Origin of the sequence: Xanthomonas cannabis, assembly GCF_040616535.1 — a bacterium.
Classification (GTDB): Bacteria; Pseudomonadota; Gammaproteobacteria; order Xanthomonadales; family Xanthomonadaceae; genus Xanthomonas; species Xanthomonas cannabis.
The window spans coordinates 4426660-4484330 of record NZ_CP136580.1; the positions used below are offsets into that span (position 1 = coordinate 4426660).

Annotated in this window: 42 protein-coding genes, 2 other RNA genes and 1 pseudogene (2 of these 45 only partly in view); 19 read left to right on the forward strand and 26 right to left on the reverse strand. The window is 66.5% G+C overall.

What is annotated here, in order from left to right:
* Positions 1–563, forward strand: partial view of a TolB-like protein gene (locus tag RZV17_RS18820; protein WP_355605658.1) — the 3' portion only. 319 nt of this gene lie to the left of the window's left edge; only the last 563 of its 882 coding nucleotides appear in the window; its start codon lies off the left edge, out of view; it ends in the stop codon at positions 561–563.
* 231 nt (positions 564–794) lie between these two features.
* Here the strand turns inward: RZV17_RS18820 and RZV17_RS18825 are convergent, their stop codons facing one another.
* The 3 genes from RZV17_RS18825 to RZV17_RS18835 all read right to left on the reverse strand — a co-directional run bounded on the left by RZV17_RS18825 (position 795) and on the right by RZV17_RS18835 (position 5331).
* Entirely contained in the window at positions 795–3326 is a 2532-nt protein-coding gene (locus RZV17_RS18825) for a sulfite reductase flavoprotein subunit alpha (RefSeq protein WP_355605661.1), read from the reverse strand.
* 677 nt (positions 3327–4003) lie between these two features.
* Positions 4004–4999, reverse strand: coding sequence for a porphobilinogen synthase (gene hemB / locus RZV17_RS18830; protein ID WP_166778441.1), 996 nt, complete (start codon positions 4997–4999; stop codon positions 4004–4006).
* An 89-nt stretch (positions 5000–5088) separates the two neighbouring features.
* Positions 5089–5331 (reverse strand): hypothetical protein, encoded by a 243-nt coding sequence (locus RZV17_RS18835; protein ID WP_179456633.1) that lies wholly within the window; start codon positions 5329–5331, stop codon positions 5089–5091.
* Positions 5332–5581: 250 nt separating this feature from the next.
* Here RZV17_RS18835 and RZV17_RS18840 point away from each other — a divergent pair, with 250 nt between their 5' ends.
* The gene (locus tag RZV17_RS18840; protein WP_166750739.1) at positions 5582–6037 is read left to right on the forward strand and encodes a hypothetical protein; all 456 of its coding nucleotides are present in this window, start codon (positions 5582–5584) and stop codon (positions 6035–6037) included.
* A 100-nt stretch (positions 6038–6137) separates the two neighbouring features.
* Here RZV17_RS18840 and RZV17_RS18845 read toward each other — a convergent pair whose 3' ends face one another.
* The gene (locus tag RZV17_RS18845; RefSeq protein WP_355605666.1) at positions 6138–7928 is read right to left on the reverse strand and encodes a DUF885 domain-containing protein; all 1791 of its coding nucleotides are present in this window, start codon (positions 7926–7928) and stop codon (positions 6138–6140) included.
* 244 nt (positions 7929–8172) lie between these two features.
* On the opposite strand from RZV17_RS18845, the gene RZV17_RS18850 reads away from it, so the two are divergent.
* Positions 8173–8248: non-coding RNA, sX9 sRNA (locus RZV17_RS18850), on the forward strand.
* Between the two features lie 4 nt (positions 8249–8252).
* Here RZV17_RS18850 and RZV17_RS18855 read toward each other — a convergent pair.
* From RZV17_RS18855 to RZV17_RS18865, 3 genes are all read right to left on the reverse strand, one after another.
* Positions 8253–10442, reverse strand: coding sequence for a S9 family peptidase (locus RZV17_RS18855; RefSeq protein ID WP_355605669.1), 2190 nt, complete (start codon positions 10440–10442; stop codon positions 8253–8255).
* An 18-nt stretch (positions 10443–10460) separates the two neighbouring features.
* A non-coding RNA gene (locus RZV17_RS18860) (sX9 sRNA) lies at positions 10461–10533 on the reverse strand.
* 655 nt (positions 10534–11188) lie between these two features.
* The gene (locus tag RZV17_RS18865; protein ID WP_123137643.1) at positions 11189–11878 is read right to left on the reverse strand and encodes a glutathione binding-like protein; all 690 of its coding nucleotides are present in this window, start codon (positions 11876–11878) and stop codon (positions 11189–11191) included.
* A 453-nt stretch (positions 11879–12331) separates the two neighbouring features.
* On the opposite strand from RZV17_RS18865, the gene RZV17_RS18870 reads away from it, so the two are divergent.
* From RZV17_RS18870 to RZV17_RS18890, 5 genes are all read left to right on the forward strand, one after another.
* Positions 12332–15346, forward strand: a complete 3015-nt coding sequence (locus RZV17_RS18870) for a TonB-dependent receptor (protein ID WP_047692944.1) — start codon at positions 12332–12334, stop codon at positions 15344–15346.
* Between the two features lie 155 nt (positions 15347–15501).
* On the forward strand, positions 15502–16203 hold the full coding sequence (locus RZV17_RS18875) for a SapC family protein (protein ID WP_039406367.1): 702 nt from the start codon (positions 15502–15504) through the stop codon (positions 16201–16203).
* Complete coding sequence (locus RZV17_RS18880; RefSeq protein ID WP_184375641.1) at positions 16193–17206, forward strand: cupin-like domain-containing protein; 1014 nt, start codon at positions 16193–16195, stop codon at positions 17204–17206. Before RZV17_RS18875 ends, RZV17_RS18880 begins: the two co-directional genes overlap by 11 nt.
* A gap of 10 nt (positions 17207–17216) precedes the next feature.
* Complete coding sequence (locus RZV17_RS18885; RefSeq protein WP_355605675.1) at positions 17217–18785, forward strand: tryptophan halogenase family protein; 1569 nt, start codon at positions 17217–17219, stop codon at positions 18783–18785.
* Positions 18786–18924: 139 nt separating this feature from the next.
* Positions 18925–19941, forward strand: a complete 1017-nt coding sequence (locus RZV17_RS18890; protein WP_104581233.1) for an energy transducer TonB — start codon at positions 18925–18927, stop codon at positions 19939–19941.
* A gap of 214 nt (positions 19942–20155) precedes the next feature.
* On the opposite strand, the gene RZV17_RS18895 is transcribed toward RZV17_RS18890, so the two are convergent.
* From RZV17_RS18895 to RZV17_RS18915, 5 genes are read right to left on the reverse strand one after another with little or no spacing between them, the layout of a single operon-like run.
* Positions 20156–21349 carry an ABC transporter permease gene (locus RZV17_RS18895; protein WP_355605679.1) on the reverse strand — a complete coding sequence of 398 codons (1194 nt, stop codon included), beginning with the start codon at positions 21347–21349 and terminating at the stop codon, positions 20156–20158.
* On the reverse strand, positions 21346–22092 hold the full coding sequence (locus RZV17_RS18900) for an ATP-binding cassette domain-containing protein (protein ID WP_355605682.1): 747 nt from the start codon (positions 22090–22092) through the stop codon (positions 21346–21348). The genes RZV17_RS18895 and RZV17_RS18900 overlap by 4 nt, the downstream gene beginning before the upstream one ends.
* A gap of 31 nt (positions 22093–22123) precedes the next feature.
* Entirely contained in the window at positions 22124–23707 is a 1584-nt protein-coding gene (locus tag RZV17_RS18905; protein ID WP_355605685.1) for an alpha/beta hydrolase, read from the reverse strand.
* 60 nt (positions 23708–23767) lie between these two features.
* Positions 23768–23968 carry a helix-turn-helix transcriptional regulator gene (locus tag RZV17_RS18910; RefSeq protein WP_039406380.1) on the reverse strand — a complete coding sequence of 67 codons (201 nt, stop codon included), beginning with the start codon at positions 23966–23968 and terminating at the stop codon, positions 23768–23770.
* Positions 23965–24552 (reverse strand): hypothetical protein, encoded by a 588-nt coding sequence (locus RZV17_RS18915; RefSeq protein ID WP_179456512.1) that lies wholly within the window; start codon positions 24550–24552, stop codon positions 23965–23967. Before RZV17_RS18915 ends, RZV17_RS18910 begins: the two co-directional genes overlap by 4 nt.
* 321 nt (positions 24553–24873) lie before the next feature.
* Here RZV17_RS18915 and RZV17_RS18920 point away from each other — a divergent pair, with 321 nt between their 5' ends.
* A complete protein-coding gene (locus RZV17_RS18920) occupies positions 24874–26430 on the forward strand; it encodes a beta-xylosidase (protein WP_355605689.1) in 1557 nt (518 codons plus the stop codon).
* Positions 26431–26569: 139 nt separating this feature from the next.
* Here the strand turns inward: RZV17_RS18920 and RZV17_RS18925 are convergent, their stop codons facing one another.
* Positions 26570–26842: a metal/formaldehyde-sensitive transcriptional repressor gene (locus RZV17_RS18925; RefSeq protein WP_166752577.1), complete on the reverse strand. Its 273-nt coding sequence runs from the start codon at positions 26840–26842 to the stop codon at positions 26570–26572.
* 64 nt (positions 26843–26906) lie between these two features.
* On the opposite strand from RZV17_RS18925, the gene dmeF reads away from it, so the two are divergent.
* Complete coding sequence (gene dmeF, locus RZV17_RS18930) at positions 26907–27887, forward strand: CDF family Co(II)/Ni(II) efflux transporter DmeF (protein WP_355605694.1); 981 nt, start codon at positions 26907–26909, stop codon at positions 27885–27887.
* An 86-nt stretch (positions 27888–27973) separates the two neighbouring features.
* Here the strand turns inward: dmeF and RZV17_RS18935 are convergent, their stop codons facing one another.
* Positions 27974–28801, reverse strand: a complete 828-nt coding sequence (locus RZV17_RS18935; protein ID WP_355605697.1) for a ferredoxin--NADP reductase — start codon at positions 28799–28801, stop codon at positions 27974–27976.
* Between the two features lie 36 nt (positions 28802–28837).
* On the opposite strand from RZV17_RS18935, the gene RZV17_RS18940 reads away from it, so the two are divergent.
* The 5 genes and pseudogenes from RZV17_RS18940 (at position 28838) to RZV17_RS18960 (ending at position 32825) form a co-directional block, all read left to right on the forward strand.
* Positions 28838–29833, forward strand: coding sequence for an ABC transporter ATP-binding protein (locus tag RZV17_RS18940; protein ID WP_039406390.1), 996 nt, complete (start codon positions 28838–28840; stop codon positions 29831–29833).
* Positions 29830–30642, forward strand: coding sequence for an ABC transporter permease (locus RZV17_RS18945; RefSeq protein WP_029221828.1), 813 nt, complete (start codon positions 29830–29832; stop codon positions 30640–30642). The genes RZV17_RS18940 and RZV17_RS18945 overlap by 4 nt, the downstream gene beginning before the upstream one ends.
* Positions 30642–31586 (forward strand): 2-dehydropantoate 2-reductase, encoded by a 945-nt coding sequence (gene panE, locus RZV17_RS18950; RefSeq protein WP_355605701.1) that lies wholly within the window; start codon positions 30642–30644, stop codon positions 31584–31586. Before RZV17_RS18945 ends, panE begins: the two co-directional genes overlap by 1 nt.
* Positions 31587–31896: 310 nt before the next feature.
* Positions 31897–31992, forward strand: a pseudogene (locus tag RZV17_RS18955) (oxidoreductase); the annotation flags it as partial.
* A gap of 317 nt (positions 31993–32309) precedes the next feature.
* Positions 32310–32825: a hypothetical protein gene (locus tag RZV17_RS18960; RefSeq protein WP_047697941.1), complete on the forward strand. Its 516-nt coding sequence runs from the start codon at positions 32310–32312 to the stop codon at positions 32823–32825.
* A gap of 148 nt (positions 32826–32973) precedes the next feature.
* Here RZV17_RS18960 and RZV17_RS18965 read toward each other — a convergent pair whose 3' ends face one another.
* The 7 genes from RZV17_RS18965 to RZV17_RS18995 all read right to left on the reverse strand — a co-directional run bounded on the left by RZV17_RS18965 (position 32974) and on the right by RZV17_RS18995 (position 43567).
* On the reverse strand, positions 32974–33381 hold the full coding sequence (locus RZV17_RS18965) for an acyl-CoA thioesterase (protein ID WP_039406396.1): 408 nt from the start codon (positions 33379–33381) through the stop codon (positions 32974–32976).
* Between the two features lie 419 nt (positions 33382–33800).
* Entirely contained in the window at positions 33801–34127 is a 327-nt protein-coding gene (locus RZV17_RS18970) for a thioredoxin family protein (RefSeq protein ID WP_039406398.1), read from the reverse strand.
* Positions 34099–34581 carry a flavodoxin gene (locus RZV17_RS18975; protein WP_184441369.1) on the reverse strand — a complete coding sequence of 161 codons (483 nt, stop codon included), beginning with the start codon at positions 34579–34581 and terminating at the stop codon, positions 34099–34101. The genes RZV17_RS18970 and RZV17_RS18975 overlap by 29 nt, the downstream gene beginning before the upstream one ends.
* Before the next feature lie 169 nt (positions 34582–34750).
* A complete protein-coding gene (locus RZV17_RS18980) occupies positions 34751–35794 on the reverse strand; it encodes a ribonucleotide-diphosphate reductase subunit beta (protein ID WP_024712257.1) in 1044 nt (347 codons plus the stop codon).
* 192 nt (positions 35795–35986) lie between these two features.
* Positions 35987–38485 carry a ribonucleoside-diphosphate reductase subunit alpha gene (locus tag RZV17_RS18985; RefSeq protein ID WP_355605705.1) on the reverse strand — a complete coding sequence of 833 codons (2499 nt, stop codon included), beginning with the start codon at positions 38483–38485 and terminating at the stop codon, positions 35987–35989.
* A gap of 1223 nt (positions 38486–39708) precedes the next feature.
* The gene (locus tag RZV17_RS18990; RefSeq protein WP_039415496.1) at positions 39709–40752 is read right to left on the reverse strand and encodes a DUF475 domain-containing protein; all 1044 of its coding nucleotides are present in this window, start codon (positions 40750–40752) and stop codon (positions 39709–39711) included.
* Positions 40753–40858: 106 nt separating this feature from the next.
* Entirely contained in the window at positions 40859–43567 is a 2709-nt protein-coding gene (locus RZV17_RS18995; protein ID WP_355505952.1) for a bifunctional acetate--CoA ligase family protein/GNAT family N-acetyltransferase, read from the reverse strand.
* A gap of 203 nt (positions 43568–43770) precedes the next feature.
* On the opposite strand from RZV17_RS18995, the gene RZV17_RS19000 reads away from it, so the two are divergent.
* The 3 genes from RZV17_RS19000 to RZV17_RS19010 all read left to right on the forward strand — a co-directional run bounded on the left by RZV17_RS19000 (position 43771) and on the right by RZV17_RS19010 (position 48093).
* Positions 43771–44556: a DUF4198 domain-containing protein gene (locus RZV17_RS19000; RefSeq protein ID WP_355605708.1), complete on the forward strand. Its 786-nt coding sequence runs from the start codon at positions 43771–43773 to the stop codon at positions 44554–44556.
* Between the two features lie 155 nt (positions 44557–44711).
* Entirely contained in the window at positions 44712–45599 is an 888-nt protein-coding gene (locus RZV17_RS19005; protein WP_355605710.1) for an EF-hand domain-containing protein, read from the forward strand.
* A gap of 154 nt (positions 45600–45753) precedes the next feature.
* Positions 45754–48093 carry a TonB-dependent hemoglobin/transferrin/lactoferrin family receptor gene (locus tag RZV17_RS19010; RefSeq protein WP_355605713.1) on the forward strand — a complete coding sequence of 780 codons (2340 nt, stop codon included), beginning with the start codon at positions 45754–45756 and terminating at the stop codon, positions 48091–48093.
* A gap of 246 nt (positions 48094–48339) precedes the next feature.
* Here the strand turns inward: RZV17_RS19010 and mgtE are convergent, their stop codons facing one another.
* Positions 48340–49707 carry a magnesium transporter gene (gene mgtE / locus RZV17_RS19015; RefSeq protein WP_355605716.1) on the reverse strand — a complete coding sequence of 456 codons (1368 nt, stop codon included), beginning with the start codon at positions 49705–49707 and terminating at the stop codon, positions 48340–48342.
* Positions 49708–50319: 612 nt separating this feature from the next.
* Here mgtE and RZV17_RS19020 point away from each other — a divergent pair.
* The gene (locus RZV17_RS19020) at positions 50320–52134 is read left to right on the forward strand and encodes a monovalent cation:proton antiporter-2 (CPA2) family protein (protein WP_123137640.1); all 1815 of its coding nucleotides are present in this window, start codon (positions 50320–50322) and stop codon (positions 52132–52134) included.
* Between the two features lie 343 nt (positions 52135–52477).
* On the opposite strand, the gene zwf is transcribed toward RZV17_RS19020, so the two are convergent.
* The 4 genes from zwf to RZV17_RS19040 all read right to left on the reverse strand — a co-directional run.
* Positions 52478–54319 (reverse strand): glucose-6-phosphate dehydrogenase, encoded by a 1842-nt coding sequence (zwf, locus tag RZV17_RS19025; protein WP_355605720.1) that lies wholly within the window; start codon positions 54317–54319, stop codon positions 52478–52480.
* Positions 54316–56115 carry a glycoside hydrolase family 15 protein gene (locus RZV17_RS19030; protein WP_355605723.1) on the reverse strand — a complete coding sequence of 600 codons (1800 nt, stop codon included), beginning with the start codon at positions 56113–56115 and terminating at the stop codon, positions 54316–54318. The genes zwf and RZV17_RS19030 overlap by 4 nt, the downstream gene beginning before the upstream one ends.
* Positions 56116–56178: 63 nt before the next feature.
* Positions 56179–56508, reverse strand: coding sequence for a low molecular weight protein tyrosine phosphatase family protein (locus RZV17_RS19035; RefSeq protein WP_081422688.1), 330 nt, complete (start codon positions 56506–56508; stop codon positions 56179–56181).
* Positions 56509–56534: 26 nt separating this feature from the next.
* A protein-coding gene (locus RZV17_RS19040; RefSeq protein WP_355605726.1) for an ankyrin repeat domain-containing protein crosses the window boundary here: on the reverse strand, positions 56535–57671 show its 3' end. The gene runs 2184 nt beyond the window's last position; only the last 1137 of its 3321 coding nucleotides appear in the window; the start codon falls outside the window, past its right edge; it ends in the stop codon at positions 56535–56537.

The window sequence follows — 57671 nt, forward strand, 5'->3', positions numbered from 1 at the left end:
CGGCGCGGCCTGGCGGCGCCGGTGGCAGCGATCTGTACCGGGTGCCGGTGGATGCGCAAGGCAAGCTCGGTGCGGTGCAATCGCTGGGTGCCGCGATCAACAGCCGCGGCGACGAGCATGCGCCCAGCCTGTCGCTGGATGGCACGCGCCTGCTGTTTGCCAGCGATGGCCACGGCGGCGCCGGTGGCCTGGATGTATTCGTGGCGCGCTGGGATGGGCACGCATTCTCCGCACCGGCACCGCTGGGCGACATCAGTACGCCGGCCGACGAGCTGGATGCGGCCTGGCTCGGCGACGGGCGTGGGCTGGTGTGGACGCGCGGGAAGAGTGCAGGCCCCAGCCAGCTCCTGCTGGCTGTCTGCAAGGACGGGCACTACGCTCACGGTCAGCCAGTGCCGCTGTCGTTCAATGGCCCGCAGGAGCGCACCTTTGGTGCAGTGGTGGACGCCGCCAAACCGGGCGAACTCCTGGTCACCGGCAGTGCCCGCGCGCCACGCGCAGGGCAACTGGATCTGTACCGGATGAAGGCGCCGTCGGTGGACGGCGATACCAGCTGCCGCTGAGCGCGCGCCACGGTGGCGCGCGTGGAGGCTTCATCGCCGGATCAACGCACGATCTTGTGCCGGCGCCGCGCAGGGTGGCTGAAACGTAGGACCACTCCCGGCGAGGCCGCATCATCGCGGCACACGATCTCGCACCGTCGTGCTGATCGCCGCATCGCACGATGCCGTGGCCCCATCCAGCCATCGTGCGCAGCGCGCTGCCTCACGCAGGCAGTCGGCAACCACCCTGGCTCAATACACATCGCGCCGGTAACGGCCGGCGGCGGTCAGTGATTCCACGCGTGCCTCGCCGAGGAGTTCGCGCAGCGTGGCGTCCACCGCACGCGCCATGCTGTCCAGGCTGCCGCAGACATGGATCACCGCACCGCGATCGATCCAGTGCCGTAGCGCCTCGCCGTTGTCGTGCAGCCGATGCTGCACATAGTGTTTTTGCGGCTGGTCGCGCGAGAACACCTGGTCCAGCTGCTGCAGATGCCCACTGGCCTGCCAGGCCTGCAGCTCATCGGCGAACAACTGGTCGTGCGCGGCCTGCCGCTCGCCGAACAACAGCCAGTGCCCATGCACGCCGGCCAGTTCGGCCTCGCGCAACAACGCGCGCAGCCCGGCGATGCCGGTGCCGTTGCCGATCAACACCATGGGTGCCGCCTCGACGCGATGGAAGCCCGGGTTGGTGCGCAGACGTGCACGCAGGGGCGTGCCGACGGGCGCGTGGCAGATCAGCCAGCCCGAGCCCAGGCCGGGGCTGCCGTCGCTGCGCGTGGTCAGCCGGACCACCGCGCTCGCCGCGCCATCGGCCGGCACGCTGGCCAGCGAATAGTCGCGGGTGGGCAAGCAGTCGCAGGCATCCAGCCAGGCCTGTGGATCCGGATGCTGCGCTGGCGGCGTGGCGGGCGCCTGCGGCAGCACACGCTCGGCGGCGGCCTGATGGAGCGGCAGCAACTGCGCATCGACATGCACCAGCGCCTCGGGCGGCAGGCGCCATGCGGCCAGGCAGGCCCGCACCTGAGAGTCGGCATGCGCGGGCTGCACTTCGAGAATGTCGCCGGCCTGCCAGTGCGCCTCGGGCGGTGGCTGCAGGTCGATGCGCCAGATCGGCGCGCCTTCGCTACCCGGATTGAGATGGGCGCGCGCCAGCAATGTCCAAGAACTCAGGCGTGGCCGCGCCAGGGTCGCGGCGGCCACCGGTGCGCCGGCAATCTGCTCCAGCTGCGCATGCCATTGCGCCAGCGCCTGCGGATCGGCGTTGTCCATTTCCACCGTTGCAAACAGCGCGCGGGCGCCCTGCGCGTCCAGCCACTGTTCGACACGCCGCGAGAACCCGCAAAACTGCGCGTACTGGCGGTCGCCCAGTGCCAGCACCGCATAGGCCAGCTGCGGCAAGGCGATCTGCTGGCGCAGCAGCTCACGCTCGACCACGCGTGCTGCATCCGGCGGCTCGCCATCGCCGAAGGTGCTGATCACCAGCAGGGCGTGCCGCGTGCCCTGCAGGTGCTGCGCATCCACCTGTGCCAGCGGGCGCACCTGCACGGGCAGGCCGGCGGCCTGCAGATGCCCGGCCGCCTGCCAGGCCAGCCGCTCGGCAAAGCCGCTCTGGCTGGCGAACGCAATCAACCATGGTTCGACCTGCGACGCCGGCGGGGCGCTTTGCAGCATCACCCGGGCGGCGCGCAACGCGCGCTTCTTGCCGCGCCGGTCCAGATACAGCATCCAGCCGCTGACGAAGAACACCGACATGCCCAGGCTGGCCAGCATCACCACGATGCGCCCCGGCAAGCCGAAGAAACTGCCCGAATGCAGCGCAAACATGCTGACCATCAACTGCTGCCCGCGCGGCCTTGCCGCGTAGTCCTGCCGGCGCAGCACGGCACCGCTGGCGGCATCGAGGTCCAGGGCGTTCAAGGCGCGGTCGTGATCCGCGTGATCGGGCAGAAACCGCACATTCAAGGCCTGCCCGGCACGCGCTGGAATACGCAGATCCAGCGCGGCGTGATGCGTTGCCGGGATGCCATCCAGGGTGCGTTGCACGCGCGCAAAATTCACCATTGCCGGACGCCGGTCGCGCCGGTCGTCGCGCGCCGCGGGCTCGCCACCGAGCACGGCCGCCATGCCGTCGCGGTACCAGGGATAGGACCAGGTCAGGCCGGTCAACGCGATGAGCAGATACACCAGCAGGCACCAGGTGCCGAACACCGCGTGCAGGCTCCACAGAAAACTGCGGCCCTGCCGGCGCCACTCCACCACCCACCAGGTGCGCAGGCTCCACCACCGGCGTGGCCAGCGCAGATAGAGCCCGGATGCGCAGAAAAACAGCAGGATCAGCGTGCAGGCGCCAGTCACTGCCTGGCCGCGTTTGCCCGCCGCCAGATGGCGGTGCAGATCCTCAAGGAAGGCAAACGTACTGCTCAGCCGCGGCGCCGCCACCCGCTCACCGGTATACGGGTCGAAATACACACGTGCACTGCCCTTGGCGGCGAGCCGCGCATTGGAGGGCCGCTCACCGGTGGGGTCGATCAGCATCCGGGTGACCGGCGGCGGCCCGGACGTGGTCGGTGCCAGATCCAGCCGCTGCAGCAGCACATCCACCGGCAACGCACGCTCGCCTGCCGCGTGCCGCTGGGCCAGCTGCACGAGGGGCGGATTGGCCAGCCGAACAAGTTCGTTCTCGAAGGACATCGAGGCGCCGGTCAGCCCCATCACCGACAGCACCAGACCGGCCGTGATGCCGAGCAACCAGTGCAGCTGGAACAGCAGCGTTTTGATCAAGACGGCAGAAGATCAGTGACGGCCCGGCATTGTAGATGAGAATGCGTCTCGCATGCGCCGCCGCATGGGTGACTCGGCGCCACGGCGGCGCATGTGGTCCAACCGTCATCAGCCGCACGTGGGACTGCTGGATGCTCTCGATCGACGACCGTGCAGCATGCGGCGTGCGACGCGGTGATCGATCGCATGTGGCCAAATCGGCAACACAGCGCGATCCGCATGGCGTTACCGGCGTGGCAGGAAGTGTCTGCACAGCGCCTGGAGCGATCTGGAACGGGTCGTGCTGCATCTGAACACGACGCACCGAATCGCCATGCTCCAGATGCAGTGATCGCAGTCATCGCAGTGACTTTCGTGGCACCTGGATGCTGTTTGAAACGGCATTGGTCACGCCGCAGTGCATCCCGGTGCGTGCGGGTTGGACACCGCAGGGAACCGACTCGGTCGCACCGCAAAACGTTCGGAACGTGCCGCTCATCGAACCATGATGTCGTTGCGGGTCGAGTGCACTCAACCCATCCGCGCGGCCGCTCGCCGCGGATGGGTGACTGGAACCGGCGCGCTTTAGCCTCTTCCTGCGCGGGGTTTACTCCCGCACTCGGCTCCACCCACGGCTCTGTCAGTCGCGCATTCAGCGCGTGCGGCTGCGTCGCCGTGGCGCAGCCGCGCCGTGCGGGTCAGCGTGCGTCTTCGCGCAACCAACGCGCCACTTGCGGGGCGAAGTAGGTCAGCACGCCATCGGCACCGGCGCGCTTGAAGGCCATCAGCGCTTCCAGCACGCACTTGCGCTCGTCCAGCCAGCCGTTGGCCGCCGCCGCCTTGAGCATGGCGTACTCGCCGCTGACCTGATACGCGAAGGTCGGCACGCGGAATTCGTCCTTCACCCGGCGCACCACATCCAGATACGGCATGCCCGGCTTGACCATCACCATGTCCGCGCCCTCTTCCAGATCCAGCGCGATCTCGCGCAGCGCTTCGTCGCCGTTGGCCGGGTCCATCTGGTAGGTGGTCTTGTCGGCCTTGCCCAGATTGCCGGCGCTGCCCACCGCATCGCGGAACGGGCCATAGAACGCCGAGGCGTACTTGGCCGAATACGCCATGATGCGCACGTTGAGATGCGCATCGGCATCCAGCGCACGGCGGATCGCACCGATGCGGCCGTCCATCATGTCCGAGGGCGAAATGATGTCCACACCGGCCTGCGCATGCGACAGCGATTGCCTGACCAGCGCCTCCACGGTGATCTCGTTGAGCACATAGCCTTTGTGATCGATGATGCCGTCCTGCCCGTGCGTGGTGTACGGGTCCAGCGCCACGTCGGTCATGACGCCCAGCTCGGGGAAGCGCGACTTGAGCGCACGTACCGCGCGCTGCGCCAGGCCGTCCGGGTTCCAGGCTTCGGCCGCGTCCAGGCTCTTGCCGGCCGGGTCGATCACCGGAAACAGATCGATCACCGGGATGCCCAGTTCCAGGGCGTTCTCTGCCTCGCGCAGCAACTCGTCCAGCGACAGCCGCTCCACGCCCGGCATCGAGGCGATCGGCGCGCGGCCCGGCAACTCATGCACGAACACCGGCCAGATCAGGTCATCGGTGGTCAGCGTGTTTTCGCGCATCAACCGACGCGAAAACGCATCGTGGCGCATGCGGCGGGGGCGATAGTGCGGATGGGCCATGACAAGGCTCCTGGAGACAGCCCACAAGTCTACGCCCGCCGCCTTGCCGCAGACGCGCTGCGACGCACTGTCGCAGCGCTGCAACGAGCTTAGATCACCCCGCCGCCCAGGCTCAGGCGGATCACCCCGACCACGATCACCAGGCCGTTGAGCAGCAGGCCGGTCTTGGCCCGCCCACGGTTGCCTGCCGAGGTGAACAACAGCGCGATCGCCGCGATGATGGCGCCGACCGCCGCGAACGGAATCAGGAACCAGTTGCCCCACCCCAGCAGCGGGATGAAGGCCAGCACCATCCACAGCAGCGCCACAATGCCCCAGAGCAGGCTGATCAGTCCCACGTGCCACCTCGTCCGTCGAAGAAAGGCGCAGCTTAACGGTGCGCCTGCCAAGACGCCGTGGGCGGGTGGTCACCCTGACCAATGGCGGCTTGGCGGCAGCCTCACATGGGCGTGGCTAGGGTGCGTCAAACTCCGGTGCACTTCGGAACCACTCGCACCACGGCCGCCCGCGCCGTGTTGTTAGCCACTCTTCAGTTCGGCCACCGGATCATCGCTGTCACTGTCGTCAACAGGGGGCTATTGCATGAACAAGCACATCGTCATTGGCGCCACGCTGGCCCTGCTGCTGGCCGGCTGCGCCAGCAGTTCCAAGGTGATGCTGGGCCAGGCCCGCGCGCCGATCGACCCCGCGCAGGTGCAGGTGTATTCCAACGCCCCGGTCGGCTCGGTGGAGATCGCCCAGCTCGAATCCACCAGCGCCGCTGGCTTCGGCACCCAGGGCCAGACCGATGCCGCCGTGGAACGCCTCAAGCGCGAAGCAGCCAAGCTCGGCGCCAACGGCGTGGTCATCGTCGGGGTGGGCTCGGAGCGCTCTGGCGGCGGCCTGTCGGTGGGCGGCGGCAGCTACGGCGGCCGCGTCGGTGGCGGGCTGGGTATCGGCATCCCGACCACCCAGAAGCGCGCGGCTGGCATGGCGATCTGGGTGCCTGCGGGGGCGCAGCAGCGCGCTGCGCCGGAGATGCCGCCTCCAACGCGCTGAGGCGGCCCGCGGAATTCGAGAGTGTTTAATGCAACGGGGCGCGATGGTTGGCTGATTCCAGCTCCATCGCGCCCCAGGTTTTTTTACACAGCCCTACTGCTTAGCGCTTGCGTTGCTGCGCGGGAATGAACTGTGTCTCTACCGCCTTGGCCAGTTGGTCGGGCGGCAACAAGCCCTGGTCGAGCAGGAAATTGTTGAAGGCCAGGCGGTCGAACTTCTTGCCCAGTGCCAGTTCGGTGCGCATGCGCAGTTCCAGGATGCGGGTGTAGCCGTAGAAGTAACTGCCGGCCTGGCCGGGCGCGCGGACGGTGTAGCGGTCCAGTTCCTGCCGGGTCATGGCCGGTGAGAGGCCGACGTCGTCTTCCAGCACCTGGCGCGCGCGTTCGCGGTCGATCAGGCCCAGGTTGAGCATCGGGTCGAGCATGGCGCGGGCGGCGCGCAGCAGGCGGAACTGCAGGGCGATCAGCTGACCATCGAGCGGTTCGTACGGCACCATTTCGGCTTCGGCATACAGCGCCCAGCCCTCGACGTTGACCGAGTTGAAGGCGAACAGGCTGCGCGCCAGCGAGATGCCACGTTCGACCATGGCGGTGAACTGCAGCTCGTGGCCGGGGCGGCCTTCATGCGCGCTGAGCGTCCAGGCCGCTGAGCCGAAGTTGAAGTCGTCGTACTGCTCCTTCTTGGCGCCATCGGCGGTCGGGTTGCCCAGCGGCAGCACGAACTGGCCCTGCTGGCCGGTGTTGCCGATCAACGGCGCCGGCAGGAAATGCGGGGCCGGTTGCGCGGCGCTTTCGGCGGCGCTACCCAGGCGCATCTGCATCGGGCGGTTGGGCACATCGACGATGCGCTGCTGGCGGATGATCGGGTCGATCTGGTCGATCACGCCGCGGTAGTGGGTTTCCAGCTGGTCGTCGGCGATCTTGTTGCCCTTGAGCGCACGGATCACCTGCACATAATCGCCGCCCTGCACGCCCTTGGCCTTGGCCACCAGCGGCGCCAGCTGGCGCATGGCCGAGCGGGTTTCCATGAATTCCAGCTGCGCGCGCTGGATCAACTGCTGCGGGGCGATGTCGATGCCGACCTGCTTGAGCTGGAAGGCGTACAGCGGCTCGGGCAGGCGGGTGTCCTTGCGCGCCTTGGGCAGCACCGTGCTGCGGGTCCAGGCGGCATAGTCCTTGAGCTGGGTGGACATGGCCTTGAGCGCCTCGTCGGCGCCGGCGATCTTGTACTTGACGAACAACTCGCCGATACCGGCGACGTAGGTGTCCACATTGGCCAGCGCCTGCTCCACTTCGCGCTGGGTGGGCTGCAGCAGTGCGGTGTTGCCCAGCTTTTCCTCGTAGCGCTGGCGCGCCAGCGTGGTGGTGGGCGTGCTGCCCGGCACCAGGCCGACATAACGCTTGAGGCGGTCGAGTGCCTTGGCGCGGCGTTCGGGCACGGTCTGATCGGACAGCAGGCCATTGAGGCCACTGAAGACCGCCTCAGGAGCGTCGCTCCAGGGCAACAGATACCGCTCGTTGAGCTCGCTGCCTTCGATGTTCTGCGCGGCCGCGCCGATCATGATCTGCAGGTCCTGGCGCACGTTGGCATCGCGCTCGGTGGCCAGCTTGGTCTGCAGCGTGGCGCGCGCCTTTTGCATCGCATCGCGATAGCGCGCAGCGTTGTCCGGGCCCAGGTCGACAACCTGATCGTCGTAGCCAGGCACGCCGAAGAAGCTGGCGTATTCGGGCTGGAACGGCGCCTGCGCGTTGAGCAGGATCTGCGCATAGCCGTTGCTGGTCTGGACCCAGGCCGGGCTCGCCGGCTGGGTCGGCGCTGCCTTGCTGGTCTGTGCCTGCAACGGCAACGAGGAACCGAGCGCCAGCGCGACGGCGAGAACGAGTGGCTTCATGAGGCGGATCCGCAAGTTAAGTAGCGCGACCCTACCCATCTGCAGCGACCGCGGCAATCTGCCTTTGGTCATGGCAGGCGGGGCACCGTAGCGATGCTGCGGATGGCAACACATCGATCGGGTCGCCTTGAGTGCTGCGGACGCCAGTGCTGATCGGCCCCGACGGCCATGCCTGCGCGTGGCATCCACCTGCACTCTGCCCTCCACGCGGCCCCGCCGTCCAGCGTTGGCGCGCGACGTCGGTGCGCAACACGCGGACGCTCCGGTTCCTGGACGCCGCACACGCCGAGCTGACAACCGCTCGCGACGTTTTGTGCGCCGCGCCTAGTCGTGCACCGGCATCAAACAGCGCTGCAAAAACGCTTCGGCGGTCTTGTAACGATGCAGTGCAGTGGCACCTGAAACACTGTGCTTCGCACCGGGATAGGTCATCAGCTCGAACGCAGTGCCGCGTTGCTGCAACTCGCTCATCAGCGCGGTGGAGTTGGTGAACAACACGTTGTCGTCGGCCATGCCGTGGATCAGCAGCAGCCTGGCGCGCAGGCCGTCCAGATGGGTGGCGATGCGTGCGTCGCGATATCCGTCGGCATTGCCGGCCGGCAGGTCCATGTAGCGCTCGGTGTAATGGGTGTCGTACAGGCCCCAGTCGGTGACCGGTGCGCCGGCCACGCCGCAGGCATAGGCGTCGCTGTGCTTGGCCAGCAGCATCAAGGTCATGTAGCCGCCGTTGGACCAGCCCTGCACGCCGATCCGCCTGGCATCCACCCAGGGCTGGCGCTTGAGCCAGGCCACGCCTTGCAGCTGGTCGTCCACCTCGACGGTGCCCTGCCTGCCGTACAGCGCGCCACCGAAGTCGCGCCCGCGCCGTGGGGTGCCGCGGTTATCCAGCGAAAACACCACGTAACCGCGCTGGGCCAGGTATTGATCGAACAAGGCATCGCCACGGCCGGGCCAGGCATCGAGCACGGTCTGCGCGGCCGGGCCGCCGTAGACATAGACGATGACCGGGTAGCGCTTGGCCGGATCGAAATGGTCTGGCTTGGTGAGGCGGTACTGCAAGGGCGTCTTGCCGTCGGCGGCAGTCAGCGTGCCGAACTCCACCGGGCGCTGCGCGTCGCGGTAGCGAGCATACGGATGCTGCGGATCGGCAAGATCATTGGTGAGCAAGGTGGCGATTTTTTCGCCATTGGCCCGGAACAGTTCGATCTGCGGCGGCGTGGTGGTGTTGGACCAGGTGTCGACATACACGCTGGCATTGCTGGCGAACGTGGCTATGTGCGTACCGTTGGTCCTGGAGCGCTTTTCGATCGCACCGCCGGCCAGGGGTACCGCGTAGATCTGGGTCTGGGTCGGCGACTCTTTGCTGGCGGAAAAGTACACCGTGCCGGCTTGTTCATCGACGGCGAGCAAGGCATCCACCACCCAGTCGCCGGAGGTCAGCGGCGTCAGCGTGCGGCCGTCTTCGGAGGCAAGGTAGAGGTGCTCGTACCCGCTGCGTTCGGAGTTCCAGAGAAAGCGACCGTCCTTGAGGAAACGCAGGTCGTTGGTCAGCGGGACCCAGGTGGGCGAGGTCTCGGTGATGAGCGTGCGCTGCGCGCCACTGGCCAGCGTGGTTTCGATCAGCTCGAGGGTTTTCTGGTCGCGCGACTGGCGCTGGAAGGTCAGCCGCTGCGCATCGCGCCAGTCCACCCGTGCCAGATAGATATCCGGATTCTTGCCCAGGTCGATCCAGCGTGGAGCCGCCTTGGCGCGCGGCGCGATCACGCCCAATTGCACCGCCACATTCGGCTGGCCGGCCTGCGGATAGCGTTGGCTGATCACTTCGGTGTGGTCGGCATATACCTCCGGGCGTTTTTGCACCGGCACCTGCGCTTCGTCGATACGCGCGAAGGCAATGGCCGAATCGTCCGGTGCCCACCAGTAGCCGGTGTGGCGATCCATTTCTTCGTCGGCGACGAATTCGGCCACGCCATTGCCGATGGTGTCGCTGCCGTCGTGGGTGAGCTGCAATGGCTTGCCGCTGGCCAGGTCGATCACCCACAGATTGCGCTCGCGCACGAAGCTGACGAAGCCGCCCTTGGGCGAGAGCTTGGCATCGGTGGCGAAACCTTCGCCATGGGTGAGCTTGCGCACCGCGGCCGCACCGGTCTTGCGCAGGTCATACAGATACAGCTCGCCGCCGAGCGGGAACAGCAACGCCTGCGCATCCGGGGCCCATTGGTAATCGACAATGCCGGTCAATGCGGCGATGCGTTGGCGCTCGCGCCGGGCCTTTTCGGCATCGCTCAAGGTCTCGGTGCCGGGCAGCACGACCTTGGAATCGACCATCAGGCGGGTCTGGCCGCTGGCGATGTCGTATTCCCACAGATCCAGCTGGTTGCGGTCACTGTCCTTGCCGCGCAGGAAGGTCACCCGCGAGCCATCGGGCGCCACCTTGGGCTTCATCAGCGTCAGGCCGGACAGCGGCAACGGGCCGGTGATGGCCTCCAGGGTGAGTTTTTCGGCGTGGGCCATGGGGATGGTGATAAGAGCGGCTAACAACACGTAACGGGCAGTCAACAGACGGGTGTGGACGGCGCGCAGGAACCGCAGTGTACGAGTCCATGCCGATTCCGAGCAGCGGCCGCGTTGGCCTGATGGCGGCACAGTCGGCATGAGGGCAAGGTCGGCGGATGGGGCGCGCATTGAAGATCCTGTCTGAAGACTGCGCACAGGATGCGGGTGCGTGCAGTGTTTGAGAAGTGTGGCGGTCGTGCGCGTCCGTGGCGATGGGTCTCTACGCGGGATGATCGGCGGTGTCGAGGCCGAGTCGCGAACAGGCCAGCGTATGTGCTTTCTGCTCGATGCCGAAGTGCGATGCGGGCGGGCTACCACGGACCTGACGCGGCGCGGGTGACCGGCGCCTGCGACTGTGATGCGGACCCGTACCCTCACCCCAACCCCTCTCCCGCGGGGAGAGGGGCTCTGGCTTGCTTCTCCCAGCGGGAGGGAGAGAGGCGCTGGCTCGCTTCTCCCAACGGGAGAAAAAGTGGCTTAGCTTCCTTCTCCCGCCGGGAGAAGGTGGCGCGTAGCGCCGGATGAGGGTCGGGCGCAGCTTGGCCTTGCGATTGGTACCGCTGCATAGCGCGGTGTCTGACCGCGCTACTGCGCGCGGCGCTCCACTCCAGGACATCCCCATGCAAGGCAACCTCTGCGGCGCTCAGCCGCAGCAGCACGGCGCCTCAGCACCATGCTTGCGCGCTCTGCCTCAGCCCTACGCCTCAGCGCTTACCGAACAAATGCTTGCGCTCTTCCTCGCTGAGCGGCTTGCCGGCGTTGGGGTTCACCTGCTCTTTCAGCGCATAGGCGCGCTGCGTAGCCGGGCGCGCGGCGATGGCGTCATGCCAGCGCTTCAGGTGGGGGAACGCGGCGTAGTCGGGGCGGATGTCCGCATAGACCTCCAGCCACGGGTAGCTGGCCATGTCGGCGATGCTGTAATCCTCGCCCGCCAGGAAGGCGTGCTCGGCCAGGCGCTTGTCCAGCACGCCGTGCAGGCGGCGCACCTCGGTGTTGTAGCGATCCACCGCGTAGGCAATCTTGTCCGGGGCATAGACGTTGAAGTGACCCATCTGGCCGGTCATCGGGCCCAACCCGCCCATCTGCCAGAACAGCCATTCCAGCGCGGCGATCCGCCCACGCGCATCGCGTGGCAGGAAGCGGCTGGTCTTTTCGGCCAGGTACAGCAGGATCGCGCCGGACTCGAACACGCTCTGCGGCGCGCCGCCATCGGCCGGTGCATGGTCGACGATGGCCGGCATCTTGTTGTTGGGCGAAATCTGCAGGAACGCCGCTTCGAACTGCTCGCCCTTGCCGATGTCCACCGGCTTGATGGTGTAGTCCAGCCCGGCTTCTTCCAGGAACAGGGTGACTTTGTGGCCGTTGGGGGTGGGCCAGTAATACAGATCGATCATGGGTGCTCCGGTAGATGAGGGGTGATGCGCGACGGGACGACGCCGAATTCCTCGGCGTGCACAGCCGCGTGTCCGAGGTCGGCAACCGCGTTGTAGCCAGGGCAGTTCACCGGTGCACGCGTGCCGCCCTGTCGGTCGCAATGAGACGCCTTCGGGACGGAACAAGCACATACGGAACAAGCGCATGAGAAGTGCACACATTGGCCGCCCCAAAATGACCGATCCCAAGCGCGGACCATGCCATCCACGCCGATGGTACGGCCCCCGCTGTTGGGCGCGCGTGCACCGTCAGTACCCGTGCTGGAACGATGTGTGACGCCATTGGCTTGCGGCCGATGCTGCAGTGCAAATTGACTTTGTTAAGCCTGCGCTAACAAATGCTCGATTGTTCGATCGACCTTTGCCTGTCCCGCTCGGGGCCGGCCTTATCTTTTGTTTGGGGAAGCAATCACCGTGAGAGAGACACGCACCCTGCCGCGCACGCGGCGCCTGACGTCTGCCCTGCTGTTCGCATTGTCGACGCCGCTGGCCGCGCAGACCGCGCCGGCGCCGCAATCGGCATCCACCGTCCCGGGCTCCAGTCAGGCCGATCCCGCCACCCTCGATACCGTCCAGGTCAGCGGTATCCGTGGCAGCCTCACCTCGTCGATGAACGTCAAACGCGATGCGCAAGGCATCGTCGACGGCATCGTGGCCGAGGATATCGGCAAGTTCCCCGACACCAATCTGGCCGAATCGTTGCAGCGCATCAGCGGTGTGTCGATCGACCGTTCGCTGGGCGAAGGCTCGCGCGTCACCGTGCGCGGCGTCGGCCCGGACTTCAACCTGGTGCTGTTGAACGGCCGGCAGATGCCGGGCGCCAGCATCGAGGAATCCAATGCCTCCAACTCGCGTGCGTTCGACTTCGCCAACCTGGCGTCCGAGTCGATCTCCGGCATCGAGGTGTTCAAGACCAGCCGTGCCAGCACGCCTACCGGCGGCATCGGCGCGACCATCAACATCAAGACGGCCCGCCCGCTGGACAACCCCGGCATGCATGCCAACGTGGGTCTGAAGGGCGTGCACGATGCGTCCAACGAGAACCTGCCCGGGCGTTTGCAAGGCGATTCGCTGACGCCGGAAATCTCCGGCATCTTCAGCAACACCTCGGCGGACGGGCGCTTCGGCGTATCGCTGAGCGGCAGCTACCAGGAACGCGACTTCGGCTACAGCCAGGTCGGTGTGCCCAACGGCTGGCGCTCGTTCCGTGGCGATTCCACCGCCTACGGCACCATTCCGCAGCCGGGCACGGCGGGCTCGGAAAACATCGTCAACCGTCCTGGCCCCAACGATATCTATTCGGTGCCGCAGAACCTCAACTACCGCGTGGTCGGGGTCGAACGCCAGCGCACCAACGGCCAGCTGGTGCTGCAGTACAAGCCGCTGGACAACATCACCACCACGCTGGATTACACCTACTCGGAAAACAAGATCCAGCAGCAGCGCAACGAGATGTCGGTGTGGTTCAACTACGGCCCGTCTGCCAGCGCCTGGACCAACGGCCCGGTGGCCGGCCCGATCACCTATTCGGAAATCGTCGACCCGGCCACCAGCGATCTGGCCACCGCCGGCTCCAAGGCGGCCACGCGTAACCAGAACAAGTCGCTGGGCTTCAACGTGGATTGGGCGGTGAACGATCAGTTCAAGCTCAACTTCGACATCCACCGCTCCACCGCCGAAGCCGGCGCGGACAGCCCGTACGGGTCGAGCAACTCGCTGGGCGTGTCCGGGTTCTACCGCGGCACCTCGGTGGTGGATTTCAGCAAGGATTTCCCGGTGTTGCAGCAGCAGCTGGGCTTCGGGCTGACCGGGCTGGACCCGTCGCGCACGCTGGTCACCGGCTCGGCGTTCCGCAACAGCTACATGAAGTCGGAGATCGACCAGGCGCAGGTCAACGGCGACTTCACCTTCGAAAACTATTCGCAGTTGAAGTTCGGCATTGGCAGCACCGAGGTCAAGAACCGTTCGGCATTTTCCAACGTGCAGCGCGACACCTGGGGCGGCAACGGCACCGCGGCCGATTATCCGGACGACCTGTGGATTCCCAGTTCGTTTGCGCAGTATTTCGATGCGATCGACGGCAGCGGCAATCCCGCGCAGTTCAACCAGTTGTTCCTGTTCGACTTCGAACGTGCCCGCCAGGCCGCCGCGCAGGCCGCCGGCGACGACGCGCTGTACCGCATCTCGCCGGTGTTCACCACCGACCGCCGCGTCACCGAAAAGTCCAAGAACGCCTACCTGCAGTGGAACAACAGCTGGGACGATCTGCGCGTGCCGATCAGCTTGGCCGCCGGCGTGCGTTACGAAGAAACCAAGGTGGACGCGCAGGCACTGGTGCCGGTGGCAGTGGGCATCGACTGGGTCGCCAACAATGAGTTGCCGATCCGCCTGGCCGACTCGGCGTTTTCCGGCGCCAGCGGCAAGTACGAATACTGGCTGCCCAGCCTGGACCTGAGCTTCAAGCTCACCGAGGATCTGGTGCTGCGCGGCAGCTATGGCGAAACCATCGGCCGTCCCGGCTGGGGCGACATCCAGGGCGGGCAGACGCTCAACCAGATCGCACGCCTGGAAGGCGGCACCGGCCAGGAAGGCAACCCCGGCCTGAAGCCGCTGCTCTCGCACAACATCGACCTGTCGCTGGAGTGGTATTACAGCGACGCCAGCTACGCCTCGGTGGGCTTCTTCCGCAAGAACATCGACAACTACATCGGTGTGACCACGCGTAACGACACCTCGCTGGGCCTGAACACCCCGGTGGGCGGTGCGTACTGGAACGAGGCGCTGGGCAATGGCTGCGCCTCGGCCGACCTGACCTGCATCCGCAACTACATCTTCCGCAACCGCGGCGGTGCGCCGGGTGTGGTGCGTGGCGCGGACGATGCCAACGGCAATGCCACCGGCGTGATCAGCGGGCAGCCGGGCGACCCGGTGGCCAACTTCGCCATCACCGCGCCGGCCAACCAGCGCTCGGCCTCGCTGGACGGCTGGGAATTCAACCTGCAGCACATGTTCGGCGCCAGCGGCTTTGGCGTGTCGGCCAACTACACCATGGTCGACTCCGGGCTGACCTACAACAACGCCGTGATCGGCGAGCAGTTCGCGCTGGAAGGGCTGAGCGATTCGGCCAACGTGGTCGGCTTCTACGACAAGGACAAGTGGCAGGTGCGTGCGGCCTACAACTGGCGCGACGAATTCCTGGCCGCGCGTTTCGACGGCAGCGGCCAGCCCAATCCGGTCTATACCGAAGCCTACGGCCAGCTGGACCTGAGCATCGGCTACCAGTGGAACGAGAACCTGTCGCTGAGCCTGGAGGCGATCAACCTCACCGACGAGGTGCAGCGTCAGCACGGCCGGCACCCGAACCAGATCGTGTATGCCACCCAGACCGGCCCGCGCTACATGCTGGGCCTGCGCTACAAGTTCTGGTGATCTAGGCAATGCACCGCACGTCCCGGCAGCCTGGCTGCCGGGACGTGGTTACGACCTTCCTGCGTGCTGACCGGAGCTGCATGCTCCGGCACTTGCCGTGCGAAGGGGATTGTCCAAGCATGGGCCACGCGCCCCCGCGTGATATAGCGACCCCCATGACCAATGCCGTGTTGTTGAACAATCTCGATCACCGCGATCTGCGCGTGATCACCGCCCGTGGCGCCGCCTATGGCGACGACGTGATGTCGGCGGCCACCTTCCCGCAGGAATTCCGCCAGCTGCAGGGCCAGTACCCGATCGTGTTCCATCGCAACGAGAACGGCCGTTTTCAACCGCTGGCGCTGCTGGGACTGCGGCTGGGCGAAAACCTGTTCCTGGACGGTGCGCGCTGGGACGCGCCATACATCCCGCTGGCGATCCAGCGGCAACCGTTCCTGATCGGCCAGCAGCCGGAGGGGCCGATGGTGCACGTGGACCTGGACAGCCCGCGCGTCAGCACCGATGAAGGCGAGCTGCTGTTTCGCGAACATGGCGGCACCACCGATTTTCTGTATCACATCAGCCAATTGCTGCGCACGCTGCACGATGGGCTGGCAGCCAGCGATGCGTTTGTCGAACGCTTGCTGGGTTACGAACTGCTGGAGCCGTTCGTGTTCGAAGCCACCCTGGACAACGGCCTGGAATGCCGACTGGCCGGCCTGCACACCGTGCATGAAGAGCGCCTGCGCACGCTCGGCAATACCGCCTTGCTGGACCTGCACCGCCACGGCGATCTGGAACCGTTGTACATGGCAGTGGCCTCGATTGCGCAGTTCCGTCACCTGCTCGAACGCCTCAACCGCCGCCATGCCGGCTGAGCCGCGCGCCATCGAAGAACGGCATGGCCTGGATCCGCAGCAGCTGGACCCGGCCCTGCTGCGCTCGACCACGCCGCTGGTGCTGCGCGGGCTGGTGCGCGATTGGCCGCTGGCACGCGCCGGCGCCAGCTCTGCACAGGCCGCCGCCGCCTACCTGCGTGGATTCGATCGCGGCGAGGCAGTGGTGGCGCAGGTCGGGCCGCCGGAGATCGGCGGGCGCTTCTTCTACAACGCGGACATGACCGGCTTCAATTTCCGCCCCGAGCGCGTGCCGCTGTGCGTGGTGCTGGACACCTTGCTGCGCGGCCTGCACGACGCACAGCCGCCGGCGATCTACGTCGGCTCCACCACCCTGGACACCTACCTGCCCGGCCTGCGCGCGGCCAATCCGATCGCGCTGCCGCAGGCCGAGCCGCTGGCCAGCATCTGGGTCGGCAACCGCACCCGTATCGCCGCCCACCAGGACCTGCCCGACAACCTGGCCTGCGTGGTGGCCGGGCGCCGCCGCTTCACGCTGTTTCCGCCGGACCAGCTGGCCAACCTGTATATCGGCCCGCTGGACCTGACCCCGGCCGGCCAGCCGGTCAGCCTGGTGGATATCGCCGCGCCCGACCTGCAGCGCTTTCCGCGCTATGCGCAGGCACTGCAGCACGCGTGCGTTGCCGAGCTGGAGCCGGGCGATGCGCTGTTCATTCCCAGCATGTGGTGGCATCACGTCCAGGCGCTGGAAGGCTTCAACGTGCTGGTCAATTTCTGGTGGCGGCAAAGCCCGGCCTACATGGACTCGCCGATGAACGCGCTGATGCTGTCGCTGCTCACCATCCGCGACCTGCCCGCCGAACAACGCGCCATCTGGCAGGACGTGTTTCGCCACTACGTGTTCGAACCCGATGAGCGCACCGCCGCGCACGTGCCGGACGTGGCGCGTGGCGTGCTGGCCCCGATGGACGACACCCGTGCGCGCAGCCTGCGCGCGCGCTTGCTGCAACGCTTGAACCGCTGAGGACTGACCCATGGCCCACACCACTTCCCCAGACGCGGCGCAGCGCCCGGTGCGTCGCGTCGTCATCGCCGGTGGCGGCACCGCCGGCTGGATGGCCGCCGCCGCGTTGTCCAAGCTGCTGGGCCGGCAGTTGCAGATCACCCTGGTGGAATCGGACGAGATCGGCACGGTAGGCGTGGGCGAGGCCACCATCCCCAGCCTGGTCACCTTCCACCGGCTGCTGGAGATCGACGAGGCCGCGTTCATGGCCGCCACCCAGGCCACCTTCAAGCTCGGCATCGCCTTCGAACATTGGCGCGACGTGGACAGGCACTATATCCACTCCTTCGGCCATACCGGCACCGATCACTGGAGCGCGGGCTTTCATCATTTCTGGTTGAAGGGCCGCCAGCGTGGCGTGGCGCGCGACTTCGGCGACTACTGCCTGGAATTGCGCGCCACCCAGGAAGGGCGGTTCGCGCATCTGCCCAACGGCGGCATGAACTACGCCTACCACCTGGATGCCGGTCTGTACGCGCGCTTCCTGCGTCGCTTCAGCGAAGGCTTCGGGGTGCAGCGCATCGAAGGACGCATCGGCCAGGTCGAGACCGACCCGCACAGCGGTTTCCTCACCGCGCTGACACTGGACAACGGCAGCCGCGTGGAAGGCGACCTGTTCATCGATTGCACCGGCTTTGCGGCATTGCTGATCGGCAAGACCCTGGGTGTGGACAGCGACGACTGGTCGCGCTGGTTGTTTGCCGACAGCGCGCTGGCCGTGCAGACCGAATCGGTGGGCCCGCCGGTGACCTATACGCGGGCGCGGGCCGACCAGGCCGGGTGGATGTGGCGCATTCCGCTGCAGCACCGGGTGGGCAACGGCATCGTGTATTCCAGCCGCTACACCGACCAGGACAGCGCCCGGGCCGTGCTGGAGCGCAACCTGCAGGGACGCGCGCTGACAGAGCCGCGCGCACTGCGCTTCACGCCCAACCAGCGCCAGCGCGTGTGGGAGAAGAACTGCGTGGCGCTGGGGCTGGCCAGCGGCTTCCTGGAGCCGATCGAGTCGACCAACATCCATCTGATCCAGCGCGGCATCGTCCGCTTGTTGCAGACCTTTCCGCAGGTCATCAACGCGGTGGACATCGCCGAATACAACCGCCAGGCCGCCGACGAAATTGCGCACATCCGCGATTTCGTGATCCTGCATTACCACGCCACCGAGCGCCGCGATACGCCGTTCTGGCGCGACTGCGCCGCGATGGACATCCCCGACTCGCTGCGTCACCGGGTGGAGCTGTTCCGCCAGAGCGGGCGCGTGTTCCACCAGGGCAACGAGTTGTTTGCAGAAAATTCCTGGGTGCAGGTGATGCTGGGCCAGGGCATCGTGCCGCAGCAGCATCACCCGGTAGCCGACCTGATGGGCGATGCGGAGCTGAGCCACTTTCTGGAGAGCATCCGCCAGCGCGTGGACGCCACCGTGGCCAGCCTGCCGCCGCATGCACAGTTCCTGCGTCACCACTGCCCGGCCGTCCCGCTGCCCGACCCTGCCGCATGCACACCGGCCGATGTAGCCGCCATGGCGGCCCCGGCGGGATGAATTTCGCCTCCTGGCGCTGCAACCCTTGGCTTCCAACGCCCCAGCAATGCTAGATTGCGGCACTGCCGTCCATTGCGGGAACAATGGCCGGCGCTCGCCGCAGCAACGTAATCTTTCGCACTCGGGGTAAGGGGGACGCATGTTGGATCTGACACAGGGCCGTATGGCACGCCGGATCGCGCCGGTCATTTTGCTGGTGGGCCTGGCCGCCTGCTCCAAGCAGGAAGACAAGGCCGCCACCACCGCGCCAGCCACCGGCGCCACGCCGGCCGCACCGGCTGCGGCAGCAACGCCGGCCACCGCGGTCTCGCCGCAGGTGCAGTCGATGGCCGCCGACCAGTTGCGCGCATCGGCCACCAAGGCGCTGCAGGACAACCGCATGTACGCGCCGGCCGGCGACAACGCGGTGGAGTACTACCTGGCCTTGCGCGAAAAGCAGCCGCAGGACGCCACCGTCAACAGCGCGCTGACCGACCTGCTGCCCTACACGCTGATCGCCGCCGAACAAGGCATCAGCCGCGAGGAATTCCCCGAGGCGCAGCGGCTGATCGCACTGATCGAAAAGGTCGACCCCAAGGCCCCGGCACTGCCGCGCCTGAAGAGCGGCCTGGACACGGCCATGAAGACCGCCGCCAACCGCTCCGAGCAGGATGCCGAGCAGGCCAAGAAGCTGGTCGAGGACAAGGCCAAGCAGGCCGCCGAGCAGAAGCGTCTGGCCGAACAGCAGACCCGCGAGGCCGCCGCTGCCCAGCAGATTGCCGCCCAGCAGGAAGCCGCCCGCCAGCAGACCGCCGACGCCGAGCGCCAGGCCGCTGCGCGCCGTCAGGCCGAGGCCCCGGCACCCGCACCGGCGGCGCCACGTCCGGCCCCGGCAGCCGCCGCGGCCGCCGCACCGGCCGCGCAGTCGCTGCGTCCGATCAGCACCCCGGCACCGCGCTACCCACCCGAGGCCCTGCGCGCCGGCACCTCCGGCGAAGTGCTGGTGGAGATCACCGTCGGCACCGACGGCTCGATCACCGCCTCGCGCGTGCTGCGTGCCAACCCGCCGCGCGTGTTCGACCGCGAAGCGCTCAATGCGGTCAAGCGCTGGCGGTTCGAGCCGGTGGCCGCACCGGTGACCACCCGCCGCACGCTGTCGTTCAACCCGGGCGGTTGATGGCCGGATCGGCGATGACATAGGAAACGCAAAAGCCTGCAGCGATGCGGGCTTTTGCGTTGTGGCGGTGATGCGTTGTGGAGGCTGGTGCGCCGACACGTTTAGATGGTTGTGCACCTAGGAGCAGCGGTGGTTGCAAGTGCTGCTGAACCTGCACGCGAGCCCGTACCCTCATCCGCCCTTCGGGCACCTTTTCCCGACGGGAGAAGGCACATCACCCAGAAATCGCCAACCGCTCCTGGTGATACCGGCGGACTGCTGCGTACCACAGCACTGCCGCCACCCCGAAACCGGCCAGCAGATACACCGCCCAGGTCTGCGCGTTGATGGTCTCGTGGCGGATCACCTTGAGCAGCATCTGGTTCTGCGCCAGAAACGGCACCGCAAACTGCCATAGCTGGGTCTTCAACGGATACGCCATCAACGCATAACCCGGCAGCATCGGCAGCAGCAATAGCCAGGTCATGTGGGCCTGCGCTTCCTTCATGCTCTTGGCGGCCGCCGCCAGATACGTCAGCAACGAGGTGCCCACAAACAACATCGGCACCAGGATGAAGAGCATCTGCAACATCGGCACGAAGCCCACGTTGAGCTGGCGTCCCAGATTGGACGAGGACAATTGCGCACTGAGCTTGAAGGCCAGCAAGGTGAGCAACAACGACACCATGCCGATCACGCAGGCCGCCGCGATCTTGCCGCTGACGATCGCGCTGCGTGGCGCGGGCGTGGCCAGCAACGGCTCAAGCGATTGGCGTTCGCGCTCGCCGGCCGTGGCATCCAGGATCAACGAGGCGCCGCCCAGAAACGAGGTGATCACCAGCAAGACCGGCAGCAGCATCGCCATGACCTGACCACGCTTGGCTTCGGCGGTCGCCAGGTCCTGTGCGGCCACTTCCAGCGGACGGCCCACCTGCGCATCGATACCGCGCGCCAGCAACCGCAGTGCACCCACCTGCTGGCTATAACCACTCAATGCCGCCTGCAGGCGCATGCTCGGCACGTCGGCTTCGCGGCGCGTGCTGTCCTTGATGACCTCCACCAACGCCGGACGGCCTTCGCGCCAGTTCTCGGCGTAGCTGTCGCTGATGCGCAGGGCGACGTCCACATCCTGGTTGCGGATGGCGGCAGTCAGGTCTGCAGGTGCATCCACCGCGTTGAGCCCCTGCGCGGCGAGAAACCGCACCAGGTTGGGGGCGTGTTCGCGACCGAGCGTGGGGATGTCCAGCGGCTTGTCGATCTGGGTGCGCACGCGGCTTTCGCTCAAGGCGCCCATGCCGAGAATCAGGATGGGATACAGCAGGGGCGAGAGCAGCAATGCCAGTGCCAGGGTGCGGCGGTCGCGCGAGATGTCGCGCAGTTCCTTGCGCAGCACCGTCCACAGCGTGGCCATCAGGGTGGTCTTGCTCATGCGTGCAGTCCTTCTTCCGAGCCGATCGCCTTGACGAAGGCATCTTCCAGGTTGCTTTCACCGGTGGCAGCGCGCAGTTCGTCGGCGCTGCCGCAGGCCACTACCGTGCCCTTGGCGATGATGACGATGCGATCGCACAGCGCCGCCACCTCCTGCATGATGTGGCTGGAGAAGATCACGCAGTGCCCTTCTGCACGCAGCTGCTGCAGGAAGCCGCGCATGGCGCGGGTGGTCATCACGTCCAGGCCGTTGGTGGGTTCGTCCAGGATCACGTTGCGCGGGTCGTGCACCAGCGCGCGTGCAATGGCGGTCTTGGTGCGTTGACCCTGACTGAAGCCTTCGGTCTGGCGGTCGAGAATGTCGTCCATGTCCAGCGCGGCGGACAACACCTGCGTACGCTGCGCGATCTGCGTGCGCGACAGGCCATGCAACTCGCCGAAATAGGCGATGTTTTCGCGGGCGCTCAGCCGTTTGTACACGCCACGCGCATCCGGCAGCACACCGAGCGCACGGCGCACCGCAACCGGGTCGTGCGCGGCGTCCACGCCATCGACGGTGACGCGGCCCTGGTCCGGCGACATCAGCGTGTAGAGCATGCGCAAGGTGGTGGTCTTGCCGGCACCGTTGGGCCCGAGCAGGCCGGTGATCTGCCCATCGGCGGCGCTGAAGCTGACCCCGTCCACCGCGCTCACCAGCCCGGTCTTGGTCTTGAAGGATTTATGCAGGTTCTCGACGACGATCATGCGTGCGCCTCCGTGGCGTGGTCGATGCGGCTCATGGTTCCCATCCGTTGAACGAGGTGAACGCAGGCACGGTGGTGAGGCTGGCCACGCAGGTGGTATCCAGCGCCTTGGCGTCGGTGGTCTGCAGGAACTGGCTCAGCACCTTGGGCATGCACCCCAACCGGAACACGCCATGCCCCTGCCCTGGCGCGATCACATGGCGGCCATTGGGCAGGCCTTGCAGCACGCGCTGGGCGTAGCGCGGCGGCGTGACCGGATCGAGCTCGCCGGACAGCAGCAGCACCGGCAGCGTCGATTCGAACGGCTTGAAGGCCCCGGCCGGCGCCGGCTTCGATGGCCACACCTTGCACGGCGCGAAGAACATCTCTGCCACGTCGTTACCCAGCAAGGTGGCGTCCTGGTCACGCGGCGCACGATAGCGGCCGGCATCTTCGCTGCACAACACCGACCATTGCATCGGGCGATTCATCTGGTCGGACATGTCCGACGCACTCATCTGCGCCAGCGCCATCAGCGAGGCGTAACGGCCTGCCGCCGCCTCGTCCAGCACCAACGGTAGCAACGAGGCGGTTTCCGGTGCGTACGAAAACCCGAACGCCAGCCCCACCACCGTATCGGCGGTCACCTGTTCGTGGCGTAGCGCGCCAGTGCGCGGGTCGCGATAGTCCACCGCCACCGGCGCCTGGCGCAGGCGCTCGACCACCTGCCGCAGCTGGGTGCGCGTGTCGACCGTAAAACGTTTCGCACAGGCCGGCGTGGAGGCGCATTGCCTGGCCTGCAGCGCAATCGCATCTTCGAAGGTGCGTGCAAACTCGCCGCCAATCACCAGATCGTTGGGCGCCACACCATCGAGCACCACGCTGCGGGTGTGCTGCGGGTAGCGCATCGCATACTGCTGCGCCACGCGCGTGCCATACGAACCCCCAACCAGGTTGAGCTGCTGCACGCCCAGGGCGGCGCGCACCGCATCCAGGTCGGCAACGGCCTCGGTGGTGGTGAAGTAGCGCGGATCGGCATCGTTGCGCAGGCCGGCCGCGCACTGCCGCGCGTAGTCGGTGAGCTGGGTCACGCTGGCTGCTGCACCGCCTGGCATCTCCAACGGCGTGCCGGCGGCCGTGCGACATTGCAGCGGGTGGGAGCCACCGGTACCGCGCTGGTCGACCAGAAAGAGGTCGCGCTGCTTGCGCACCTCACGCAGGCCCATGTCCACGATCGCCGCCACCTGCGTGGCCGACTGCCCGGGCCCGCCGGCAATGAAGAACACCGGGTCCGCCGCGCTGCCGGCGCCAGCATCGCTTTCCAGCCAGGCGATCTTCAAGGCGATGCTGCGCCCGCTCGGCGCGGCCGGATTTTCCGGCACGCGCAGGCTTGCGCACTGCGCTTCGATATTGCCGGCGGCGCTGCCGGAGCTCAGCGTGCACGGTGCGAACTGCAGGCTGCCATACCGATTGCCCGCCGCATTGCCTGTCTGCGTGCTTTCGGCGTGAGGCTGCGCGGTGCCCGGCGCCACTGCACCGGTCTTCCCGTCGGCAGGCGCGTGTGCGCGCTGACAGCCGCTCGCGAGCATCGCGATCAGCGCTGCCGCCACCACTGTGGATTGCTTGACCATACTCACCCTATCTCCTGGTAGTCCCTGTCCCCTGACGTTGCATGCGCTCATGCGTGACCGCAGCAACTACTGCCCGTCTTCGTAAAGAAAGACGTGCTCGATCGATTCCCCGAACAACCGTGCAATCCGAAACGCCAACGGCAGGCTGGGATCGTACTTGCCGGTTTCCAGCGCATTGATCGTTTGCCGCGACACGCCCAACCGCTCGCCCAGTTCCCCTTGTGACCAGCCATTGGCCTCGCGCAATTCGCGTACGCGGCTAATCATGCAAAACGACGCGCATGGATGCCCTTGGTGATGCCGTAGACCGCGCATAGCAGCGGGAACACCCATAGCATCGCCGCGCTCGCGGGCACGTCGATCAGCCGGGCGGCCTGCAAAAACCCGGCGGTCATGTACGCACCGCTGACCAGGCCGGCGGCAATGGCGATCGCTTCCAGCTCGATACGACGTTGCATCTCGTCCGAATCACGCACGTAACGCGCCACCGCGCGGATCACCAGCATGACCAGCACCGCCGGCAGCAAGGCGATCAGCACCCGCGCCCAGTCCGGATTCACCTGTGCAAGCAGATAGCGCCAGAACAGCATCACCACCACGTACAACGCCATCGGCACGCCGAATTCGCGACGATAGCGGCGCGCCAACACCGGGCGGGTGCTGTCGCGCATATCGCCGCGTGCCAGCCACAGCGGCAAGGACAGCAGGATGCACGATCCACCGATGCCGGCGCTGAGCCCGGCAAGGTAACTGCTCAACGGCAACACCTGCCACAGACCAAGCAGCCCGACGCCGAGCAGGGCCAGTCCCATGCAGAACACGAGCAGCGCAGTGCGTTTGCAACGTGTCATGCGCATGGCCTCTGCACCATCGTCGCCCGCCACGGCAGGCCATCGCACGCGCGCATGCCAGCAGCCGTCCGAGCCAGTGCCGGCAACGCGTGGTGTTGCAAACATTCCATGTGCGCGTGCCGCCGCTGCATCCGGTTCACCCTGTCAAGTACGCTTGACAGGCACGATGCGCCTGCCGGGTTCGCCTGTCAAGCACCCTTTACACCCTAAACCGGGCGCATCCGTCCCGCGGCCGCTGCTCACGGGAACGTGTGGCGCGCAACTGCAGTGCAACGCCCCACCTGCGTTAGGCTGCATGCCCAACCTTCAACGGAAGCGACGATGCGGTTACCTGTTTTGTTGGTGGCGATCCTGGGCTGCGTGGCGACCTCTGCACTGGCGCAGGGCAACGCGCCGCGCACGATCCAGCTGGACTTGGCCACGGCCGGCGCGCCGATGGATCGTTTCTATGACCTGTCGGTCGGCTCGGATTTCCCCGGCACCCTGATCCGCCCCGATACCCAGGCGCATCTGGTGCCCGCGGTGCAGGAGCTGGGGTTTCGCTACATCCGCTTCCACGATGTCTTCCACGATGCGCTCGGCACGGTGAAGGAGGTCGACGGCAAGCTCGTCTACGACTGGACCAAGCTGGACCAGCTCTACGACGCGCTGCTGGCCAAACGCATCCGCCCGTTCGTCGAACTGGGCTTCACCCCGAGCGCGATGAAGACCTCCGAGCAGACGTTGTTCTACTGGAAGGGCAATACCTCGCATCCGGACCCCGCCAAGTGGACGCAGTTGATCGATGCGTATGTGCGCCACATCCGTGCACGCTACGGTGCCGATGAAGTGCGCCAGTGGTACTTCGAGGTGTGGAACGAACCCAACCTCAAGGATTTCTGGGAAAACGCCGATCAGCAGGCCTATTTCGACCTGTATGCCAACACCGCGCGCACCATCAAGGCGATCGACCCGCAGCTGCGCGTCGGCGGCCCGTCCACCGCCGGTGCGGACTGGGTGCCGGAGCTGTTGGCCTTCGTGGCGAAAAACAAGCTGCCGATCGATTTCGTGACCACGCATACCTACGGCGTGGACGGCGGCTTTCTGGATGAAGACGGCAAGCAGGACGTCAAACTGTCTGCATCCCCGGACGCCATCGTTGGCGATGTGCGCCGCGTCCACGCACAGATCAAGGCATCGCCATATCCCGACTTGCCGCTGTATTTCACCGAGTGGAGCAGCAGCTACACGCCACGCGATTACGTGCACGACAGCTACATCAACGCGCCCTACATCCTGACCAAGCTCAAGCAGGTCAAGGGCCTGGTGCAGGGCATGAGCTACTGGACCTATACCGATCTGTTCGAAGAACCCGGCCCGCCGCCCACGCCGTTTCATGGTGGGTTTGGGCTGATGAATCGTGAAGGCATCCGCAAGCCGGCCTGGTTCGCTTACAAATACTTGAATGCGCTCAAGGGCCGCGAGATTCCGCTCGCCGATGCACATGCATTGGCCGCGGTGGACGGCAAGCGTCTCGCTGCGTTGGTGTGGGATTGGCAGCAGCCGGTGCAGGCGGTGAGCAATACGCCGTTTTATACCAAGCAGGTGCCAGCCACCGACAGCGCACCGCTGCGCCTGCGCGTGACGCATGTGCCTGCCGGCACGTACCAGCTGCAGGTGCGCAAGACCGGCTACCGGCGCAACGATCCGCTGTCGCTGTACATCGACATGGGCCTGCCCAAGGCGTTGAACGCCAAGCAGCTGACCCAGCTGCAGCAGGCCACGCGCGATGTGCCCGAACAGGACAAGCCCGTGCGCGTGGGGGCCGATGGCGTGCTGGACGTCAGCGTACCGATGCGCAGCAACGACATAGTGCTGGTGACGTTGGAACCGCGCTGAGCATCAGGCACAGCGGCGACCGGCAACCGCACGCAATGTGTCCACCGCAGCTGCGCGGTGATGCGTTGCGATTGGACATAGCGCCGCGGCCGACACGCCCGGCGCCACAGGGTCACTGCACCCTGACCACCTCAAACAATCACTTCAGATAGGTCTTGAGGATGGCTGCGACGTCGTCGACGGCCTGTTCGCGGTCGCCCGGTGCGTCCGGCGCAGCCACGTGATGCTTCAGGTGCTCACTGAGCAGCTCGACCATCAAGCCCTGCGCCGCGCCGCGGAACGCGGCCACCTGGGTCAGCAACGCGGTGCACTCCACGTCCTGCGCCAGGGCTTTTTCCAGCCCTTCCACCTGCCCGCGGATCCTGCGCACGCGCGCGAGCAGCTTGGATTTGTCGTGATTCAGATGTGCCACTGACTATACCCCATGGGGGTATCTGAGATACCCTGCGGGGGTATCGTAGCCAGAGCCACCGCCGATGTCGATCACGCACGCCGCGCCGCATTGCGCACAGTCGCACACCTTTGCCAGTGGCAACCCGCTCGCCGAGCGCAGCACCCGCAAGGCGGTGATCCTGACCGTGATCATGATGGTGGTGGAGATCGTGGGCGGTTGGACGCTCAATTCGATGGCCCTGCTCGCCGATGGCTGGCATATGAGCTCGCATGCGCTTGCGCTGGGCCTGGCATTGTTTGCCTACCGGTTCGCGCGCCGCCATGCCGGCAGTGCGCGCTTCACCTTCGGCACCTGGAAGGTCGAGGTGCTGGGCGGCTACAGCAGCGCGATGCTGCTGCTGGGCGTGGCCGGCCTGATGGCCTTCCAGTCGGTGGAGCGGCTGTTCTCGCCCCAGCCCATCCACTACCAGGAAGCCACCGTCATCGCGGTGATCGGCCTGCTGGTCAATCTGGTCTGCGCCTGGTGGTTGCGCGATTCGCATGGCCACGCCCATGGGCATGATCATGGTCACGGGCATGAGCACGCACACCATGGTCATGGTCATCGCCATGAAGGCCATGCCGATCTGAACCTGCGTGCAGCCTATCTGCACGTGGTGGCCGATGCGGCCACATCGGTGCTGGCCATCGTGGCCCTGGTGGCCGGCATGCAGTGGGGCGTCAGGTGGCTGGACCCCATCATGGGCATCGTCGGCGCGGTGTTGGTGACTGTCTGGGCGTGGGGCCTGCTGCGCAGTACCGGCCGGGTGCTGCTGGACGCGGAAATGGACGCGCCGGTGGTGGCGGAAGTGAAGCAGGTCATCGCCGAACTGCCGCATGCCATCGACATCACTGACCTGCATGTCTGGCGCGTCGGCAGCGAGCGCTACGCCTGCATGCTGAGCCTGGTGACGGCGGCACCGATCGATGCAGACCAGGTGCGCACGGCGCTGCGGGTGCACCAGGAGCTGGTGCACGTCACCGTCGAGTTGCGGCGCCCGGCGCAGCTCGTTGCTTCGTCATAAGGCCACAGAACTTCCGGGTGGCGCGGGACAGGCGCCAGTCACCACGCCAGGCGACAGCGCCAGTGCGTGGAAGCTGACGCCTGTGCTCAGGTTTTCGGCGGCGTGGAGCTGACGTACTTTTCGCGACGGATCTGCGCATTCGGCAGGCCGGCGGTCTTGAGGGCCTCGGCGCAGCTGTCCACCATGTCCGGGTTGCCGCACAGATAGGCAATATCGGTCTGCGCATCAGGGGCGACTTCGGCCAGATGCTGCTGCACATAGCCATGTCGCACATCGGCATGCGGCTGGGCGGGCAACTCGCGCGAGAAGCACGGCATGTAGCGGAACTGCGGATGCGCATCGGCGAACGCACGGAAATCGTCGCCGTACAGCAGCTCGGCCGGCGTGCGTGCGCCCTGCAGCAGCACCACCTGCACGCCGCGGGTGGCCATCGCCTCGGCCAATAACGGCAGCATCGAACGGTACGGGGTGACGCCGGTGCCGGTGGCGATCAGCACATAGCGCTGGTTGTGGTCGCCCGGCTGCAGGCAGAGACGCCCATACGGGCCGCTGGCCTGCAGCTGGTCGCCGATCTGCAGGCCTTCGAACAGCGCCGTGGCCGAGCCGCCCGGCACGAAGCTCACCGCGATATCCACCGCCTCGCCCGGTCCCAGCGCATGGTCGTGGATGGTCGCCAGCGAATAGCTGCGCTTGGTTGCGGTGCCGTCGACGTTGTCGAAGTGGATCTGGATGAACTGCCCGGGCTGGAAATCCAGCGGCTGCCCGTCGTCACGCAGAAACTGGCAGTGGGCCACGGTGGGCGCAATCATGCGCCGGTCGACAAGCTTGAGGGGGAATTGAACGGGCACGAACGTATTTGGGACAGTCTGTGATCGGGGCGATCCCCCGCGGGCTTCTATAATAACGGGCTGCAACTCGCTGCGCCGTCACCCTGGCGCGAAGGACCCGGCTTGAATTCCCCATCTTCCAATGCGCCCGCCCTGCGCGTGTGCGATCTGCGCAAGACCTACGACAACGGCACCCAGGCGCTCAAGGGCGTGTCGCTGGACGTGGCACCGGGCGATTTCTTCGCCCTGCTCGGCCCCAACGGCGCCGGTAAATCCACCCTGATCGGCATCATCAGCTCGCTGGTGAACCTGTCCGGCGGGCAGGTGGAAGTGTTCGGCACCGACTTGGTCGCCCATCGCAGCGAAGCGATGCGGCTGATCGGCCTGGTGCCGCAGGAAATCAACTTCAACCTGTTCGAAAAACCCTTCGACATCCTGGTCAATTATGCCGGTTTCTACGGCATGCCGCGCAGCGAGGCCGAGGCGCTGGCCGAAGTGGAACTGCGCCGCGCGCACCTGTGGGAAAAGGCCCAGGTGATGAGCCGCACGCTCTCCGGCGGCATGAAGCGCCGGCTGATGATCGCCCGCGCCATGATGACCCAACCGCGCCTGCTGATCCTGGATGAGCCCACGGCCGGTGTGGACATCGAGATCCGCCGCGACATGTGGCGCGTGCTCAAGGACATCAACGCGGCCGGCACCACGATCATCCTGACCACGCATTACCTGGAAGAAGCCGAGCACCTGTGCCGCAACCTGGCCATCATCAACCACGGCCAGATCGTCACCCAGGGGCCGATGCGCGAACTGCTGGCCAAGCTCGACGTGGAAGGCTTCCTGTTCGATATCGACGGTGACCTGCCCGCGCAGCTGCCGGCGATCGAAGGCACCACGCTCACCGCCATCGACGGCCATACGCTGGATCTGGACATGCCGCGCGCCATGGACCTCAACCGCGTGTTCGCCGCGCTGGGCGATGCCGGCATCCGGGTGCGCTCGATGCGCACCAAGAGCAACCGGCTGGAAGAATTGTTCGTTCGCCTGACCGGGCCCGGCGAGACCCTCGCCGCTCCGGCCCCTGCCGCAGCGGCGCCCTCGCGCCCGGCAGGTCACCCATGAGTCCCTCGGAGCCGTCGATGTCCGCCACGCCTGCCACACCCCGCCAACGCAACTGGATTGCGCTGGGCACCATCGTGCGCCGCGAAGTGCAGCGCATCCTGCGCATCTGGGGCCAGACCCTGGTGCCGCCGGCCATCACCATGACGCTGTACTTCTTGATCTTCGGCGGGCTGATCGGCTCGCGCGTTGGCGACATGGGCGGCTACAGCTACATGCAGTTCATCGTGCCGGGCCTGGTGATGATGAGCGTGATCCAGAACAGCTACGGCAACATTTCTTCCAGCTTCTTCGGCGCCAAGTTCGGCCGTCATGTGGAAGAACTGCTGGTCAGCCCGATGCCCAACTGGGTGATCCTGTGGGGCTATGTCTCCGGCGCGGTGTTGCGCGGCGTGATGGTCGGGGCGATCGTGCTGATCATCGCGATGTTCTTCACCCCGGTGCGCATCCCGCACCCGATCGTGACGCTGACCACGGTGCTGCTGGGCGCGACCATCTTCTCGCTGGCCGGCTTCGTCAACGCGGTCTACGCCAAGAAGTTCGATGACGTGGCGATCGTGCCCACCTTCATCCTGACCCCGCTGACCTACCTGGGCGGCGTGTTCTATTCGGTCAAATTGCTGCCCGGCTGGGCCGAAGCGGCCACCCACGCCAACCCGATCTTCTACATGGTCAACGCCTTCCGCTACGGCCTGCTCGGCAGCTCGGACGTACCGATCTGGGTCGCCTACGCGCTGATGCTGGGCTTTGTCGCGGTGCTCAGCGCGCTGGCGCTGTGGCTGCTGCGGCGCGGTGTGGGGTTGCGGAGTTGATGGCCATGCGCATTCTCATCCTGGGCGCCGGCGGCACCGGCGGTTATTTCGGCGGGCGCCTGGCCCAGGCCGGTGTCGATGTCACCTTCCTGGTGCGCGATGCGCGCGCGGCGCAGCTGCAGGCTGAAGGCCTGCGCATTCGCAGCCCGCTCGGCGATGCCGATCTGCCGGTGGCGCACGTCACCGCGCAGGGCTTGCCAGCCCTGGTGGCGCAGCAACCGTTCGATCTGGTGATCCTCAGCTGCAAGGCCTATGACCTGGACAGCGCGATCGAAGCGATTGCCCCGGCGGTGGGCGAGCACACCACGGTATTGCCCATCCTCAACGGCCTGCGCCATTACGCGGCGCTGGACGAACGCTTCGGCGCGGCGCGGGTGCTGGGCGGGCTGTGCTTCATCAGCGCCACCAAGGGCGAGCATGGCGAGATCCTGCACCTGGGCAAACCGGCGTCGCTGACCTTCGGCGAGCGCGATGGCAGCGCGGAGTCGGCGCGCGTGCAGGCGTTTGCGGCCGCGTGCACGCAGGCGGGTATCGACCATGTGGCCAGCGCGCAGATTGCGCAGGAGCAGTGGATCAAGTACAGCTTCCTCACTGCGCTGGCGGCGGCCACCTGCCTGATGCGCGCCCCGGTCGGGGCGATCGTCGCCACCGACGATGGACGCGCCTTGATCAACGGCCTGTACAACGAATGCCTGTGGGCGGCCGATGCGGCCGGGCAGTCGATTCCGGAAGCTGCGCGCGCCAAGGCGCTGCAGACCCTGTTACAGGTCGATTCGCCCTTGAAGGCCTCGATGCTGCGCGACCTGGAAGCCGGCCAGGACGTGGAAGCGGCGCAGATCGTCGGCGACATGCTCAAGCGCGTGCGCGAAACCGGGCGCAATGCGCCGCTGCTGATGGCCGCCAATGTGCATCTGCAGGCGTATCAGGTGTTGCGGCATGGTTGATGGTTGAGGGCCGGTGACTGTGCTGGGCCGGTGAGCTGTCTCCCCCATCCGCCCTTCGGGCACCTTCCCCCGCAGGCGGGAGAAGGGAAGGGTCATCAGCGCTGCAGCAGTGGACGCATGGCTTGCCCCCCTGTGCCCAGCCCCTCCCTTCGCCCGCCCGCGGGAGAAGGTGGCGCGAAGCGCCGGATGAGGGCACTCCGGATGAAGCCGGCCAGTTGGGCGCAGCCTTCGTGCCTGTGCACGCGCGGCCTGTCATGAAACTGCTCAGCCACCTGTACTGGCCACTTCGCAATCCTGTCGGTCATCATTCGGCGACATGCTCAGGCGCGTGCGCGAAACCGGTCGCAACGCGCCGCTGCTGATGGCCGCCAATGTGCATCTGCAGCCGTATCAGGTGGTCCGGCATGGTGGATGGTTGAGGGCCGGTGACTGTGCTGGGCCTGCGAGCTGCCTCCCCCATCCGCCCTTCGGGCACCTTCCCCCGCAGGCGGGAGAAGGGAGGGGCCATCAGCACTGCAGCAGTGGACGCATCACTTGACCCGCTGCACCTAGCCCTGCACCTAGCCCTGCACCTAGCCCCTCCCTTCTCCCGCGTGCGGGAGAAGGTGGCGCGAAGCGCCGGATGAGGGCGCTCCGGATGAGGCCGGCCAATTGGGCGCAGCCTTCGCGCGGCCGCGACGTCAGGCCCACGATGCTCTGCATCCCTTCCCTGTCGCGCCTGCCATGAAACTGCTCAGCCACCTGTTCCGTGCCGGTCACTTCGTGATCCTGGCGTTCTTCGTGCTGTGCGCGGCGGGCCTGGTGACCATGGCCGGGCTGGAGTTGTGGCATGGCTTTACCCCCGGCGGCGACATGGTGGTGCGCGACCGCTTCAATGTCGTGCTGGAAGCGGTCGGCCTGCTGACGGTGGCGCTGGTGACGCTGGAACTGGGGCAGACCATCTTTGAAGAAGAGATCCTGCGCGACGTCAAGGTCAGCGGGCCCACGCGCGTACGGCGTTACCTGTCGCGTTTCTTCGTGGTGATCGTGATCGCGCTGGCAATCGAGACGCTGGTGTCCATCTTCGAGCTGATGCACGCCGACCCGTCCAAGCTGCCGTATGCCGCGGCGGTTGGCTCATGCGCGGCCTTGCTGCTGATCGCCTGGGGCGTGTTCGTCAAACTCAATCGCAGCGCCGAAGAACTGGAACCGGAGGCGATGGAAGAGACCAAGCGCGAGGATCGCGAAGTGCAGGAGTAAGCGCAGTGGACTGATCGAGCGGGCGGTCGCCAGAAGAGGCACGCACGTTGCGTGCAAACGCAGCGGACGTGCGGCACTCATCGGTTCCGGCATTGCCGGCGCTTCTCAGGAGGCCGCGCAGCCGTCTAGTCGGCCGCTCGTCGCCCGGTCATTCGGCGGCCGACGGCAGCGGCGGTACCGACGTCGGCTTGCCGTCGGCATCCAGTGCAATCATCACGAAGTGCCCGCGCGTGCATAGTTCGCGTGCGCCGCTGAGCAGGTCTTCGGCGATCAGTTCCACTTCCACCTTGATCGAGCTACGCCCCACCGACACCACGCGCGCAATGGTTTCCACCATCTGGCCCTGGCGGATGGGCAACTTGAAATCCACCTGGTCCGAGCGCGCGGTCACCACTGCCCGCCGCGCATAGCGCGAGGCCGCCAGGAATGCGGCCTTGTCCATCCACGCCAGTGCCTGGCCACCGAACAGCGTGCCCATGTGGTTGGTGTGGTTGGGGAACACGATCTCGGCCATGCGCGCTTCGATCGGCGGGTGGGTCTGCGAGCTGTCTGACATGGTGATGATCCGTTGGGAAAGCGCTGGTGGCTGATGCCGTGCGTGCCGCTGCGATTGCAGCAGCAGCGACGCTGGAAGGCAGGCCGCTGGACGCAGCGGCGTGCGCGGGAGCGTAGTGAGGTGCTTGCTGACGGGGCTGCGGCGTCCTGGAGCAGGTGCGGCTGAGCGGGCCATGTCTGGATGCAAAAGCGTGCCATCTGCTGGATACCGACGGCGCGCTGCTTGGTGGTATCGGCGAGGCCCTCGCGGCCAGGGCCGCTCCTACGAAAGCGTCGGTGCGTACTCGTTGAGCACTCACGCCATCGCTGCCTGGCCGTTCCTACGGAGACGTTGGTGCGTGCGTCGACCGGCGCGGACTTGGTCGCTCTTCCGGGGAGCACCGCCATTACGGCATGCGGGCGCTCGGACCTACCGATGCTTCAGAGGCTGGTCCTGACCGCGGTTTCCACCTGCGCCGGCGACTGGAAGCCAGGCAGGCGCGCCACCTCACTGCCGTCGCGGTACAGCGCAAGGGTCGGCGTCTGGCGCAGGCCCAGGTCGCGGAAGAATTCCTCGCCCACCACTTCCAGCTTGACCTTCAGCAAGGCCACGCCACTGGCGGCTTCGCTGTTGGCGAACTTGTCCAGCGACATGTCCAGCATCCGGCAGCCGGGGCAGTTGTCCTTGTAGAAATCCACCAGCGCGCGCGGATGCGCGGCCAGGGTCTGGGTGTAGTGCTCAGGCGACGTGACGGTAATGGTCTGCATTGGGATCGTTCTTGCATTGGGCCAGAACCTCGTCGGTCCAGGCGGCGATGGCCTGCGCATCACGCTGGCCGTGGGGCATCTGTTCGATGGTCAAACGGGGAAACGGGCTGTCGAAGAAGCGCGCGATGCGATGCACCGCCCCGCAAAAATACTCTTCGCCCCACTGCGTTTCGCCGGTGCCGAACACAGCAACACGCGGCGGCTTGCCCAGCGTGTCGACCAGTTCGACGATGAAACGTTTCATCTCTGCTGGCGTACGGCCGCCGTTGCTGGTCCAGGTTCCCAGCAGAAACAGCTCGTACTGCTCGTGCGCATGCGGCACCTGGTCCAGCCGCTGCACATCGGTTTCCAACCATGTCACCGCATGCCCGGCCGCTTCGCAGCGCAGTGCCACACTGCGCGCAACATCACGCGTGTTACCGCTCAACGAGGCCAGGGCGAGCAGGATGTTCATGGGCGGGGATTGGGGAGTCGGGATTAGGGATTCGCAAAGGCGGCAACTGATACCTCATTGAAAGTCGTTAATCGATGTGTCTTAGCGCAAATGCTGCTGTGACGAATCCCAAATCTCGGATGCCTAATCCCGGCGCTTCAACGAATCCCGAATCCCGAATCCCGGCTCCTCACAGATCGTCGAAGCCGTTATCCGAATTGGTCTTCTTGTACGACGCATTCCGCATCTCGAAGAAGTCGGTCTTGGTCTCGGTGAAGTTGTCGGCGTAGGCCTTGATCCACGGCATCACGTTGTCGTTGGCGCCTTCGTACAGTTTCTCGATGCCGAGCATGCCGGCCATCTTGTTGGCGCGGTACTTCACGTAGCGGATCATCTCGTCGACGTCGATGCCGTCGATGCCGTCCAGCACTTCGGCGGTCCACACCGTTTCCAGGTCGATCGCGTGTTCGAAGGCCTTGTGCACGTAGTCGGTGAGCTCGTCGCCCTGCAATGCCTGGTTCTCGCCGATGATGGCGCGAATCAGCTCGCTGATGAACTTGGAATGCGCCAGCTCATCGCGGTTGATGAAGCTGATGATCTTGCCGGTGCCGGTCATGCGGTTCTGGCGGACCAGATTGTAGAAATACGCAAAGCCGGAATAGAAGTTGATACCTTCCAGGATCGAAGACTGGATCAGCGAACGGATCAGCGTTTCGGCCGTCTTCTCGCGCATGAAGTCTTCGTAGGCGCCCATGATCGGCGCGTTGCGCTTGATGATGGTCGGGTGCGTACGCGCGATTTCGAACACGCGGTTCTGGTCGGCCAGGCCGGTGATCGAGGCCAGCACGTAGCTGTAGCTCTCGTTATGGATCACTTCCTGCTGGCCGATGATGGCGGCATTGGCATGCGCGGCCGGGTCGGTGATGTATTCGGCCACGTTGTAGATGAAACGCGTCTGCGGCGAATCCAGCGTGGCCAGCAAACCGATGATCGAATCGTAGGCGTTCTTTTCGCGCGCCGACAGCTCGTTGTACTGGCGCGCATCGCCCTTCATGTCCACCTCGTCCGGGATCCAGAAGTTGGTCGACAGTTCCTTGTAGGCCCGATAGAAGGACGGGTACGGGATGTCGTTCCAGTTGAGGATGCCCGAGGTCTGACCGTTGATGATGCTGGTCGAACGGTTCGGGTGACGCGGCTCAAGAATTTTGATGCGTTCAAGCGGTGTTGCGGACATGGGTCTCTACTCGTGTTTCAGGCGTCGCGCGCGTACAGCAGGGACGACGGCAGCAATCGTTTTGGAGGAAAGCCCCCTGAGTCAGGGGGCGCGCCGAAGGCGCGGGGTGTGGGAGCTGGTGAAGCAGGGTCCACAGTTCGCCTTGCGAACTGTGGAAGCGAAGCGCGAATGCGCTTAGCTACTGCATGCGCTTTAGCTCGAACACCACTCGCACTCACTGATGTCGATATCGTTGGAGCGCACGTAATACGTGGTCTTCAAGCCTTCGCGCCAGGCAGTCATGTGCAGGTCCAGCAGCGTGCTCGCACGGATGGTGCTGGGCACGTAGAAGTTGAAGCTGATCGACTGGTCCACGTGGCGCTGGCGGCGCGCGTTCTGGCGCACGCTGGCGAACTGGTCGACCTTGTAGGCGCCCTTTTCGTAGTACGGCCAGGTTTCCAGCGACAGGCCGGGCGCGGCGACCGGGCGACGGAAGTCCTTCTTTTCTTCGTAGTAGAACGCGCTGTAGATCGGGTCGATCGACGCAGTGGAACCGGCGATCTGCGCGGTGCTCATGTTCGGCGCAACCGCCAGCATCCACGCGTTACGCACGCCATTGACCGCCACCTGCGCCGACAGCTCCAGCCATTGCGGGCTGTTGTAGTCGCGCGCACGGAAGTACTCGCCGTTGTGCCAGTCGCTGCCGCGGAACACGCTGTAGGTGCCCTTTTCCTTGGCCAGCTCCATGCTCGCCTGGATGGTCAGGTAGTTGATGCGCTCGTACAGCTCGTCGCTGTAGTCCTCGGCTTCCTTGGCATTCCAATGAATGGACTTCTGTGCCAGCAGGTGATGCCAACCGAAGGTGCCCAGGCCAATGGCGCGGTACTTCTGGTTGGTGATGGTGGCCTGCGGCACGGGGAGCTGGTTCAGATCGATCACGTTGTCGAGCATGCGCACCTGGATCGGGATCAAGCGCTCCAGCACGTCGGCGCCCAGCAGATCGGCCTGGTCGGCCTGCACGGTGATCGCGCGGCCCAGGTTGATCGAGGACAGGTTGCACACGACGAAGTCGCCCGCCTTCTTGGTGGTGACGATCTGATTGCCGCTGATGATCTCCTGCATCATCCGCGTCGGGCTCATGTTCTGCAGGATCTCGGTGCACAGGTTGGACGAATAGACCATGCCCTCGTGCTTGTTCGGGTTCTTGCGATTGACTTCATCGCGGTAGAACATGAACGGATTGCCGGTTTCCAGCTGGCTGACCATGATGCGCTTGAAGATGTCGATCGCCTTGACGGTCTTGCGCGTGATGCGCTCGTCGGCAACCACTTCCTCGTACTTGCGACGGAAGCTGCTGTTGGCGTCGCCCTTCTTCTCGTCATAGAAGTCCTGCAGGTACCAGCCCTTGATCCGCTTCACTTCGTGCGGGTCGAACAGGTACCAGTCGCCGCGACGCTCGACCGCTTCCATGAACAGGTCCGGGATGCATACCGAGGTGAACACGTCGTGCGCGCGCAGACGCTGGTCGCCGTTGTTCAGGCGCAGATCCAGGAACGCTTCGATGTCGCGATGGAAGATGTCCAGGTAGACCGCGATGGCGCCCTTGCGCTGGCCCAGCTGATCCACCGACACGGCGGTGTTGTTGAGCTGCTTGATCCACGGCACCACGCCGCCGGACGAATTGGACACGCCACGGATCGCCGAACCCGACGAACGCACATAGCCCAGGTACGCGCCCACGCCGCCGCCGTGCTTGGACACGCGCGCCACGTCGGTGTTGGAGTCGTAGATGCCCTGCAGGCTGTCGTCGACGGTGTCGATGAAGCAGCTCGACAGCTGGCCGCCGACCTTGCCGGCATTGGCCAGCGTCGGCGTTGCCACCGTCATGTACAGGTTGGACAGCGCCCAGTAGGCCTCGCCCACCAGCTGCATGCGGCGCTCGCGGCTGCCCTTGCCGGTGCCGATCTCGTCCTGCATCAGGTACAGCGCAATGGTCAGCCAGCGCTCCTGCGGCAGCTCGAACACGCCGCGCGAGTTGTCGGTGGCCAGGTAACGGGTGGCCAGCAGATACAGGCCGTTATAGGCGAACAGCTTGTCGCGCTCGGGCTCGATCATCTTGCCGGCTTCGATGAGCTCGTCCTTGGAATAGCGGCGCAGGATGTCGTTGGAATAGACGTTGCGGTCGGCCAGGCTCTCCTGCAGGCCCACGAACGAGCCGTACTTCTGGCTGGCGTCGTAGAAGCGGTTGCGGCTGGCGCGCTTGTACAGGCGGCGCAGGTACAGACGCGCAGCGAAGTGCTCCCACTCCGGAGTGGTCAGATCGACGCGGGCTTCGGCCTCGCGGATCAGGTGGTCGACCAGATCGTCGGCGTTGACGCTGTCCTTGCGCTCGACAAAGCCGAACACCGAGCGCTTGTAGTCGGCCACGTCCAGCTGCGGGAACTCGGCATGGATCTGGTCGATGGCGCGCTCCAGGCGCTCCGGCTCGAACGGAATCTTGCGATTGCCCGCTTCCTTGGTGATCCAGGTGGAGACGTTTTGTTCTTCGATGGTCTGTGCGTGCATTGCAATGGCTTGGCGGGGAGGCGGCACGATGTCCGACGGGTCGGTCAATTCCGGCGCGCCACAGGCAGGCGCGGCGACACTGGCGGAGACGCTGGTGGGTGTTGCGGTACCGGCGGCGATCGCGGAAAGGGTGTCGTTGGTGGTCATGCGTCCTCCATGCGTAGGCACACGAACCCGCTCGGGGAGCGAGTTGCGGCCGGATCCGGACTCCCTGGACAGCGATGACGGTGCAGGGCGAGCGGCACGCAAGACAGGCGTCTGCGGCGGCATCGACATCACCAGCCATCTCCTCACCGGAGATTCCACGGCCGCCACCGCGCGGTGTGCTGTCGCGCAGTGGTCGGTGGCGAAACAACCGCGGCGCAACGAGACCACGCCGCCTACTCCAGGCGACGCCCGGATGGCTGTAGTCATGAGTGCGACCGCGGCGGGGAGGCCCTCGACCGCGGCCCCGCCGCGATACGTGCTCCCACTGGTCCGGCCGCCTTGTGCGACCAACCACCGACTCCCCCAAGATAGTGGGGTACCCGGGAGGGGTCAACACCAAATGTGGGAAAAACCCGCAAACCCTTGTAGCGCAAAGAACTGTCTGACGAACGGTCGATGCTGCCCCTTGGAACCCGCCAATTTGAGTGCGCAGTCAAGACCCAAACCGGCAATTCTGTCGATCAGTTGGGTCCGGTTGGGTTGGCCGCGACACGCATCGATGCTGAAGCCAGTCAGTTGGCCGTGACCGTCTCAAGCGGCACCGTACGCCTGACGCGCCGCTCTGACGCCGGCACACCCAAGCTGCGGCAGTAAACTCGCCACCGCCGAATCCAGGTGTGCGCCGCCGCTTTCTCTATTGGACGTTGCGGTCAAGGGCCCTGCAGCAAGAACGCGCAGCGTCGAGGGCGCGGCGCCCTCACCGCTTGCGGGACACGCCGTGAATCCGTCCCTGGAGGCTCCTTGGCGGCATCCATGCCGCCAAGGGTCCCGCAACCGGCGAGGACACCGCACCAGTCAGTTGGTCGGCACTCATCTGAAAGCCGTCTGTCGTGCGGTGTGAATCAGGCGTGGGACCGATGCTTCATGGGGCGAACAAGGCGCATCCAATACTGCTCTTGCCATGCATACCGACCATCTCGATAGGTCCTTGCCCGCCCACCGTCGCGGGACCTTACGCGGCATGGATGCCGCGTAAGAGCCTCCATGGACGGATTCACGGCGTGTCCCGCGAGGGTGGGCGGGCAAGGGCCCTGCAGCAAACTCGCAGCGTCAAGGGCATGGCGCCCTCGCCGCTTGTGGGACACGCCATGAAATGACCAAGAAGGTGCTTCGTTGCCCCCCTCAGATGAACTACGTGACGCCTTGCACTGCCACGCGCGGTATCAGATCTCGGTCGGGCCGATGTGGTGACGCTTGCGGTAGCGGATCGAGGACCACACCGAGGCGGCGATGAAGGCCACGCCGATCAGGCCGGTCAGCACTTCCGGCACGTGGTAGACGGTGCCCACCAGCATGATGATCGCCAGTACGCCGATGGCGTAGTGCGCGCCGTGCTCCAGGAACACGAACTCGTCCAGGGTGCCCTTGTGCACCAGGTAGACCGTCATCGAGCGCACGAACATCGCGCCGATCGCCAGGCCCAGCATGATGATCACCACGTCGCGGGTGATCGCGAACGCGCCGATCACGCCGTCGAACGAGAACGAGGCATCCAGCACTTCCAGGTACAAAAACGCGGCAATGCCCGAGCGCTTGGCCGGGCCCATGCTGCCGTCTTCGCTTTCTTCGGCCTCGAACAAGGCATCCACGCTGCCGACCAGCAGATACAGCAGGATGCCGCCCAGCCCGGCGAACAGCACGCTCTGGAAGATGGCATCGGGCAGGAACAGCTTGGTGCACAGCAGGACCGTCACCGCCACAATCACCGACATCGCATCGGCCTTGCCCAGCTTGCCGACCAGCCGCTCCACCGGGCCCAGCCAATGCAGCTTGCGCTCCTGGTCGAATAGGAAGTTGAGGAACACCAGCAGCAGGAACATGCCGCCGAAGGCGGCGATGGACGGGTAGTTGTCGGTCAGCACCTGGCTGTAGCGGTCCGGCTCCTTCAGCGCCATCTGCATCACCGGCACCAGGCCCATGCCGGTGGCCACCGACACGATCACGATCGGAAACACCAGGCGCATGCCGAACACCGCGATCAGGATGCCGACGGTGAGGAACAGCTTCTGCCAGAACGCGTTCATGTGCTTGAGCACGCCGGCGTTGACCACCGCGTTGTCGAACGACAACGACACCTCCAGCACGCTCAGCACCAGGCACAGCCACAGCGCCTGCCAGATGCCCATCGCGGAGGTATGACCCCACCAGGCAGCCAGGCCCAGGCAGATCGCTGTGACCAAGAACGACATTCTGAAATCGCGAAACATTGACACTCCCAGGCGGGCCGAGACGACAGCCGGAGCAACGGGCCAGGGCAAGGCCCGGCAGATCCGGCGTGCGGTGGAGGATGGGGGACCGCGGCGTGACGCAACGTCAGGCCGGGCGCGGCTCGCCCATTATAGGGAGTGTCACCGCCATCAGGGTCGCATCGTCCGGATCCGGGCGCACGCCGAAGCCCAGGCTCTGGCACATCGCCAGCATGGTGCGGTTCTCGCGCAGCACCTGGCCTTCGATCTGCTTGAGGCCCAACCAGCGCGCGTACTCGATCATGATGCGCATCAGCTGCCAGCCGATGCCGTGGCCCTTGAGGTCGGAGCGGATCAGGATGCCGTACTCGCCGCCTTCGTAATCGGCGTCTGCATGCAGCCGCACCGCGCCGAGCATGTCGCCGGTCTTGGGGTCGATGGCCACCAGCGCGATGGAACGCGCGTAATCGAGCTGGGTCAGGCGGGCGATGAATTCGTGGCTGAAATGCTTGACCGACTGGAAGAAACGCAGCCGCAGGTCTTCGTCGGTGACGCGCGCGAAGAACGCGCGGAACAACGCATCGTCTTCCGGGCGCACCGGGCGCACCAGCGCGTGGGTGCCATCGCCCAGGCCGATCTGACGCTCCCATTCCTTGGGGTACGGGAAGATCGCAAAACGCGGATGGCCGCGGCCCTTGTGCAGCTTGCGCGCCGGCGCCACCGCCACGCGCGCGTCCAGCGCGATCACGCCATCGCGGTCGGCCAGCAGCGGGTTGATGTCCAGCTCGGTGATTTCAGGGATGTCGGCGGCCAGCTGCGCCAGCTTGACCAGCACCAGCGCCACCGCGCGCTCGTCGGCGGCCGGCACGTCGCGGTAGGCCTTGAGGATGCGCGAGACGCGGGTGCGGCCGATCAGCTCGTGGGCCAGGCGCAGGTCCAGCGGCGGCAGCGCGAGCTCGCGGTCGTTGATCACTTCCACCGCGGTGCCGCCGCGGCCGAACACGATCGCCGGGCCGAACACCGGGTCGTCGGCAATGCCGGCGATCAGCTCGCGCGCCTTGGGCCGCAGCACGGTGGGCTGCACGATCACCCCTTCGATCAGCGCATTGGGGTGCGCGGCGCGCGCACGCGCCAGGATGCCGGTGGCCGCCTCGCGCACTGCCGCCACGCTGGACAGGTTGAGCCGCACGCCATCCACATCGGACTTGTGCGCGATGTCGCTGGACAGCACCTTCAGGGTGACCGTGCGCCCCATCGCCAGTAATGGGTCGGCCAACAGCGCGGCTTCGTTGGCGGTGGCGGCCACCTGCAACGGCACGATCGGGATGCCGTAGGCGGCCAGCAGCCGGTTGGTGGCCACCGGGTCCAGCCAGCGCCGCCCGGCCACCAGTGCCTCATCGACCACGGTGCGGGCGATGCCGGCATCCACCACGAAGTCTTCCGGCAGGCTGGGTGGGGTCTCCATCAGCGCCGCCTGCGCCTCGCGGTAGCGCACCAGGTGGGTGAAGCCGCGCACTGCGTCCGATTCGGTGGCATAGGTGGGCACGCGCGCGGCGTTGAGCGCGGCGATGGCCGCATCGTCCTGGCCCAGCCACACCGCAAACACCGGCTTGTCGCGCTGGTAGCGGTTGCGTTGGTCCAGTGCGCGGGTCAGCGCCTTGGCCGCATCGGCGGAGGAAGTGAAGGCGGTGGGCACGTTGACCACCAGCAGCGCGTCGTTCTCCGCATCGTCCAGCAGCGCTTCGATCGCCGCGGCGTAGCGCGCGCCATCGGCATCCACGATGATGTCCACCGGGTTGCTGCGCGACCAGCCTTCCGGCAGCGACTGATCGAGCTTTTCCAGCGTCTTGGGCGACAGCTCGGCCAGGGTGCCGCCGCGCAGCACCAGCTGGTCCACCGCCAGCTGCCCCACCCCGCCGCCATTGCTCAGGATCGCCAGCCGCCGGCCGGGGAAGCTGCCGAGCCGGCCCAGGGTCTCGGCCGCGGCGAACAACTCGTCCAGCGCGCCCACCCGCAACAGACCGGCACGTGCGAATGCCGCGCCATACACCGCATCCGAGCCGGCCAGCGCTTGGGCGTGGGTGTCGGCATTGGGGTTGATGCGGAACTGGCGGCCGGACTTGACCACCACGACGGGTTTGGCACGTGCCGCAGCACGCGCGGCCGACATGAACTTGCGCGCATCGCCGATGCGTTCGACATACAGCAGGATCGCGCGGGTGCGGTAGTCGGTGGCGAAGTAATCGAGCAGGTCGCCGAAATCCACATCCAGCGTATCGCCCAGCGACACCACCGCGGAAAAGCCGACCGAACGTGCCACGCCCCACTCCACCAGCGCGGCGGCAATGGCGCTGGATTCGGAGATCAGCGCCAGATCGCCGGCCTGCGGGCAATGTGCGGCAATGCTGGCATTGAGCCGCGCGTGCGGCGCGATCACACCTAAACAGTGTGGGCCGAGGATGCGCATGCCCTTGGCGCGCGCAGCCGCCTCCATACGTGCGGCCGGCGAGCCGGGCCCGCGACCCAGGCCGGCAGTGAGGATGATCGCCGCGGCCACCCCGCGCCGCGCCGCGATGGAGACGATGCGCGGCACGATGCGCGCCGGCGCAGTGATCACCACCAGATCCGGCACCCACGGCAGATCGGTCAACCGCGGCACCGTGCGCACGCCGTCGATTTCGGTATAGCGCGGGCTCACCCAACCGATCTGGCCAGGGAAGCCGGCCGCGCGCAGGTTGCGCACCACCGCCCGCCCGGCCGAGCGCTCACGCGGGCTGCCGCCCACCACCGCCACGGTGCTGGGGCGAAAGACCTGCTGCAGGTGGTAGGTACTCATGGTGCGGGGGACGCGGAAGCCATCGCGCTACGGTACACGTCAGGCAGAGCTGGCGTCATCGACCCGGCGGCAGAGAAACAGCGACACAGCACATCCTATTGTTGTGAACGATTCTTATTTTCGTTAATATCCCGTGGTCAGCCAGCTTCCCGCGCCGCCCCGCGCCCCTGCCGCCAGCGACTCATCCGGAACAGGGACCCCCCATGAAACTGCTGACACTGTCGGCGCTGCTGCTCGCTGCATCTGCCTCCGCGCATACCCCTTATCTGGCGCCGAACACCTTCGCTCCGCAGCCCGGTCAGACGGTGACGCTGGACGCGGCCTTCGCCGAGACCTTCTTCGTGCCCGAAGCGGCCTTCGACCAGAGCCATTTCAGCATCACCGGGCCCGATGGCCGCGATGTCGAACCGGCGCGGGTGCAGGCGCTGGACACCCGCACCGTCGTCGAACACGCGCTGGGCAAGCAGCCCGGCACCTATCGATTCAGCAGCGGCCTGCGCGTAGGCGCGCAGTTCCGCACCTGGGAACTGGACGGCAAGCGCGAGACCGTGCGCGACCCGAAGGTGCCCATGCCCAAGGGCGCCACGCTGATCGCCAGCTTCCAGTCGCGCACCCTGGCCGAAACCTATGTGAGCGTCGGCAAGCCCGATCGCACTGCATTGGCGCCGCGTAACCGCGGTCTGGAACTGGTGCCGGTCACCCATCCCAATGACCTGTTCGTGGGCGAGACGTTCGCTTTCACGGTGCAGTACGACGGCGTGCCGCTGGCCAGGCAGACCGTGGACATCAGCGAGGCGGTGTGGACCTCCGACCGCAAGCCGACGGTGCTCAGCGTGACCACCGACGCCGCCGGCCGCGCAGTCCTGAAACTGGACCACGCCGGCACCTGGCTGGCATTGACCCGCCACCGCACCCCCGCGCCGGCCGACGCCCCGGTGCGCGAGTACAGCAACAGCACCACGCTCACCTTCCAGGTGCTGGAGCAGTAGCGCTGCGCAACCGCTGCGGCGGTTGCGTGTCTTGCGGCGTCCACACACCGGTGCGGACGCATCTGCCTGGCTCAGCTGGCCGTCTGCAGGCAGCGCTCTGCCTGTCGCACCGGCGCCAAGGCCCGGCACTTTTTTCTTCCCTCACGAGGCAATCCATGAACACTGGCTCCCTGGCCGGCGCGTGTCTGTGCGCGCTGCTGCTTCCTGCCGTCGCTGTCGCCCAATCCGAGCCGCGCCCGCTGCTCGGCGGTCACGGCAACAATGTGCAGGCCTTCATCAACCAGCACGACGACAACCACGACGGCCGCATCACCGCCGCCGACTTTGCGGCCTTCCGCCGCAGCCGCTTCGATGCCACCGACCGCAACCACGACGGCACGGTCGATGAGGACGAGTACGTGGCCGAGTTCCGCGAGCGCCGCCAGCATGCGCTGGAACAGGAACGCGGTGCACAGGTCGCGCAGGGCAAGCAACGCTTCGCCGCACTCGACAGCGATGGCGATGGGCAGGTCTCGCGCGCTGAATTCGATACTGCCGGCGCGCAGGACTGGGCGCGCGGACAGGCAGCGCTGGCGGCCGCCGCCAATGCTGCAGCCACCGAACCGACGGTCGCCTTCGATCGCGACGGCGGCCGCCCGGGCATGCCCGACAGCCAGTCGGCCGACGGCTTCCTGGCGCTCTACGACGAGAACGGCGACGGCAAGGTGGGTCGCGCGGAATACGCGGACCTGCGTGCGGCGCAGTTTGCCGGTGCCGACGGTAACCGCGACGGTGCGCTGTCGATGGACGAGTACCGCGTCGAGTTCGAAGACCGCCTCAACCGCCGGCTTACCGCGCTCGAGCAGGCCGACGATCGCCAGGTGCACGTGCGCTTCAACGTGCTCGACACCGACAAGGACAAGCGCATGAGCTTCGCCGAATACCAGGCCTCGGGCCTGCGCACGTTTGCCCGCGTCGACCGCAATCACGACGGAGTGGTGGATGCCAGCGACGCGGCGTTGCCGGCGCCTGCCCCGGCTTCTACACCGGCCCGGGCCGACTGACGAACCGGCCGACTGCCCCTTCCGGCGCGGATCGACACCCGCGCCACCTGGCCCGCCACTGGCGGGCCCCACCCAGCCACGCGACCGCCCCGTGCCGCCCGCAGCCAGGTCCGCGCCTTTCGCGCCCCTTCTTTTCCTGACTGTGGACCCCACGATGACTTCGACACCGACCCTGCTGGCCCTGGCGATCGCCGCCGGCCTGGCCTTCCCGCTGCATGCCGAACAGGCGCCCGCCGACGCCACCACCTTCGACCCGGTCGAAGTGAAGGCCGCGCGCGACAAGCGTGCCTCCAGCAACCAGAACGTCACCACCCTGGACACTGCGCAGCTGCAGCAGGAACAGGCCGAAAGCATGGAGGACCTGGTGCGCTACATCCCCGGCGTGAGCATCGCCGACATGGGCCGCTTCGGCGAGAACGGCTTCAATATCCGCGGGCTGGAAGGCGACCGGGTGGCGATGACCATCGACGGCCTGTCGATGGCCGAAGGCGTGGAGACCGCGCGCGACTACGAGTTCTTCCGCGCTGGGCGCGGTGGCGTGGATGTGGATTCGCTCAAGAGCGTGGACATCGTCAAGGGCGCCGATTCGATCAGCGCCGGCAGCGGTGCGCTCGGCGGCGCGGTCGTCTTTACCACCAAGGACCCCTACGACTATCTCAAGGCGCAAGGCAACGACACCTATGTCGGCCTGAAGACCGGCTACACCGGTCATAACGACCAGCTGCTGGGCAACGTCACCGTCGCCAATCGCACCGGCATCGTCGAATCGATGCTGACCTATACCCGCCGCGACGGCCACGAATCGGAGGGCTGGTATTCCAGCACCGAAATCGACACCGGCAGCGCGCGGCGCACGCCCGACCCGATCGACAGCGAAAGCGACAACGTGCTGGCCAAACTCGACGTGGTGCCGAATGCACAGCACCGCTTCGGCGTGGTCTACGAACGCAACCGCTCGCAGAACCGGGTCGACAACCTGAGCCGTGTCAGCGCGCCAAGTTATGCCGAACGCATCGGCGACGACAGCAACGACCGCGATCATTACGGCCTGCGTTATCTCTGGAACGCCGACAACGCCTTGTTCGACACCCTGGAAGCGCAGCTCGACCGCCAGCAGACCGACAGCCGCGGCACTACCCGCATCCTCACCCAGAGCGGCACCTCAAGCACCCCCGCCACTGCGGCCACCACGCGCTGCACGGTGGCGCTGCCATGCCGCCGCGCCGAAGACCGCGACACCGAGCAGACCCTGGACCGCATCGCGCTGGATTTCGACAAGCAGGTGCACGGCAACGGCTGGTCGCAAGCGCTGCTGTACGGGGCCGCCTGGCAGCGCCGCAGCATCGATTTCAGCGCGGTCGACTACCGCTGGAACAACGCCGGCGCGCTGGACACCGCCACCGTCGACCCGGCACAGGTGCCACAGACCGATGCCGACACCTGGAGCGTGTACTTGCGCGATCGTATCGGCCTGCTCGACGACCGCCTGCAGCTCACCCTGGGCGCCCGCTACGACCACTATCGCTATACGCCGACACTGTCGCCCACCTTCATCGATACCACCGGCACGGTACGCGAGGTGACGTTCGCTTCGCCCACGTGGCAGGCCGGCATCAGCTACGCCTTCACCCCGCAGCAGACGCTGTGGTTCCAGGCCGGGCGCGGCTTCCGTGCGCCGACCACCGCCGAAATGTACGCCCCGACCAGCATCACTGCGCTGACCCGGGTGGACACCGGCACCACCGTCAACGTGCCGACCGTGGCCGCCAATCCCGCGCTGGAAGCAGAGCGCAGCCTCAACCTGGAACTGGGCTGGCGCTGGGAAAGCGACTGGGCGCGCGTGGGCCTGTCGGTGTTCCGCGACCGCTACGACGACTTCATCCAGAGCGAGACGGTGACCGCCGATGCCGGCACGCGTTACCAGACCTGTACCCGCGGCGTGTGCACCTCGCGCAACGGCTACGCCTACACCACGCTGCTCAATGTCGGCCAGGTCGAGGTCAAGGGGGTCGAACTGGATGCGCAGTTCAAACTGGGCGATGCCTGGCTGCTGCGCGCGGCCTGGACCCACAACCAGGGCGAGCTGGAAGACGGCCGCCCGCTGGACAGCATCAATCCGGATCGCGGTGTGCTCGGCCTGAGCTGGCAGGGCCTGGACGAGCGGCTGCGCATCACTGCCAACATCACCCACACGCTGGCCAAGAAGGCCAAGGACGTCAACGTGGAGAGCGATGTCTTCGGCGCGCCGGCCGAGCCGTTCCTCAGCGACGCCTACAGCGTTGTCGATCTGTTCGGCAGCTATCGCGTCAACGCACACGTGCGCGTCAATCTCGGCGTGTACAACCTGTTCGACGAGCGTTACTTCCAGTGGGCGCGCATCCGCAACGTCACCCGCGGCGATTTCTATCTGTACGGCTATGCCACCGAAGACGGCCTCGGCCGCTATAGCGAGCCTGGCCGCAATCTGCGCGCCACGGTGTACGTCAACTTCTGACCCGCGTTGCCGGTGCGCAGTGATGCACGGTCTGCCATGCATCACTGCGCAGGCTGTGCAAGATGTTCCGCAACCGCACGGCCGGGTACTGCAGCGCCTCTGCGCGCCAAGTGATGGCACGCAGAGGCGACTTACCCCGTATGAAATGCCGCCCTGCATACCGCACCTCGACCGTCGGATCTCGACGATTGCAGACGTGACGAGGGCGGCGCGCAGCTGCTCGCACACGCGCCACGCATCGCGACGCTACAACAACGTGCCGCTCAGGATCGCCGCGGCGATGCTGAAATAAATCACCAGCCCGGTGACATCCACCAGTGTGGCCACGAACGGTGCCGAGGCGCTGGCCGGGTCGAAGCCGAAGCGTTGCAACACAAACGGCAGCATCGAGCCGGACAGCGAACCGAAGGTGACGATGCCGATCAGCGCCGCGCCGATGGTCAGCGCCACCATCTGCCAGTGCGGGCCGTAGTCGTACAGGCCGGCGTTTTGCCAGATTGCGATACGCACGATCGCCAGCACGCCCAGGATCGCGCCCAGGGTGAGGCCGGTGGGCAGCTCGCGCAGCGCCACCTTCCACCAGTCGCGCAGGCGCAGTTCGCGCAGTGCCAGCGAGCGGATCAGCAGCGAGGTGGCCTGCGAGCCGGAGTTGCCGCCCGAGCTCATGATCAACGGAATGAACAGGGTCAGCACCACCGCCTTGGACAGTTCATCCTCGAAGTGCTGCATCGCGCTGGCGGTGAGCATTTCGCCCAGGAACAGCACGCTCAACCAGCCGGCGCGCTTCTTGATCATCTGGCCAAAGCCGATCTGCATGTAGGGCCTGTCCAGCGCCTCCATGCCGCCGAACTTGTGCACGTCTTCGGTGGATTCGGCGATCAACGCATCCAGCACATCGTCCACGGTGACGATACCCAGTACATGGCCATGCGCATCCACCACCGGGATGGCGAGCAGGTCGTGGCGGCGGATCAGCCGTGCGACTTCTTCCTGGTCCAGCGCCGGGTCCACGGTGACCGGCGGATTGACCTGCGCCACATCCAGGATCGATGCCTCCGGCACGCCGGTGATCAGCCGGCGCATGGTGACCACCTGCTGCAGCACGCGGGTGTGCGGATCGAGCAGATAGATGGCGTAGACCGTCTCGCGGCTGCGCTCCACCTCGCGGATGTGCTGCAGGGTGCGGCCCACCGTCCAGTCGGACGGCACCGCCACGAACTCGGTGGTCATCAGCGCGCCGGCGGTGTTGGGCGGGTAGCGCATCAACGCCTGGATCGACAGCCGCGCCTCGGCACTGAGCAACCACAGCAGCGGCTGGCGCTGGTCGGCATCCAGGCCATGGAAGATATCGGTGGCGCGGTCGTCGGCCATCTGCCCGAGCAGCGAGGCGGCCTGTTCCGCAGGCAGTTGCGCGATCAGTTCGCTGGCATCGCGCAGCTCGGGTTGTTCGAGCAGCTTCACTGCACGCGGGGACGGCAACGCGGCCAGCACATGCGCTGCGTCGTCGCGGTCGAGGGTGTTGAGATATTCCACCGCATCGGCCGTGTTGAGTTCGGCCAGGGGTGCGGTCAGTGCATCGACGCCTTGGGCAAGGCGCAGGGTTTCGTTGTACATGGTGGTTCGCCTGGTGACGACCGTCGTCGATGACAGCCGGCGAACCTCACGCCTCAGGCGCGCGCCAGCTGGGTCATCGACCCGGGTCTAGGGTGACTGTCGCTGGACATGGATAAAGGCTCCGAAAGTGCGCACCGACCGGTGATCCGGGCGGCAGCGCGGCGCAGTCTGCGCGCCTGAGTCGGCTTGGTCAATGCCCTGCGCAGGCCGTGCTCAGCGACCGTGCAGGCCCGTGCAAGTGGCCAGCGTCTGCCGCCGTAGCGCGCCTGGGCGGCACCTCGCAGCATGCCCGCATGGAGACCCGACGCCTGGAGCGTGCGCTCACCTGGCCTGTTGCAGCGCGGCCCGGAACAGGCGATGCGCTGGCGACCGCAATGCGGCGTACCGTGCCTCGCTGCCGGGATCGGGCGCAGGCAGGCGTCGTTGCCGTGCGGCCGCGTCATCTCATCGGACGGACACCGGTTGCCGGTGGCGTGCTGCGCGCCTCACATCGCTTGGTGAATCACCGAACCGAAGCGCACCGCCGGCCCGCACCGTTGCACGCAGCGCACGCCAATCCAGGCGGGCACACGCAGGCCGGCGGCATAATGAGCACCTCAACGGAGAACGTGCATGCATAGCGGTGGTCTTGAACTGGCTCTGGTGCTGATGCTGGCCGCCATCGTGGCGGTGCCGGTGTTCAAGCGCTTTGGTCTGGGAGCCGTGCTGGCCTATCTGGTGGCCGGCGTGGTGCTCGGACCCGATGGCGTGGGCGTGGTGCAGGACGCCGAGCGCATCAGCGGTGCGGCCGAGATCGGTGTGGTGATGCTGCTGTTCGTGATCGGGCTGGAGCTGTCGCCGGCGCGGCTGAAGGTGATGCGCCATTCGGTGTTCGGCGCCGGCGCCACCCAGGTGGTGGTGACCACAGTGATCCTGGGCGGCCTGCTGATGGTGGGCAATCTGGGCTGGAAGAGCGCGCTGATCATTGGCGTGGCGCTGGCCTTGTCCTCCACCGCGGTGGGCCTGCAATTGCTGGCCGAGCGCAAGGCGCTGGGCAGCGACTACGGCCGGCTGGCGTTTGCGATTCTGCTGTTCCAAGACTTGATTGCGATCCCGTTGCTGGCGGCCATACCGCTGCTGGGCGGCAGCAAGAACGCCACCCTCGCCTGGCCGGACGTGGCCAAGGCCGTGGCGGCGCTGGCGCTGGTGATCCTGTGCGGGCGCTTCGTGCTGCGCCACCTGTTCAACGTGGTGGCGCGCACGCGCATGCCGGAGGTGTTCACCGCCAGCGCCTTGCTGGTGGTGCTGGGCACCGCCTGGATCATGCAGGAAGCCGGATTGAGCGCCAGCCTGGGGGCCTTCATCGCCGGCGTGCTGCTGGCCGATTCGGAATTCCGCCATGAACTCGAATCGCAGATCGAACCGTTCGAAGGGCTGCTGCTGGGGCTGTTCTTCATCTCGGTGGGCATGGGCATCGACCTCAACCGCGTGGTCGCCGAGCCCGGCTTGATCGCGGCGGGTGTGGCGATCCTGCTGGTGGTGAAGTTCTCGCTGCTGGTGGGCATCGGCAGCGTGGCCAAGCTGCCGCTGCGCAGCAGCCTGATGCTGGGCAGCGTGCTGTGGCTGGGCGGCGAATTCGCGTTCGTGGTCTTCAACGAGGCCGACCGCGTGGGCCTGCTGGAAGCTGCCAATCACGACCGGCTGGTGGCCATCGTCGGTGTGTCGATGGCACTGACGCCGCTGTTGCTGCTGGGCATGCAACGCATCCTCAACGGACCGCTGCGCCTGCGTGCGCCCAAGTCCGAGCGCCCGTTCGACACCATCGACGCGCAGACGCCCAAGGTGCTAGTGGCCGGCATGGGCCGCTTTGGCCAGGTGGTTGCCCGCCTGCTCACCGCGCGGCACGTGCCGTTCGTGGCGCTGGAACATAATCCCGACACGGTGGAAGACCTGCGCCGCTTCGGCAGCCAGCTGTATTACGGTGACCCCACCCGCCCGGAGCTGCTGCGCGCCGCCGGTGCCGACCGCATCAAGGTGTTCGTGATCGCGGTGGACGACCCGGAAACCAACATCAAGACGGTGCGCCTGATCCGCCGCCTGTACCCGCAGGCCACGGTGCTGGCGCGCGCACGCAACCGCCAGCACGCCTGGAAACTGATGGACCTGGGTGCAGAACCGTTCCGCGAGGTATTTGCTTCCAGCCTGGAACTGAGCGGGCGGGTATTGACCTCGCTGGGACTCGGCGAGGCGGATGCGCGCGAACACGTCAAACGCTTCCGCCAGCACGACGAAGACCTGCTGCGCCGCCAGCACCTTGTCTACGACGACGAAGCCAAGGTGATCCAGACCTCGCGCGACGCCCGCGCCGACCTGATGAACCTGTTCGAAGCCGACGTCAAGGCGGATGTGGATGGCGAGCCGGCACCCACCACTACGCACGAGCGTTGAGTCCGGCACATCGCACTGACGTAGGCGCGCGCCTGAGCGCGATGAGGCTTTACCGGTCATGCCCCGTCGCGCTCGGGCGCGCTCCTACGAAGCAGCGAATACCGGCCGCTCGCTGGCGAGTGCCGACTCAAAAATCGACGAATCGTTGCGCCATCAACAACCGCGCATCAACTCGCGAAGCCGCGCTTTTGTAGGAGCGCGCCTGGGCGCGATGAGGCTTTACCGGTAATGCGCGCCGCGCTCGGACGCACTCCTACGCGGGCGCTTGTGTTGCGTGACTGCGATTCATTGCACGCTGTATGCGTGCACAGCCGCCGCCCGGCGGCGGCGCTTCTGTCGTCGCTCAGCTGCGTGGCTTGCGTGTGGTGCGGGCCGAGGATTTCTTCGCTGCTGCCTTGCTACCTGCTGCGCTGCTGGTGGTCCTGGGTGCTTTTGCCACGCGCTTGCTTGCACGCTTGCTGGCGGTCTTCTTTGCCGACGTGCCCGAGGCTGCCGCTTGCGCAGGCGTGCTGGCAGAGGCCGACGCTCGCTTGGTTGACGCTTTGGTTGCCTTGGACGCGCTACCCGTCCTGGTCGCTTTCTTGGCCGCCTTCTTGGTGGCTTTCTTCACCGGCGTTGCAGCACTGGCACGCGCTTCCGGCGGCCGGCGCGGTGGCGGCTTGCGGCCCGGTGTGAGCGCGCGCCAGGCGTGTCCGCCGTTCATGGCCAGCAGTGCGTCGGCGGCCGAGGGGCCGGCGCTGCCGGCGGCGTAGTTGGGGAAGTCGCTCGCCGGTTGCTTCCAGGCATCCAGGATCGGCTGCACAATGCGCCAGGCGCCTTCCACCATGGCTGCGTCCTGGAACAGGCCGGCTTCGCCGTTCATGCAGTCCTGCAGCAGGCGCTCGTAGCCCACCGTGTATTCCTTGGGGAACCAGTCGCGATAACGGAAATCCATGCGCACCGGCGCCAGTGCGACCTGTGCGCCCGGGCGCTTGACGTCGAACTGCAGCGAGATGCCTTCATCCGGCTGGATATGCAGCACCAGCCAGTCGGGGCCGTAGCCGCCGACCTCAGTGCTGCGGAACGGTGCCAGTGGCGCGGGCTTGAAGCGGATCGCGATCTCGGTGGTGCGCTCGCGCAGGCGTTTGCCGGTGCGCAGGTAGAACGGCACGCCGGCCCAGCGCCAGGTGTCGACCTGCAACTTCATCGCCACATAAGTTTCGGTATCGGAGTCGTCCGGCACGGTGTCTTCTTCGCGGTAACCGGGGACGGCGTTGCGATTGACCGCGCCGGAGGCGTATTGCCCGCGTACCACGTCTTCGGGCTTGATCGGGCGTACCGCTTCGATCACTTCCGCACGCCGGCGATGCATGGCCTCGGTGGTGAAGGCGGCCGGCGGCTCCATTGCGATCATCGCCAGCAGCTGGAACAGGTGATTGGGCACCATGTCGCGCAGGCACCCGGTGGGGTCGTAGAAGCGGCCGCGCCCTTCCACGCCGATGGTTTCGGCGGCGGTGATCTGCACATGATCGATGCGGTCGCGGTTCCACACCGGCTCGAACAGGCCATTGGCGAAGCGGAACGCCAGGATGTTCTGCACGGTTTCCTTGCCCAGGAAATGGTCGATGCGGAACACCTGATCCTCGTGCAGCACCTTGGCCACGGTGGCATTGAGCGCGACGGCGCTGGGCAGGTCGTGACCGAAGGGTTTTTCCACGATCACGCGGCGCCAGCCCTGGTTTTCGCGCTGCTTGACCAGACCGGCTTCGCCCAGGTTGAGCAGCACCGGCTCGAAGAAGCGCGCGGCGGTGGCCAGATAGAACAGCACATTGCCTTGCGTACCGTAGCGCTTGTGCAGTTTCTCCAGCACGCCGTCCAGCGCCTGGTAGGCGCCTACATCGGTGAAGTCGCCGCGCAGGTAATGCATGCGCTCGCGCAGCCAGTCCCAGGTGTCGGTGTCGAATTCGTCGGTCTGGAATTCCGCATCGCGGCTGCTGAGCAGCTGCGTCATCGATTGGCCCATGTTGCTGCGCCAGGCGCGCTCGCTGATGTCGCCGTGGTCCATGCCGACGATGGCGACTTGCTCGCCCAACGCACCGGCGCGGCGCAGGTTGTACAGCGCCGGCATCACCAGCCGCCGGGTCAGATCGCCGCGCGCGCCAAATACCACGATGATGCAGGGCGGTGTGGTCTGTTGCTCGTTCATGGATGTGTTTCCTCTTCGCCCATGCGTCCGTGCAGGCGCAGTGCCGCATTGACCAGGGCCACGTGGGAATACCCTTGCGGGAAGTTGCCAAGCATGCGTTTTGCCCGTGGGTCGTACTCTTCGGCGAGCAGGCCCACGTCGTTGCACAGTCCGAGCAGGCGCTCGAGCAATGCGCGCGCTTCGTCGGTACGACCGACCAGCGCGAAATTTTCCACCAGCCAGAAACTGCAGGCCAGGAAGGTGCCCTCGCCCGCCGGCAGGCCATCGGCGCTGTCGTCGGCGCGATAGCGTTGGACCAATCCGTCGATGGTGAGCTCGCGCGCGATCACATCGGCGGTTGCCGCGATGCGTGGGTCGTCGGCCGGCAAAAAGCCGACGATGGGAATCAGCAGCAGCGATGCGTCCAGGCGGTCCGAGCCATAGCTCTGCACGAAGTGCCCGTCCGGGTGCACGCCCTTCTCCAGCACTTCGGCGCGGATCTCCTCGGCGATGCGGCCCCAGTGCGCGCGTTTTTCCGCAGTGGCATGGGTAATGCCATCGCGGGTGCCGCAATCGAAGGCCAGCCAGGCCATCACCTTGGAGTGCACGAAGTGGCGGCGCTCGTCGCGGATTTCCCAGATGCCTTCATCGGGTTGGCGCCACAGCGTTTCCAGCGTGTCGAGGATCTTTTCCAGCAGCGAAGCAGAAGAACCATCGTCATCGGACGGCGGCGCCACGCCTTTTTCACGCGCGTAATGGAAGGCGCCAATCAGCTCGCCGTAGACATCGAGCTGGAACTGATCCACCGCGCCGTTGCCGATGCGCACCGGGCCGGAGTTCTCGTAACCGGGCAACCAGTGCGCCTCCCATTCCTGCAGGCGGCGTTCGCCACCAATGCCGTACAGCGCCTGCAGTTGATCGGGCGAACCGGCGATGGTGCGCTGGACCCAGTCGCGGAACGAGGCAGCTTCGTCGCGATAGCCGGCCTGCAGCAAGGCGATCAGCGTGAACACCGAATCGCGTAGCCAGCAGTAGCGGTAATCCCAGTTACGCGTGCCGCCCAGATGCTCGGGCAACGAGGCGGTGGGCGCGGCCACGATGCCGCCGGTGGGCAGATAACTCAGCCCCTTCAACACCACCAGCGAGCGGCGCACCTGCTCGGTCCACGGGCCGACGTCGGTACAGCGGCGCGCCCAGCCATGCCAGAACGCGGTGGTGCGTTGCAGCGCCTGCTCCGGGTCGATCGCCGGTGGCGTGGGCTGGTGCGAAGCGCCATGGCTGAGCAGGAACCAGGTGCTCTCGCCGTCGCGCAGGGTGAAATCCGCTTCGGTGCCCATGTCCTCGCCGTGCAGCGTCTGCGGCGAGCGCAGTGCGAGCTGATCGGGGCCGGCGATGGCGCGGATGCCGTCGTCGATGCGCGTCACCCACGGCACCGTGCGGCCGTAGTTGAAGCGGAAGGTCAGGCGCATGTGCATGGGCACTTCGCCCTGCACGCAACGCACGATGCGCACCAGGTGCTGATGCACCTCGCCGTCTTCGCTGGCCACCATGAAATCGGTCAGCTCCACCGTGCCGGTATCGGTGCTCAGCCGCGTGCACAACACCAGGCTGTCGTCTTCATAGGCACGTTCGCTGCGGAAGTCCGCTGCGGGCGCCAGTGCCCATTGCCCGTGTTGCTCGTCGCCCAGCAACGAGGCGAAGACCGCATCGGAATCGAAGCGTGGCAGACACAGCCAGTCGATGGTGCCACGGTGGTCGACCAGGGCCGCGCTGTGGCAATTGCCCAGCATGGCGTGGTCTTCGATACGCACGCTCATCGTATGGGCGCTTCCTTCCGGCGAAAGAACATGCAGTCTTGCATGTGCGGTGTCGGGATCAGGTTACGAATACGCCGGCAAGCGCAGCAACGGTGGCACCGTGTGTTCCAGCCGACGGATCAGTGCCGGGTCCATGTAGGCGTAGTCGTCGGGAATCTGCAGCGACAGCACGCGGCAATGGCGCAGATGCGCGGCGAAGCGTTTGCGCAGCAACTGCAGATGGCGGCGCTCCATCACCAGCACCAGCTCGGCCTCGTGCAGCAATTCGGGGGTGACCTGTACTTCGGCATCGGCAGCCAGACCGGCCGACTGGGTCTGCACGCCGGGCCAGTCGGCGAACACGCGCTCGGCAGTGGGGCTGCGCAGGCGGTTGCGGCTGCACACGAACAGCACCCGCAGCGGTTGCCCGCCGCGCCGGCTCAGCGGCCTTCGCGCAGGAAGCGCGCCATCGACGACACGCCCGGCAGCGCCGGTTCGAACTGGCCGGCCACATCGATGAAGCCGCGCATGATGGCGATCTCGCGCGGGGTGCGGTTGAGCGCATCACGACGATCGGCGTCGGCACCGGCGCGCAGCAGGCGCTGCACCAGCAGCGGCAGCCCGTGCAGTGCGGCCAGATGCAACGGGCCGAAGCCACGCTGGTCGGCCACATCCAGCGAGACGTCTTCGTCCAGCAGGCGTTCGACGCCGGCCAGCACCACCTTCTCGTCGCAGGCGGTGCCCGGTTCGGCACGCGCGCCCAGCAGCAGCAGCAACGGGCTGACCCGGCCGCCGGCCAGATGGTCCGGGTCGGCACCGGCCAGCAGCACGGTATCCAGCAGGGCCAGCAGGCGGGTCTTGTCGCGCGCGGTGAAGCCGTACAGCGCCGCGCAATGCAGCGGCGCCAGCCCCTGATCGTCGGTGGCATGCACATCGGCTGCCGCGGTGAGCAGGCGCGCCACGATGTCCGGCAGGCCCAGCGCGCAGGCCAGCATCAGCACGGTGACCCCGCCCGGCAGGCGGTGCTCGATCTGTGCGCCGGCCTGCAGCAAGGCGGCCACGATCTCGGTCTGGCGCATGCTCACCGCCGCCGACAACGGGGTGGCGCCGCTGTTGGCGGCGCGCTGCGGATCGGCGCCACGGCCGAGCAGATGCGCCACCACGCCAAGATGGCCGCCACCGGCCGCACGCAGCAGCGCGGTGCAGCCCTGCGCGTCGACGGCATCCACCGGCAGGCCCAGGTCGATCAGGCGACGCACTGCGTCGGTGTCGCCGGTCATCGCCGCGGACGGCACATCGGCCTCGCGCAGCGTGCGGCGCGGCAGCGACCAGATCCGCCAGTCCAGCCAGTCGGCCAGATCGCGGCGGCCGATCGACAACGCCACGCCGAGCGGGGTCTGCCCGTCGGCAGCGCGCGCTTCCGGCGAGGCGCCCTGCTTGACCAGTAATTTCAGCGACGCGTCGCGGCCCAGCGCGGTGGCCAGATGCAGTGCGGTCATGCCATGGCTGTCGCGCGCTTCGCGGTCCACCCCGTGCTCCAGCAGCCACTGCTGCAGGCGCAGCCAGCCCAGCCGCAC

What these genes read in the sequence shown, in the direction of transcription:
- hemB (WP_166778441.1), bottom strand. Translation starts at nt 4,999, where the DNA reads ATGGCCCATCCGCACTATCGCCCCCGCCGCATGCGCCACGATGCGTTT.
- RZV17_RS18840 (WP_166750739.1), top strand. Translation starts at nt 5,582, where the DNA reads ATGAACAAGCACATCGTCATTGGCGCCACGCTGGCCCTGCTGCTGGCC.
- RZV17_RS18845 (WP_355605666.1), bottom strand. Translation starts at nt 7,928, where the DNA reads ATGAAGCCACTCGTTCTCGCCGTCGCGCTGGCGCTCGGTTCCTCGTTG.
- RZV17_RS18855 (WP_355605669.1), bottom strand. Translation starts at nt 10,442, where the DNA reads ATGGCCCACGCCGAAAAACTCACCCTGGAGGCCATCACCGGCCCGTTG.
- RZV17_RS18865 (WP_123137643.1), bottom strand. Translation starts at nt 11,878, where the DNA reads ATGATCGATCTGTATTACTGGCCCACCCCCAACGGCCACAAAGTCACC.
- RZV17_RS18875 (WP_039406367.1), top strand. Translation starts at nt 15,502, where the DNA reads ATGACCAATGCCGTGTTGTTGAACAATCTCGATCACCGCGATCTGCGC.
- RZV17_RS18880 (WP_184375641.1), top strand. Translation starts at nt 16,193, where the DNA reads ATGCCGGCTGAGCCGCGCGCCATCGAAGAACGGCATGGCCTGGATCCG.
- RZV17_RS18885 (WP_355605675.1), top strand. Translation starts at nt 17,217, where the DNA reads ATGGCCCACACCACTTCCCCAGACGCGGCGCAGCGCCCGGTGCGTCGC.
- RZV17_RS18890 (WP_104581233.1), top strand. Translation starts at nt 18,925, where the DNA reads ATGTTGGATCTGACACAGGGCCGTATGGCACGCCGGATCGCGCCGGTC.
- RZV17_RS18895 (WP_355605679.1), bottom strand. Translation starts at nt 21,349, where the DNA reads ATGAGCAAGACCACCCTGATGGCCACGCTGTGGACGGTGCTGCGCAAG.
- RZV17_RS18900 (WP_355605682.1), bottom strand. Translation starts at nt 22,092, where the DNA reads ATGATCGTCGTCGAGAACCTGCATAAATCCTTCAAGACCAAGACCGGG.
- RZV17_RS18910 (WP_039406380.1), bottom strand. Translation starts at nt 23,968, where the DNA reads ATGATTAGCCGCGTACGCGAATTGCGCGAGGCCAATGGCTGGTCACAA.
- RZV17_RS18915 (WP_179456512.1), bottom strand. Translation starts at nt 24,552, where the DNA reads ATGACACGTTGCAAACGCACTGCGCTGCTCGTGTTCTGCATGGGACTG.
- RZV17_RS18920 (WP_355605689.1), top strand. Translation starts at nt 24,874, where the DNA reads ATGCGGTTACCTGTTTTGTTGGTGGCGATCCTGGGCTGCGTGGCGACC.
- dmeF (WP_355605694.1), top strand. Translation starts at nt 26,907, where the DNA reads ATGTCGATCACGCACGCCGCGCCGCATTGCGCACAGTCGCACACCTTT.
- RZV17_RS18945 (WP_029221828.1), top strand. Translation starts at nt 29,830, where the DNA reads ATGAGTCCCTCGGAGCCGTCGATGTCCGCCACGCCTGCCACACCCCGC.
- panE (WP_355605701.1), top strand. Translation starts at nt 30,642, where the DNA reads ATGGCCATGCGCATTCTCATCCTGGGCGCCGGCGGCACCGGCGGTTAT.
- RZV17_RS18960 (WP_047697941.1), top strand. Translation starts at nt 32,310, where the DNA reads ATGAAACTGCTCAGCCACCTGTTCCGTGCCGGTCACTTCGTGATCCTG.
- RZV17_RS18965 (WP_039406396.1), bottom strand. Translation starts at nt 33,381, where the DNA reads ATGTCAGACAGCTCGCAGACCCACCCGCCGATCGAAGCGCGCATGGCC.
- RZV17_RS18970 (WP_039406398.1), bottom strand. Translation starts at nt 34,127, where the DNA reads ATGCAGACCATTACCGTCACGTCGCCTGAGCACTACACCCAGACCCTG.
- RZV17_RS18975 (WP_184441369.1), bottom strand. Translation starts at nt 34,581, where the DNA reads ATGAACATCCTGCTCGCCCTGGCCTCGTTGAGCGGTAACACGCGTGAT.
- RZV17_RS18980 (WP_024712257.1), bottom strand. Translation starts at nt 35,794, where the DNA reads ATGTCCGCAACACCGCTTGAACGCATCAAAATTCTTGAGCCGCGTCAC.
- RZV17_RS18985 (WP_355605705.1), bottom strand. Translation starts at nt 38,485, where the DNA reads ATGACCACCAACGACACCCTTTCCGCGATCGCCGCCGGTACCGCAACA.
- RZV17_RS18990 (WP_039415496.1), bottom strand. Translation starts at nt 40,752, where the DNA reads ATGTTTCGCGATTTCAGAATGTCGTTCTTGGTCACAGCGATCTGCCTG.
- RZV17_RS18995 (WP_355505952.1), bottom strand. Translation starts at nt 43,567, where the DNA reads ATGAGTACCTACCACCTGCAGCAGGTCTTTCGCCCCAGCACCGTGGCG.
- RZV17_RS19000 (WP_355605708.1), top strand. Translation starts at nt 43,771, where the DNA reads ATGAAACTGCTGACACTGTCGGCGCTGCTGCTCGCTGCATCTGCCTCC.
- RZV17_RS19005 (WP_355605710.1), top strand. Translation starts at nt 44,712, where the DNA reads ATGAACACTGGCTCCCTGGCCGGCGCGTGTCTGTGCGCGCTGCTGCTT.
- RZV17_RS19010 (WP_355605713.1), top strand. Translation starts at nt 45,754, where the DNA reads ATGACTTCGACACCGACCCTGCTGGCCCTGGCGATCGCCGCCGGCCTG.
- mgtE (WP_355605716.1), bottom strand. Translation starts at nt 49,707, where the DNA reads ATGTACAACGAAACCCTGCGCCTTGCCCAAGGCGTCGATGCACTGACC.
- RZV17_RS19020 (WP_123137640.1), top strand. Translation starts at nt 50,320, where the DNA reads ATGCATAGCGGTGGTCTTGAACTGGCTCTGGTGCTGATGCTGGCCGCC.
- zwf (WP_355605720.1), bottom strand. Translation starts at nt 54,319, where the DNA reads ATGAACGAGCAACAGACCACACCGCCCTGCATCATCGTGGTATTTGGC.
- RZV17_RS19030 (WP_355605723.1), bottom strand. Translation starts at nt 56,115, where the DNA reads ATGAGCGTGCGTATCGAAGACCACGCCATGCTGGGCAATTGCCACAGC.